General features: G+C 59.3%; 56 protein-coding genes, 3 tRNA genes and 1 pseudogene (1 of these 60 cut by a window edge). 23 read left to right on the top strand and 37 right to left on the bottom strand.

What is annotated here, in order from left to right; translation table 11 throughout:
• Positions 1-510, bottom strand: the 5' portion of a protein-coding gene (locus tag GJV78_RS01920; RefSeq protein WP_155106728.1) for a tRNA/rRNA methyltransferase. 177 nt of this gene lie to the left of the window's left edge; only the first 510 of its 687 coding nucleotides appear in the window; it begins with the start codon at positions 508-510; the stop codon falls past the left edge of the window.
• Positions 511-908: 398 nt separating this feature from the next.
• On the bottom strand, positions 909-1055 hold the full coding sequence (gene yjjY, locus GJV78_RS01915) for a YjjY family protein (RefSeq protein WP_155106727.1): 147 nt from the start codon (positions 1053-1055) through the stop codon (positions 909-911).
• A 95-nt stretch (positions 1056-1150) separates the two neighbouring features.
• Here yjjY and arcA point away from each other — a divergent pair, with 95 nt between their 5' ends.
• Positions 1151-1867 (top strand): two-component system response regulator ArcA, encoded by a 717-nt coding sequence (arcA, locus tag GJV78_RS01910; RefSeq protein ID WP_155106726.1) that lies wholly within the window; start codon positions 1151-1153, stop codon positions 1865-1867.
• A 64-nt stretch (positions 1868-1931) separates the two neighbouring features.
• Here arcA and creD read toward each other — a convergent pair whose 3' ends face one another.
• From creD to creA, 4 genes are read right to left on the bottom strand one after another with little or no spacing between them, the layout of a single operon-like run.
• Positions 1932-3287 (bottom strand): cell envelope integrity protein CreD, encoded by a 1356-nt coding sequence (creD, locus tag GJV78_RS01905; protein ID WP_155106725.1) that lies wholly within the window; start codon positions 3285-3287, stop codon positions 1932-1934.
• Positions 3288-3344: 57 nt separating this feature from the next.
• A complete protein-coding gene (gene creC / locus GJV78_RS01900; protein ID WP_155106724.1) occupies positions 3345-4769 on the bottom strand; it encodes a two-component system sensor histidine kinase CreC in 1425 nt (474 codons plus the stop codon).
• A complete protein-coding gene (gene creB / locus GJV78_RS01895) occupies positions 4769-5458 on the bottom strand; it encodes a two-component system response regulator CreB (protein WP_155106723.1) in 690 nt (229 codons plus the stop codon). The genes creC and creB overlap by 1 nt, the downstream gene beginning before the upstream one ends.
• A gap of 21 nt (positions 5459-5479) precedes the next feature.
• Complete coding sequence (gene creA, locus GJV78_RS01890) at positions 5480-5953, bottom strand: protein CreA (RefSeq protein WP_155106722.1); 474 nt, start codon at positions 5951-5953, stop codon at positions 5480-5482.
• A 342-nt stretch (positions 5954-6295) separates the two neighbouring features.
• Here creA and robA point away from each other — a divergent pair, with 342 nt between their 5' ends.
• Positions 6296-7165, top strand: coding sequence for an MDR efflux pump AcrAB transcriptional activator RobA (gene robA / locus GJV78_RS01885; RefSeq protein ID WP_155106721.1), 870 nt, complete (start codon positions 6296-6298; stop codon positions 7163-7165).
• Here robA and gpmB read toward each other — a convergent pair.
• Positions 7162-7809 (bottom strand): 2,3-diphosphoglycerate-dependent phosphoglycerate mutase GpmB, encoded by a 648-nt coding sequence (gene gpmB, locus GJV78_RS01880; RefSeq protein WP_155106720.1) that lies wholly within the window; start codon positions 7807-7809, stop codon positions 7162-7164. The two genes, robA and gpmB, sit on opposite strands and share 4 nt — an antisense overlap.
• Positions 7810-8139: 330 nt before the next feature.
• Between gpmB and yjjX the strand changes: the two genes are divergently transcribed.
• A complete protein-coding gene (yjjX, locus tag GJV78_RS01875) occupies positions 8140-8655 on the top strand; it encodes an inosine/xanthosine triphosphatase (RefSeq protein ID WP_155106719.1) in 516 nt (171 codons plus the stop codon).
• Positions 8656-8667: 12 nt separating this feature from the next.
• Here the strand turns inward: yjjX and trpR are convergent, their stop codons facing one another.
• Both trpR and sltY read right to left on the bottom strand, forming a co-directional pair.
• On the bottom strand, positions 8668-8994 hold the full coding sequence (trpR, locus tag GJV78_RS01870) for a trp operon repressor (protein WP_155106718.1): 327 nt from the start codon (positions 8992-8994) through the stop codon (positions 8668-8670).
• 90 nt (positions 8995-9084) lie between these two features.
• On the bottom strand, positions 9085-11022 hold the full coding sequence (gene sltY, locus GJV78_RS01865) for a murein transglycosylase (protein ID WP_167519319.1): 1938 nt from the start codon (positions 11020-11022) through the stop codon (positions 9085-9087).
• A gap of 489 nt (positions 11023-11511) precedes the next feature.
• Here sltY and ettA point away from each other — a divergent pair, with 489 nt between their 5' ends.
• The gene (gene ettA / locus GJV78_RS01860; protein ID WP_167519318.1) at positions 11512-13179 is read left to right on the top strand and encodes an energy-dependent translational throttle protein EttA; all 1668 of its coding nucleotides are present in this window, start codon (positions 11512-11514) and stop codon (positions 13177-13179) included.
• Positions 13180-13235: 56 nt separating this feature from the next.
• Here ettA and nadR read toward each other — a convergent pair whose 3' ends face one another.
• From nadR to serB, 3 genes are all read right to left on the bottom strand, one after another.
• A complete protein-coding gene (gene nadR / locus GJV78_RS01855; protein WP_167519317.1) occupies positions 13236-14465 on the bottom strand; it encodes a multifunctional transcriptional regulator/nicotinamide-nucleotide adenylyltransferase/ribosylnicotinamide kinase NadR in 1230 nt (409 codons plus the stop codon).
• An 82-nt stretch (positions 14466-14547) separates the two neighbouring features.
• Entirely contained in the window at positions 14548-15930 is a 1383-nt protein-coding gene (gene radA / locus GJV78_RS01850) for a DNA repair protein RadA (protein ID WP_167519316.1), read from the bottom strand.
• A gap of 11 nt (positions 15931-15941) precedes the next feature.
• Positions 15942-16910, bottom strand: a complete 969-nt coding sequence (gene serB / locus GJV78_RS01845) for a phosphoserine phosphatase (protein ID WP_155106716.1) — start codon at positions 16908-16910, stop codon at positions 15942-15944.
• Between the two features lie 116 nt (positions 16911-17026).
• Here serB and GJV78_RS01840 point away from each other — a divergent pair, with 116 nt between their 5' ends.
• Both GJV78_RS01840 and lplA read left to right on the top strand, forming a co-directional pair.
• Positions 17027-17671, top strand: coding sequence for a YtjB family periplasmic protein (locus GJV78_RS01840; RefSeq protein ID WP_155106715.1), 645 nt, complete (start codon positions 17027-17029; stop codon positions 17669-17671).
• 28 nt (positions 17672-17699) lie between these two features.
• On the top strand, positions 17700-18716 hold the full coding sequence (gene lplA / locus GJV78_RS01835) for a lipoate--protein ligase LplA (protein WP_155106714.1): 1017 nt from the start codon (positions 17700-17702) through the stop codon (positions 18714-18716).
• Positions 18717-18831: 115 nt separating this feature from the next.
• Here lplA and deoD read toward each other — a convergent pair whose 3' ends face one another.
• The 4 genes from deoD to deoC form a co-directional block, all read right to left on the bottom strand.
• Positions 18832-19551: a purine-nucleoside phosphorylase gene (gene deoD, locus GJV78_RS01830; RefSeq protein ID WP_155106713.1), complete on the bottom strand. Its 720-nt coding sequence runs from the start codon at positions 19549-19551 to the stop codon at positions 18832-18834.
• Positions 19552-19604: 53 nt separating this feature from the next.
• Positions 19605-20828, bottom strand: a complete 1224-nt coding sequence (deoB, locus tag GJV78_RS01825; protein WP_155106712.1) for a phosphopentomutase — start codon at positions 20826-20828, stop codon at positions 19605-19607.
• A gap of 99 nt (positions 20829-20927) precedes the next feature.
• Positions 20928-22256 carry a thymidine phosphorylase gene (deoA, locus tag GJV78_RS01820; protein WP_155106711.1) on the bottom strand — a complete coding sequence of 443 codons (1329 nt, stop codon included), beginning with the start codon at positions 22254-22256 and terminating at the stop codon, positions 20928-20930.
• 78 nt (positions 22257-22334) lie between these two features.
• Positions 22335-23114 carry a deoxyribose-phosphate aldolase gene (gene deoC, locus GJV78_RS01815; protein WP_167519315.1) on the bottom strand — a complete coding sequence of 260 codons (780 nt, stop codon included), beginning with the start codon at positions 23112-23114 and terminating at the stop codon, positions 22335-22337.
• Positions 23115-23323: 209 nt separating this feature from the next.
• On the opposite strand from deoC, the pseudogene GJV78_RS23430 reads away from it, so the two are divergent.
• Positions 23324-23552, top strand: a pseudogene (locus GJV78_RS23430) (glycyl radical enzyme domain-containing protein); the annotation flags it as partial.
• 96 nt (positions 23553-23648) lie between these two features.
• Here the strand turns inward: GJV78_RS23430 and GJV78_RS01810 are convergent.
• The 10 genes from GJV78_RS01810 to GJV78_RS23275 form a co-directional block, all read right to left on the bottom strand.
• The gene (locus GJV78_RS01810; RefSeq protein WP_167519314.1) at positions 23649-24425 is read right to left on the bottom strand and encodes a TatD family hydrolase; all 777 of its coding nucleotides are present in this window, start codon (positions 24423-24425) and stop codon (positions 23649-23651) included.
• The gene (locus GJV78_RS01805) at positions 24422-25495 is read right to left on the bottom strand and encodes a patatin-like phospholipase family protein (protein WP_155106709.1); all 1074 of its coding nucleotides are present in this window, start codon (positions 25493-25495) and stop codon (positions 24422-24424) included. The genes GJV78_RS01810 and GJV78_RS01805 overlap by 4 nt, the downstream gene beginning before the upstream one ends.
• A gap of 117 nt (positions 25496-25612) precedes the next feature.
• Positions 25613-25774, bottom strand: coding sequence for a DUF1328 domain-containing protein (locus GJV78_RS01800; protein WP_000490275.1), 162 nt, complete (start codon positions 25772-25774; stop codon positions 25613-25615).
• 250 nt (positions 25775-26024) lie between these two features.
• Positions 26025-26642, bottom strand: coding sequence for a molecular chaperone OsmY (gene osmY / locus GJV78_RS01795; protein WP_155106708.1), 618 nt, complete (start codon positions 26640-26642; stop codon positions 26025-26027).
• 409 nt (positions 26643-27051) lie between these two features.
• Entirely contained in the window at positions 27052-28641 is a 1590-nt protein-coding gene (gene prfC, locus GJV78_RS01790) for a peptide chain release factor 3 (protein ID WP_155106707.1), read from the bottom strand.
• Between the two features lie 90 nt (positions 28642-28731).
• The gene (gene yjjG, locus GJV78_RS01785) at positions 28732-29409 is read right to left on the bottom strand and encodes a pyrimidine 5'-nucleotidase (RefSeq protein ID WP_155106706.1); all 678 of its coding nucleotides are present in this window, start codon (positions 29407-29409) and stop codon (positions 28732-28734) included.
• Between the two features lie 14 nt (positions 29410-29423).
• A complete protein-coding gene (gene rimI / locus GJV78_RS01780) occupies positions 29424-29870 on the bottom strand; it encodes a ribosomal protein S18-alanine N-acetyltransferase (protein ID WP_155106705.1) in 447 nt (148 codons plus the stop codon).
• The gene (locus tag GJV78_RS01775; protein ID WP_155106704.1) at positions 29839-30252 is read right to left on the bottom strand and encodes a DNA polymerase III subunit psi; all 414 of its coding nucleotides are present in this window, start codon (positions 30250-30252) and stop codon (positions 29839-29841) included. Before GJV78_RS01775 ends, rimI begins: the two co-directional genes overlap by 32 nt.
• A gap of 81 nt (positions 30253-30333) precedes the next feature.
• Positions 30334-30840: a hypothetical protein gene (locus GJV78_RS23280; RefSeq protein ID WP_209439221.1), complete on the bottom strand. Its 507-nt coding sequence runs from the start codon at positions 30838-30840 to the stop codon at positions 30334-30336.
• Positions 30785-30985: a hypothetical protein gene (locus GJV78_RS23275; protein ID WP_209439220.1), complete on the bottom strand. Its 201-nt coding sequence runs from the start codon at positions 30983-30985 to the stop codon at positions 30785-30787. The genes GJV78_RS23280 and GJV78_RS23275 overlap by 56 nt, the downstream gene beginning before the upstream one ends.
• A gap of 404 nt (positions 30986-31389) precedes the next feature.
• Here GJV78_RS23275 and rsmC point away from each other — a divergent pair, with 404 nt between their 5' ends.
• From rsmC to GJV78_RS01750, 4 genes are all read left to right on the top strand, one after another.
• On the top strand, positions 31390-32421 hold the full coding sequence (rsmC, locus tag GJV78_RS01765) for a 16S rRNA (guanine(1207)-N(2))-methyltransferase RsmC (protein ID WP_155106703.1): 1032 nt from the start codon (positions 31390-31392) through the stop codon (positions 32419-32421).
• A gap of 146 nt (positions 32422-32567) precedes the next feature.
• Positions 32568-32654: transfer RNA gene (locus GJV78_RS01760), tRNA-Leu, on the top strand.
• A 28-nt stretch (positions 32655-32682) separates the two neighbouring features.
• A tRNA-Leu gene (locus tag GJV78_RS01755) sits at positions 32683-32769 on the top strand.
• A gap of 33 nt (positions 32770-32802) precedes the next feature.
• Positions 32803-32889 (top strand) — tRNA-Leu (locus GJV78_RS01750).
• A 39-nt stretch (positions 32890-32928) separates the two neighbouring features.
• Here the strand turns inward: GJV78_RS01750 and GJV78_RS01745 are convergent.
• Complete coding sequence (locus GJV78_RS01745) at positions 32929-33165, bottom strand: DUF1435 domain-containing protein (RefSeq protein WP_155106702.1); 237 nt, start codon at positions 33163-33165, stop codon at positions 32929-32931.
• Between the two features lie 553 nt (positions 33166-33718).
• Between GJV78_RS01745 and fhuF the strand changes: the two genes are divergently transcribed.
• Positions 33719-34507 (top strand): siderophore-iron reductase FhuF, encoded by a 789-nt coding sequence (gene fhuF / locus GJV78_RS01740; RefSeq protein WP_155106701.1) that lies wholly within the window; start codon positions 33719-33721, stop codon positions 34505-34507.
• 513 nt (positions 34508-35020) lie between these two features.
• Positions 35021-35479, top strand: a complete 459-nt coding sequence (locus GJV78_RS01735) for a YbaK/EbsC family protein (RefSeq protein ID WP_155106700.1) — start codon at positions 35021-35023, stop codon at positions 35477-35479.
• A 24-nt stretch (positions 35480-35503) separates the two neighbouring features.
• On the opposite strand, the gene bglJ is transcribed toward GJV78_RS01735, so the two are convergent.
• The 4 genes from bglJ to pobA all read right to left on the bottom strand — a co-directional run bounded on the left by bglJ (position 35504) and on the right by pobA (position 39181).
• Positions 35504-36175 (bottom strand): DNA-binding transcriptional activator BglJ, encoded by a 672-nt coding sequence (gene bglJ, locus GJV78_RS01730; protein WP_155106699.1) that lies wholly within the window; start codon positions 36173-36175, stop codon positions 35504-35506.
• Positions 36136-36858: a LuxR C-terminal-related transcriptional regulator gene (locus GJV78_RS01725; protein WP_155106698.1), complete on the bottom strand. Its 723-nt coding sequence runs from the start codon at positions 36856-36858 to the stop codon at positions 36136-36138. The genes bglJ and GJV78_RS01725 overlap by 40 nt, the downstream gene beginning before the upstream one ends.
• Before the next feature lie 244 nt (positions 36859-37102).
• Positions 37103-37981, bottom strand: coding sequence for a helix-turn-helix domain-containing protein (locus GJV78_RS01720; protein ID WP_155106892.1), 879 nt, complete (start codon positions 37979-37981; stop codon positions 37103-37105).
• A gap of 15 nt (positions 37982-37996) precedes the next feature.
• Positions 37997-39181 carry a 4-hydroxybenzoate 3-monooxygenase gene (pobA, locus tag GJV78_RS01715; RefSeq protein WP_155106697.1) on the bottom strand — a complete coding sequence of 395 codons (1185 nt, stop codon included), beginning with the start codon at positions 39179-39181 and terminating at the stop codon, positions 37997-37999.
• Positions 39182-39467: 286 nt separating this feature from the next.
• On the opposite strand from pobA, the gene GJV78_RS01710 reads away from it, so the two are divergent.
• From GJV78_RS01710 to dnaC, 4 genes are all read left to right on the top strand, one after another.
• A complete protein-coding gene (locus GJV78_RS01710; protein ID WP_155106696.1) occupies positions 39468-40244 on the top strand; it encodes a threonine/serine exporter family protein in 777 nt (258 codons plus the stop codon).
• Positions 40235-40708: a threonine/serine exporter gene (locus GJV78_RS01705; RefSeq protein ID WP_155106695.1), complete on the top strand. Its 474-nt coding sequence runs from the start codon at positions 40235-40237 to the stop codon at positions 40706-40708. Before GJV78_RS01710 ends, GJV78_RS01705 begins: the two co-directional genes overlap by 10 nt.
• A gap of 95 nt (positions 40709-40803) precedes the next feature.
• Positions 40804-41346 (top strand): primosomal protein DnaT, encoded by a 543-nt coding sequence (gene dnaT / locus GJV78_RS01700; RefSeq protein ID WP_155106694.1) that lies wholly within the window; start codon positions 40804-40806, stop codon positions 41344-41346.
• A gap of 193 nt (positions 41347-41539) precedes the next feature.
• Complete coding sequence (dnaC, locus tag GJV78_RS01695) at positions 41540-42277, top strand: DNA replication protein DnaC (protein WP_155106693.1); 738 nt, start codon at positions 41540-41542, stop codon at positions 42275-42277.
• 39 nt (positions 42278-42316) lie between these two features.
• Here dnaC and GJV78_RS23270 read toward each other — a convergent pair whose 3' ends face one another.
• Positions 42317-42520 (bottom strand): hypothetical protein, encoded by a 204-nt coding sequence (locus tag GJV78_RS23270; RefSeq protein ID WP_209439226.1) that lies wholly within the window; start codon positions 42518-42520, stop codon positions 42317-42319.
• On the opposite strand from GJV78_RS23270, the gene GJV78_RS24090 reads away from it, so the two are divergent.
• On the top strand, positions 42480-42635 hold the full coding sequence (locus GJV78_RS24090) for a winged helix-turn-helix transcriptional regulator (RefSeq protein ID WP_155106692.1): 156 nt from the start codon (positions 42480-42482) through the stop codon (positions 42633-42635). The two genes, GJV78_RS23270 and GJV78_RS24090, sit on opposite strands and share 41 nt — an antisense overlap.
• Here the strand turns inward: GJV78_RS24090 and GJV78_RS01680 are convergent.
• The 3 genes from GJV78_RS01680 to GJV78_RS01670 form a co-directional block, all read right to left on the bottom strand.
• Positions 42619-43257: a deoxynucleoside kinase gene (locus tag GJV78_RS01680; protein WP_155106691.1), complete on the bottom strand. Its 639-nt coding sequence runs from the start codon at positions 43255-43257 to the stop codon at positions 42619-42621. The genes GJV78_RS24090 and GJV78_RS01680 overlap by 17 nt on opposite strands.
• A 69-nt stretch (positions 43258-43326) precedes the next feature.
• Positions 43327-43500, bottom strand: coding sequence for a hypothetical protein (locus GJV78_RS01675; protein WP_155106690.1), 174 nt, complete (start codon positions 43498-43500; stop codon positions 43327-43329).
• 115 nt (positions 43501-43615) lie between these two features.
• Positions 43616-43957 carry a DUF1971 domain-containing protein gene (locus GJV78_RS01670; protein ID WP_155106689.1) on the bottom strand — a complete coding sequence of 114 codons (342 nt, stop codon included), beginning with the start codon at positions 43955-43957 and terminating at the stop codon, positions 43616-43618.
• Positions 43958-44365: 408 nt separating this feature from the next.
• On the opposite strand from GJV78_RS01670, the gene GJV78_RS01665 reads away from it, so the two are divergent.
• Both GJV78_RS01665 and opgB read left to right on the top strand, forming a co-directional pair.
• Complete coding sequence (locus tag GJV78_RS01665) at positions 44366-44857, top strand: DUF2501 domain-containing protein (protein ID WP_155106688.1); 492 nt, start codon at positions 44366-44368, stop codon at positions 44855-44857.
• A 250-nt stretch (positions 44858-45107) separates the two neighbouring features.
• Positions 45108-47399 carry a phosphatidylglycerol--membrane-oligosaccharide glycerophosphotransferase gene (opgB, locus tag GJV78_RS01660; RefSeq protein WP_155106687.1) on the top strand — a complete coding sequence of 764 codons (2292 nt, stop codon included), beginning with the start codon at positions 45108-45110 and terminating at the stop codon, positions 47397-47399.
• Between the two features lie 396 nt (positions 47400-47795).
• Here opgB and tsr read toward each other — a convergent pair whose 3' ends face one another.
• Positions 47796-49460, bottom strand: a complete 1665-nt coding sequence (gene tsr / locus GJV78_RS01655; protein ID WP_155106686.1) for a methyl-accepting chemotaxis protein — start codon at positions 49458-49460, stop codon at positions 47796-47798.
• A 415-nt stretch (positions 49461-49875) separates the two neighbouring features.
• Here tsr and btsT point away from each other — a divergent pair, with 415 nt between their 5' ends.
• The 3 genes from btsT (at position 49876) to yjiA (ending at position 53372) form a co-directional block, all read left to right on the top strand.
• Positions 49876-52026, top strand: a complete 2151-nt coding sequence (gene btsT / locus GJV78_RS01650) for a pyruvate/proton symporter BtsT (RefSeq protein WP_155106685.1) — start codon at positions 49876-49878, stop codon at positions 52024-52026.
• Between the two features lie 174 nt (positions 52027-52200).
• On the top strand, positions 52201-52404 hold the full coding sequence (locus tag GJV78_RS01645; protein WP_155106684.1) for a YbdD/YjiX family protein: 204 nt from the start codon (positions 52201-52203) through the stop codon (positions 52402-52404).
• Between the two features lie 11 nt (positions 52405-52415).
• Entirely contained in the window at positions 52416-53372 is a 957-nt protein-coding gene (yjiA, locus tag GJV78_RS01640) for a GTPase (RefSeq protein ID WP_155106683.1), read from the top strand.
• Between the two features lie 817 nt (positions 53373-54189).
• Here yjiA and GJV78_RS01635 read toward each other — a convergent pair.
• A partial coding sequence (locus GJV78_RS01635) for a carboxypeptidase-like regulatory domain-containing protein (protein WP_155106682.1) occupies positions 54190-55576 on the bottom strand: 1387 nt, incomplete at its 5' end.

The following is a 55576-nucleotide window of genomic DNA, read 5'->3' as shown; positions in this document are numbered from 1 at the left end:
GTCAGAGACGACAATTTTTTTAACAGGCTGTTGCATTAAAGCCGCTAATTGATAGCAATACACCATCACCGCCTGCCCGAGATTAAGCGAAGGATAATCCGCCACCATCGGTACGCCGGTCAGGATGTCCGCCAGCGCCAGTTCATCATTCGTTAATCCGCAATCTTCCCGACCAAAAACCAGCGCGGCCCGGGGCATCCATACCGATTTTTCCCGCAAAATCGGCAGAAGCTCTTCAGGGGTGGCATAGTAGTGAAACTTCGCCCGACTGCGCGCCGTCGTGGCGACGGTAAAATTAATATCGTGCAGGGCGTCGGCCAGTTTGTGATAAAGCGTTGCATTATCAAGTATCTCGCCGGAACCATGCGCCACCCGGCGCGCGGCTGGCTCCAGATGGGCGGTACTGTCGACAATGCGCAGCTCCGTAAACCCCATGGTTTTCATGGCCCTGGCCGCGGCACCAACGTTCTCCGCTCTGGCCGGAGCAACCAGAATAATTGTTAAATGCATTTTGTCACTCTTATAAGCCGATTCTCAAGGCGTGGCGCGCATTCACTCAACATAATACGCGCCATAAATTTACATTTTCTTAACCAAAAAATTGAAAAATCCCTTCATTTAATGTAAATAATACTAAACTATTTCACAGGTTTACTATTCGTGATTTTGTTAACAGAGTATACATATCTTTCTGTTTATTCATGATAATTTCATTTAGAATGAACCGCATACATTGAATTGATTATGTTTATGAGTTGGCACAAGCAATCAGTCCGAATATTGCATTTTCGTGATGAACGCTAGCATTTCGATACGCTGATTTCATCGAACTGTTAACGTGCTACAATTGAACTTGATATATGTCAACGAAGCGTAGTTTTATTGGGTGTCCGGCGCGTCTTAACCTGTTATGTTGCTGTTAAAATGGTTAGGATGACAGCCGTTTTTGACACTGTCGGGTCCAGAGGGAAAGTACCCACGACCAAGCTCAAGCTAATGATGTTGTTGACGTTGATGGAAAGTGCATCAAGAACGCAATTACGTACTTTAGTCATGTTACGCCGATCGTGTTAATTTGCGACATGCATCAGGCAGGTCAGGGACTTTTGTACTTCCTGTTTCGATTTAGTTGGCAATTTAGGTAGCAAGCATGCAGACCCCGCACATTCTTATCGTTGAAGACGAGTTGGTAACACGCAACACGTTAAAAAGTATTTTCGAAGCGGAAGGCTATGATGTATTCGAAGCGACAGATGGCGCGGAAATGCATCAAATCCTCTCTGAGTATGACATTAACCTGGTGATTATGGATATCAACCTGCCAGGGAAAAACGGCCTTCTGTTAGCTCGCGAACTGCGTGAACAGGCTAACGTTGCGCTGATGTTCCTGACGGGGCGTGATAACGAAGTCGATAAAATTCTCGGCCTCGAAATCGGTGCAGACGACTACATCACCAAGCCGTTCAACCCGCGTGAGCTGACGATCCGCGCACGCAATCTGCTGTCCCGTACCATGAACCTGGGTACCGTCAGCGATGAACGCCGCAGCGTTGAAAGCTACAAGTTCAACGGCTGGGAGCTTGATATCAACAGCCGCTCCCTGATCGGACCGGACGGCGAGCAGTATAAGCTGCCGCGCAGCGAGTTTCGCGCGATGCTTCACTTCTGTGAAAACCCGGGCAAGATCCAGTCCCGCGCGGAGCTGCTGAAGAAAATGACCGGTCGCGAGCTGAAGCCGCATGACCGCACCGTTGACGTTACCATCCGCCGTATTCGTAAGCACTTCGAATCCACGCCGGATACCCCGGAAATTATCGCCACTATTCACGGTGAAGGCTACCGTTTCTGCGGCGATCTCCAGGACTAACCGGACGCTCTTTGGTACTCAAAACGGCGCTCATTGCGCCGTTTTTTTATGCTTTTTCTGCGCGCTACTTCCACAGCCGCAGCGCTTCCTCCTGGTTCCGCTGCGACGCGGCGGGCTTCGTCCGGGGACGGGAAAGCGAATACCAGTCCAGATGTCGGGTCAGGTACATTACGCCGCCGAGAGACAGGAGTAAAACCCCGGTTCCCGGCAGCAGCGAACTCTCTTCCGAACGCAGCAGGCACCACATTACGCCGTCAAGCGCCAACAGGGCTAAGGTAAAGAGGATGCTGTTGCGCCACCCTTTCAGCACCGCCTGCAGATAAACGCCGTTCAGCAGCGCGCCGACCAGGCTTGCGGCAATCCAGGCCTTTGTGAAGCCGATATACTCCGAGAGCGCCAACAGCAGAAGATAAAACATCACCAGCGACAGCCCAATCAGCAGATACTGCACCGGGTGCAGCTGTCGCTGCGCCCGGATTTCAAAGACAAATAGCGACACAAAAGACAGGGCGATAAGCAGAACGGCATACTTAATCGCCCGGTCGGTCAGCTGATAGCTGTCGGCCGGCGTTACCACCGCAGCGCTGAACGCAGGCAGAGTCCGCCAGTTTACTTTTCGCGCGTCGGCGAACCGGGAGCCAAGGTTGTTAGCAAACCAGTTGCTGCGCCAGCGGGCCTGAAAACCCGACTCGCTCACCTCCCGATGAACAGGAAGAACATCGCCCAGAAAGCCGGGGTGCGGCCAGTTGCTGAAAAGAAACAGCTCGCTGCTGCGCCCAACGGGCACCACGGAAAAACTGCCGGTGCCGTTCAGATCCAGGGACATGGCCAGGTCGAGGCTGCGCGTTGCCCACCCGCTGTCCGGCAGCGGAAAATGGATCCCCTCCTCCCCGTCGGCAAGCCCGCTCCCCGGCTCGGCGGCCAGCGTTATGCCGTTCACCTTCAGCACGTTTACCGCGCCGATCCCGCGGGCGTCGCCCACGGCAACAACGATAAACGGTTTACCCAGGCTTACGTTGGGTTTATCCAGCAGGTTCAGGCGGGCGGCATCAAAAGTGGCCTTAATCGCCACCCCCGTATTCCAGACCTGTCCTGTATAAACACCGATATTTCGCTCCTCGACCTGCTGGTTTCCCTCCACCAGCAGCGTCTCGGGCAGCCAGAAATGGATAAAACTGCGCTTACGCTGGATCTCTTTATCATTCTCCAGCACGGTATAGCGCTCCGTAACGGGAATGGCCACCAGCGGCCCGACTATTTTCTGCGGGCCGCTGGTGCTTTGGCGGATCGCATTTTCCACTTCGCTGCGGTAATCCGCGCGTTCATTAATCATCGCCCGCACCATCATTAACGGGATCAGTAACAGTAACATTACGCCGACAGGGGTGACGCTTTTCCAGAACAGGGGGGATTTCAACATAGCCTTCTCCTTTGCATGGGCTGCAGAATAAGCGGGCTATGTGGGAAAATTTTGAAGCTATGTGAAGTAACGGTGAAGCAGCAGCGTCGCCTGCACCCCGCCTTCAGGGCGGTTGCTTAACGCCACGTCGCCCTTAAGCAGGCGCGCCGCCTCACGAACGAACGCCAGCCCCAGGCCGCTGCTTTTATTACCGTTTTCACGCGGCAGCGAATAAAAGCGCTCAAAGATCCGCGGCAGGGCAAAGTCAGGAATTCCGCTGCCGGTATCGATAACCTGCAGCGCCACCCGTTCCTCCTGCGGCAGGGCGCTAAGTTCGATTGCGCCCCCTGGTGGCGTAAAGTCGAGGGCATTGTCCAGCAGATTTCCCAACGCCTGCTCCAGCAGCGCGGGCTCGGCCAGAACGACAAGCGACGAAGCGTGAAGCGTCAGGGTAATATTTTTTTCCGCCAGCAGGACACCGCGCGCTTCGCCAAGCCGGGTGAACAGCGCGTCCACCGCCACCGGCGAAAGTGAAAGCGCCTGACGATTCTCCAGCCGCGCCTGGCGCAGCAGCGTTTCGACCAGCGCCTGCATTCGCGCATTTTGCGTCAAAATCGTGCTGGTAAAGCGGACAACTACCTCCGCTGGCGGCCCTTCGCGCAGAATTTCCGCCGCGCCGCGAATCGCCGCCATCGGGCTTTTCAGCTCATGGGTCAGGGCATAGACGTACTGCTCAATCTCGTTCTTACCCTCCAGCTTCTGACGCATACTTTCCAGCGCCTGCGCCAGCTTGCGAAGCTCGCTGCTGCCCAGCTCGGGCAGCGGAACGGGCCGATCGCCGGTAACCGAATCCGCATAGCGCGCCAGGCGGGCGATCGAGCGGTTTATCCACCAGACCATCCCGCTGCCAATGGCGAGCGCAATGCCCAGCAGCACTGCGCTCGCCCAGAGGATCCGCCGCTCGCTGCGCCTGATGACCGGTGCCAGCGCCGCATTGGCTTTGCCAACGCTCAGCACGCCGATTATCCTGCCGCCGTCGACAACCGGTGCCGCCACGTACATCACCGAACTTTCCGGATCGTCCGGATTCTGCGGCGTACTGCGCGCCCCGTACCTGCCGCGCAGGGTCAGCCAGACATCGTTCCAGCGGGAGTAATCCTCTCCGACGGCCCGGTTTGCCGAATCAAACACTACCCGCCCCTGGGCATCCGTCATGTAGACATGATATTCATTGCGCACCTTATTGATGCCGCCGATGTTGGCGTGAAACGGAAGGCCCTGCAGCCGGGCAAAGGCCTGCGACAGCCGGCCATGCGCCGGATCGCCGGAGAGCATATCGTCCCGCGCCAGCGCCGCCAGCAGCGTGGCGGTATCAATTAAGGTGCCCTCGGTGGCGCGGCGCACGCCCGGCTTCACCTCCTGGACGAAAATAGAGAGCACGAACCAGGCGGCGACGGCCACAATTAAAAAATAGCCAAGCAGCAGCCGCATACCGATGCGCATCAGTCGCTCCTCAGGCTATAGCCCATGCCGCGGTGAGTGTTGATGGGCGAAAGCGCTGAATTGACGGCCCGCAGCTTGGCGCGCAGTGTTTTGATATGGGTATCCACCGTCCGATCAAAGGTGTCCGGAGCATCGGCCCAGACGATGTCCATCAGCTGCTGGCGGGAGTAGACGCGCCCCGGTGACATCAGCAGAGTCTTCAGCAGCAGAAACTCATAGCGCGTCAGCGGCAGCGGGGTATCGAACCACGCGATCCGCGCGGCCGGTTCATTAAGCTCAAAATGGCCGGTGCGTATAACCGGCGAAGGCGCGGCAAATTTCTTCACCCGCCGCAGCAGAGTGCGCACCCTGGCACAAACTTCCCGCGGCGAAAAAGGCTTCGCCACATAGTCATCGGCCCCAATTTCCAGACCGAGCAGGCGATCTACCTCCTCGCTGCGGGCGGAGAGAAAGAGAATCGGCAGCGCCGGATGGCGCTCCAGCAGCTTTCGGCACAGCTCGAAGCCGCTGATATCCGGTAAGCCGACGTCGAGAATCGCCACGTCCGGCTGGCGGTGGCGCGCCTGCTCCAGCACGGGCAGCCCGCGCTCAAATGCCTCAACGCAGAAGCCCTCCTGCTGGAGCATATAAATCAGCGTGTCGGCAATACCTTGCTCATCCTCGACCAGCCAGACCACAGTCTGTTGCATAGTGCTTCCCTGCAGGAATAGTTATTGTCGCCAGGGCATGACCGGCACCGCGCTGATGGCATTTTTCGGCGATCCGTCGACAACTTTATCGGAGTAGGCCAGATAGGCCAGCGTATTGCGTTTTTCATCATAAAAACGGACCACCTGGAGAGACTTAAACACCAGCGAGGTGCGCTTTTTAAAGACCACTTCCCCCTGTGCTTTGCCTTTCCTGATGCGTTCGCTAAGCGTAATCGGCCCGACCTGCTGGCAGGAGATGGCCGCGTCGGAGGTATCCTCCGCCAGCCCCAGCCCCCCCTTAATACCGCCGGTCTTTGCGCGGCTCACGTAGCAAGTCACGTTTTTTACGTCGGGATCGTCGAAGGCTTCCACCACGATTTTATGGTCCGGGCCAAACATTTTGAAAACGGTATCCACAGAGCCGATCTGTTCGGCGTGGGCCAGCGAACCCTGGGCAAGCAGCAGGAAAAACAGTGATAAAGTCTTGTATTTCATATTTTTACCATTATTAAAATGCTAAAGCGCGCAATTATTGGTCATTATAAAAGAAAGCGTTTACCGATCACAGGATTATAAGAAGCCTGTCGGCTTCAGGCTATAAAAAACATTTATACCCGTCATACTTCAGGCTGCATGTGCGTTGGCTTTATTCGGCCCGGGGGCCTCACCCCTTCGGGGCCAGCCCCGGGGCTGTTCAAAACGCGCTGCGTTTTGTCCTGCAACTCGAAGTATTTAGGGTATATACGCAAAAAAACACCGAATGCTAAAACAGCAAAAAATGCTATTATCCCCTTACCTGACGTCGGGTGCGGGTTGTTGGAAGGATGAGGATAATATATGGATCGGGCGAGCATTATTCGCGACCTCCTGGTCTGGCTGGAAAGCCACCTGGATCAGCCCCTGTCGCTGGACAACGTGGCGGCGAAGGCGGGCTATTCCAAATGGCATCTGCAGAGGATGTTTAAAGAGATCACCGGCGAGGCAATCGGTGCTTATATCCGCGCGCGCCGTCTGTCGAAATCTGCGGTAGCGCTTCGCCTGACGGCACGGCCTATTCTGGATATCGCTTTACAATACCGCTTCGACTCCCAGCAAACCTTTACCCGCGCCTTTAAAAAACAGTTTTCCCAGACGCCGGCCCACTACCGCCGCTCGCCGGAATGGAGCGCCTTCGGCCTTCGCCCCCCCCTGCGCCTTGGTGAATTTGTTATGCCGGAGCACCGCTTCGTTACCCTGCAGGATACGCGGCTGGTAGGCACCACCCAGAGCTATTTTTGCTCGCTGGAGCAAATCTCCGACTTCCGTCACGAAATGCGCGTCCAGTTCTGGCACGATTTTCTCGCCCACGCGCCCGCCATTCCGCCGGTACTGTACGGGCTGAACGAGACGCGGCCAAGCCTGGAGAGAGACGACGAGCAGGAAGTGTTCTATACGACCGCGCTGGCCGAGGAGCTGGCCAGCGACTACGTGCAGTCGGCGCAGCCGGTTCTGCTGCAGGGCGGAGAGTACATGATGTTCATTTACGACGGCCCGGGCAGCGGCGTGCAGGAGTTTATCCTGACGGTTTACGGTACCTGTATGCCAATGCTGAACCTGACGCGCCGCAGAGGGCAGGATATCGAACGCTACTACCCGGCAGAAAACGCCAGGGCAAGCGAGCGTCCGCTCAACCTGCGCTGCGAGTTCCTGATCCCGGTTCGGCGTTAGCGCTGCAGCTCGTCGAGCGCCGGAACGTCGAGGTGCGATACATCCCCTGCCGTTTCCACCACCCAGCCGGGTGCCAGCCACAGGCTCTCCTGGTAGTCTACCCGCGAGACAGAGCAGTTGCGCAGGCGCAGGCGGCGCTCCGCCCAGGCCGGAAGCCCGAGAATGGTGCTGACCAGACAGCCCAGCGCAATGCCGTGGCTGACCAGCAGCGGACGGCTGCCCGCTGGCAGCGCGAGGCATGACGCCAGGGCGGCATGAACGCGCTCGCCCAGCTCCCGCATAGATTCACCGCCCGGAATACGTCCGTCCGCCGTGCCGTCCACCAGCCGACGACGCCAGCCCTCCTCCTCCGGGGTGAGGGAATCAATATGCCGCTTCTCCAGCACGCCCATGTCCAGCTCGCGCAGGCGGGCGTCAAAGGTGATATCGCAGCCGCATGCGTCGGCGATAATTTCCGCCGTGCGCCGGGTGCGCCCCAGATCGCTGCTGATAACGTGGGTAATGCCCAGAGTTCTGACGCGCGCCCCCACCAGCATCGCCTGACGTTCGCCGGTGGCGGTCAGCGGGCTGTCGGATTGACCCTGAATGCGCCGCTCGGCGTTCCACTGCGTTTCACCGTGGCGAACAAGGTATACCTGTAACATGCTTTTATCCGTTCTGTACGTGTTATGTGCTGAACCACAGCGGCGTAAGCCCCTGCGGCTCCCGAAAGATGTTAAACCGCTTTAAGCCCCCCGGCGAAGGCCTCCTGCCGTGATATATCGGCTATCGGTCGGTGTCAGCGGCTATCTGAGACCCGGCGACGCCCCCTAAGGGGTCAGCCCGCGCCCGGACTGGCTGCGCCAACAAAATAGCGGGGTCAAATCCCGCCAGGCAAGCGCATTCCAGGGTGCCTGCGCCACAACCACGGGCAATATGACAGCGATAAAGCGTTTAGCGTACACTACAATGACGTTTTTTCCGGGCCATAAATTATGTACCACGTCATCGCAGCCACCGCTAACCCCACCAAAGTCCAGGCGATTCTGCTGGCATTCCGCGCTATTTTTGGGGAAGAATCCTGCCATATCGAGCCGGTCGCCGTCGAGAGCGGCGTGCCGGATCAGCCCATCGGCAGTAACGAAACGCGCACTGGCGCACGAAACCGGGTGGCAAACGCGCGCCGCCTGCGCCCGCAGGCCGACTTTTGGGTCGCCATTGAGGCAGGCATCGACGAAGACAGCACCTTCAGCTGGGTCACGATCGACGACGGCATCCGGCGTGGTGAAGCCCGCTCCGCCACGCTGCCGCTGCCGGCCGCCATTCTTGAGAAAGTGCGCCAGGGCGACGCCCTGGGCCAGGTAATGTCACAGTATACGGGAATTGACGAAATTGGCCGTAAAGAGGGAGCCATCGGCGTCTTTACCGCCGGCAGGTTGACCCGTGCCAGCGTTTACTATCAGGCGGTGATCCTGGCGCTCAGCCCGCTCCATAATGAGGCATACCGGTAGCCCCGCCTGGCGTCAGGCGTTTTTCAGCAGCACCGCATCCAGCCACTGCCGCAGCTCCACCGGCGCGGACTTCAGGCTGTTAGAACCGCGCGTAATGGTGGCGATCCCTGCTCCCAGCTCGTTTTTCAGCTCGCGCTGGCTCATCTCGCCGCGCAGCAGCTCTTCAATAATGCGCACGCGGGTGCCCAGCGCTTCCCGCTCGTCCGGCGTCATCATCAAATTGAGCAGCGGCAGGTGCAAATCGCGGGAGTAGGCCAGCCTGAGCAGCTCGACAAAACGTAACCACTCCTGGTGACGTTGTTCTGCCATCGCTGCCGAATAGGGTGATTGTTGAGTCATATCAGATCGCCATCAGTTAAGGGGGGAAGCGTTGCGCCTCCCCCTTTCGTACTCGTTAAAGAGTACAATAGCATAACATACTCGATCCGATCAGTAACGGCGCTGCCATTCTTCATCGCTCAGCAACGCCTCCTTTTGCCCCATAAAGTGGCGGTAGTAAGCGTCGTAAGCCAGCACGTTTTTCACATAGCCACGGGTTTCGCTGAAAGGGATGCTCTCAACGAAGGCGGCGGCATCAATGCGCCCGGCGCTGTTGCCAAGCCACGTGCGCACCCGCCCAGGTCCGGCGTTGTAGGCCGCTGAAGCGAGGATACGATTATTGTCAAACTGCTGGTAGACGAGCTGTAAGTAGCTGGTGCCGATATTGATATTCATCTCCGGGTCCAGCAGTTGCCCGGCCCCGCTGTAGCCCGGAATCGAGAACATTTTCACCGTCTGAGCGGCGGTGGCGGGCATCACCTGCATCAGGCCGCTGGCCCCCACCGGCGAGCGCACCTTCGGATTCCAGGCGCTCTCCTGACGCGAGATCGCCATCGCGTAGCTCTTGCGGATCGCTTTTCCGCTGGTGTAGCGGTCGAACAGCTCCTGGTAAGCCAGCGGGAAGCGCTCTTCCAGATGATCCCACAGCCTGCCGACGATGGTCGCCTGGACGCTCAAATCCCACCAGCGGTTATCAAAGGCATAGCGCGCCAGCTGCGCCTGTTCGGCCCGCGTGCGGCTGGATACCAGATTCGCCCACTCGCTGCGCGCGGTGTTATCCATATTCCAGTACATCAGCTCCCGGACCCGGGCCATTTCCGCCCCCTGAGTCAGCGCCGCGTCGACGCTGGCGGGTGCCCTGTCGATTTTCAGTACATACTCTTCGCCCAGCCGCTGGGCGGCGATCATCGGATAGAAGCCGCGCTCCTGCATCAGCGCATGGAGAATCTCTTTCGCCTCGGCTTCGCGCCCGCGCTCCAGCAGCAGATCCGCCTGCCAGTAGCGCCATTCGTCTTTTTCCTTTGCCTCCATCGGCAGGCGCGCCAGCCAGGTGTTCAGACCGCGACGATCGCCCTCCCCCAGCGCCTTTCGCACCCGCCGCTCCAGCAGCGCGGTGGAGTGCGAGCGCATAATGGCCCCGTCACGCCATTTCGCCTGTTCTTCGGTGACGCTCTTACCCATCAGCCGCCAGGCGACAATATCGCGCAGCGCCTGAACCTGCTCCTCGTTAAGCTGCTGCGCCTGCGCCAGCGCCGGAATCATCAGGCGGGCGTTTTCGACATCCTGGCGCGCCACGCTGGCAAAGGCCTCCGTCGCCATCTGTCGGGTAAAGTCGGTCGCGCCGGTGGCCTGGGCGAAGGCCAGCACGCTGTCGGGATTATCCGCCAGATCGACGATCGCCGCGGCGATGGTCTGGTACTCCGGGGGCATCTGCCCGGCCAGCAGCTTCACCAGCCTGGTATTGCCCGCCTTCATCGCCAGGCGGATGCGCTCCAGATACGCCAGCGGATCCTGAGTGCCGGAGTCGCGCCAGGCGCTGAACAAGCGGTTACAGGCGTCTGGCTGGCTTTTACCGGTCAGCCAGAGCGTTTTAGCGCCAGCCCAGGCCTCATCCGCCTGCCCGGTACTCCACTTCGCATAGTAGTAGTTACACTGCGCCTCGGTGGCGGCGGGTTCGTCCGGGCTAAAGGCCAGCAGCCCGCGCCAGTCTTCGCGACGCGCCAGCTCGTTGACAAAACGCGACTGCAGCGTACGGGCAGGCGGCAGCGTCGGATTGGCGCGCACAAACTGGCTGACGGCCACGGCGGGCTGGTTTTTTAGATCGTCAACGATCCGCCGATACTCCAGGTAGGGGTACAGCGGATACGCTTTCAGGCCCGGCATCATCTGCTCAACCACATCCATCTGCCGGCTGTCCCAGGCCTGCTTTATCTGCGCGTAGCGGCTACGCTGTTCATCCAGTGAGTCGGCCTGCGCCGCCTGGCCTGTCACCAGCAGGCACGCGCCGACGGTGAGAAGACGCCAGCTAAATGGGTTGACTCTGTCCACACGCTCTTCCTCTTGTCATATTACGTCAGTGCAGCATCGTGCCGCAGAATGAAGTTATGCTAACCAGACATCCGCAATTACGCCACGTTGCGAGCGCTTTTTTACTTTTACGGACAATGAAATCTGTCGGCTGGGCTTGGGCAAAGAAAAAGGCTACACTTCGCCTTTGCAAACCAGGCTGTGTCCCTTAACCGGTCGCCAGGATCGCCTTGCCCCCTTCCGCTCCGGAACAAAGCGCGGGCCGTACCACCGCGGGCCTGAAGGAGGCTCACGCTCTCCCGCGTCCTTGACGTGCCTTTCCCGCCCGGCGTCGTCGCCACGCCCGGTTAAGGGACACAGCCTATTTATTAATAAACCCTGAATCATTCAGAGTGCAGGTCCGGAACACCGCCGGCGTTTGGCCGGTTGAACGCGGCGCGGCGATAACCGCGCGGCCAGCGCATCTGCGGCCTGAAGTATGACGGGATAAAAACTGAGGCGAAGTCCAACGTGGCCCAATTCGTTTATACCATGCATCGTGTCGGCAAAGTGGTTCCGCCGAAACGTCATATTCTTAAAAACATCTCTCTGAGCTTCTTCCCCGGTGCCAAAATCGGCGTGCTGGGCCTTAACGGAGCCGGTAAATCGACTCTGCTGCGCATCATGGCCGGGATCGATAAAGACATCGAGGGCGAAGCGCGCCCGCAGCCGGGTATCCGGATTGGCTACCTGCCGCAGGAGCCGCAGCTGAACCCTGAGCATACCGTTCGCGAATCCATTGAAGAGGCGGTGGCCGAGGTAGTCGGCGCGCTGAAGCGTCTGGACGAGGTCTACGCGCTGTACGCCGAACCGGACGCCGATTTCGACAAGCTGGCCGCCGAGCAGGGCAAGCTGGAAGAGATTATCCAGGCCCACGACGGACATAACCTCAACGTTCAGCTGGAGCGCGCCGCCGACGCCCTGCGTCTGCCGGACTGGGAGGCAAAGGTCGCCAACCTCTCCGGGGGCGAGCGCCGCCGCGTGGCGCTGTGCCGTCTGCTGCTGGAGAAGCCGGACATGCTGCTGCTCGATGAGCCAACCAACCACCTGGACGCCGAATCCGTGGCCTGGCTGGAACGGTTCCTGCACGACTTCGAGGGCACCGTCGTGGCGATCACCCACGACCGCTACTTCCTCGACAACGTTGCCGGCTGGATCCTTGAGCTGGATCGCGGCGAAGGCATTCCGTGGGAGGGGAACTACTCCTCCTGGCTGGAGCAGAAGGATCAGCGCCTGGCCCAGGAGGCGTCTCAGGAGGCCGCCCGCCGTAAATCCATCGAGAAGGAGCTGGAGTGGGTGCGCCAGGGCGCGAAGGGCCGTCAGTCGAAGGGCAAGGCCCGTCTGGCGCGCTTTGAGGAGCTGAACAGCACCGAATATCAGAAGCGTAATGAAACCAACGAGCTGTTTATTCCACCGGGACCGCGGCTGGGCGACAAGGTTGTTGAGGTGAGCAATCTGCGGAAATCCTACGGCGATCGCGTGCTGATCGACGATCTCAGTTTCTCGGTACCGAAGGGGGCCATCGTCGGCATCATCGGCCCGAACGGCGCGGGTAAATCGACCCTGTTCCGCATGATGTCTGGCCAGGAGCAGCCGGACAGCGGCACCATCACGCTGGGCGAAACCGTCAGGCTGGCGTCGGTCGATCAGTTCCGCGACAGCATGGATAATAGTAAAACCGTCTGGGAAGAGGTTTCCGGCGGGCTGGATATCATGAAGATCGGCAACACCGAGATGCCCAGCCGCGCCTACGTCGGCCGCTTTAACTTCAAAGGCGTCGATCAGGGCAAGCGCGTCGGTGAACTCTCCGGCGGTGAACGCGGCCGTCTGCACCTGGCGAAGCTGCTGCAGGTGGGCGGCAACATGCTGCTGCTCGATGAACCGACCAACGACCTGGATATCGAAACCCTGCGCGCCCTGGAAAACGCCCTGCTGGAGTTCCCGGGCTGCGCGATGGTGATTTCACACGACCGCTGGTTCCTTGACCGCATCGCCACCCACATTCTGGACTATCAGGACGAGGGCAAGGTGGAGTTCTTCGAAGGTAACTTTACCGAGTACGAAGAGTATAAGAAGCGCACCCTTGGCGCAGACGCGCTGGAGCCGAAGCGCATTAAGTACAAGCGGATCGCCCGCTAATCTGCGGCAGGCCGGACGTCCCGTCCGGCCATTATTCGCTCCGCGGGCGGCGGCGCTCAGCCCTGCTCGCCCATCATCTCTTTCACCAGCTCCACGCAGCGCAGAAAGCGGCCGTCGTAGTCCGCCTCCTCCACGTGCACAAAATTGATGTTATTTTCGCGCAGCATCTGCACCAGCAGGGACTGAAACGCTTTCCGATCCACCGAACTGCCCAGGCTGCGCAGGCCGTCGGCCACCCACGGGGTGTTGTTTTCCAGCAGAATCACCAGGTCGAAGCGGTACTCGTCGATTAGCGCCTGCACGAAGGGGTGCTCGCGCCCTTCGTACTTTTTGCAGAACGCCTGGGTGGTGACAAAGTCGGTATCGATAAAGGCCACCTTATTGGCGTACTTCACCGCAAAATCAATGTACTGGGCGTGGCCGAGGGCGATTTTGTCATAGTCGGAATACTGCAGCGCCATCTCATCGCCGCCGAGGTGCGAAAAGACGTAGTCGCGCCCGTACTCCCACGCACTGGTGGTATTGAAGATGTTGGCGAGCTTGTTGACCAGCGTCGATTTACCGCTCGATTCACCGCCCAGCACCGCCACGGTGCGCACGAAGAAGGGCTTCACCTCGGTGGGAATATACTCCCAGTAGCGGAACGGATTGGCGCGGATCTGCGCGCCGCTGATGCTCATAAAGGTCCGCTGCGGATCGATCAGCACCGTCTCAATACCAAGGTGCTGCAGGTACCGCGGGGCATCGGACGCCTCCGAGGTATAGATCCAGTCAGGCTGTATCCCCTTCTCTTCCATAAAGGTTTTAATACCGCGGCTCCAGACGTCCCAGCCGTGCGGATAAGGCTCCATGCCCTCTTCGTTAAAGGCGTGAATGCGGATATTTTTTTGATACTTAAAGGTCTGCAGCAGCCAGCGCAGCCGGTCGGGGACCGTGGGCTGCTGGGACATCGCGCTCTCTTCGAACAGCGCGCGGTCGCGAACGTCGTCATAGCCCATGATGATGTGCAGCTCGTCCACCTGGCTACAGGCGCGCTGGATCAGGTAGATGTGGCCGGTGTGCAGCGGATAAAACTTACCGAACACCACGCTGATACTCTTCCGCTGGCGGGGAAATTCCAGCCCCAGAAAGCGGTGTAGCGCCTCCAGCTTTTGCGCGCTGGGGCTTTTGATCTTGGCGTTCAGTAGCTGGCTTAAATAGCCCTTGGTCATGCCGCTGGCGTCCGCCACCTGCTGCAGCGTACACCCCTTTTGTTTAATGGCGGTTTTTAGGTAGTCAAAGGACACAAGCGTCTCCTGCTTTACTGAAGCGAAAGAAAGTCTCCCGCGGCGGCGAGCGTTCTGCCCCGCCGCCGCTGCGGATATCTCATTACAAATCGTCAAAAACGCCGAGCGCATCGGCGAGTTTCTTCACGCCGAAAATCTGCATACCTTCCGGCGGCTTTTTCGGCACGTTGGCAACGGGGACGATGGCGCGGCGGAAGCCGTGCTTCGCCGCTTCGGCTATCCGCTCCTGGCCGCTGGGCACCGGGCGGATCTCCCCCGCCAGCCCCACCTCGCCAAACACCACCAGATCCTGAGGCAGCGGCCGGTCGCGCAGGCTGGAGACCATCGCCAGCAGCAGGGCGAGATCGGCGCTGGTCTCGGTAACCTTCACGCCGCCCACCACGTTGACGAACACGTCCTGATCGGCCATCTGCAGGCCGCCGTGGCGATGCAGCACCGCCAACAGAATCGCCAGCCGGTTTTGCTCCAGCCCCACCGCCACGCGCCTGGGGTTCGCCATCATCGAGTGATCGACCAGCGCCTGAATCTCCACCAGCAGCGGCCGCGTTCCCTCCCAGACCACCATCACCGAGCTGCCGGAGGTAATTTCGTCGCCGCGGCTCAGGAAAATAGCGGAAGGATTGCTCACCTCGCGCAGCCCCTGCTCGGTCATGGCGAACACCCCCAGCTCGTTCACCGCGCCGAAGCGGTTTTTATGGCTGCGCAGGGTGCGGAAGCGGGAGTCGGCGTCGCCGTCGAGCAGCACCGAACAGTCGATGCAGTGCTCCAGCACCTTCGGCCCGGCCAGCGAGCCGTCTTTGGTCACGTGGCCGACCATCACGATCGCCACCCCGCGGGTTTTGGCAAAGCGGGTCAGATAAGCGGCGGTTTCACGCACCTGCGCCACGCTGCCCGGCGACGACTGAATATCGGCCATATGCATCACCTGGATGGAGTCAATCACCATCAGCTTCGGCTGCTCCTCTTCAGCGATCAGGCAGATCTGCTCAATGCTGGTTTCCGACAGCATATTAAGACCGGCGGTCGGCAGACCCAGCCGGTGGGCGCGCATCGCCACCTGCTGCAGCGACTCTTCGCCGGTCACGTAGAGGGTTTTCATCTGCCCGGCGAGCCGGCACAGGGTCTGCAGCAGCAGGGTGGATTTCCCCGCCCCCGGGTTTCCGCCGATAAGAATCGCGCTGCCCGGCACCACGCCGCCGCCCAGCACGCGATCGAACTCCTTAAAGCCGGTAGAAAACCGCGGCAGCGCCTCAAGGCTTATCTCCGAGAGCTTCTGCACCCTTGACACCCCGGCGCTGCCCGCGTAACCGGAAAGCCGCTCGTTGCGCGCCGCCGCGGGCGAGGCGGCCAGCCGCACCTCGGTGATGGTATTCCAGGCGTGACAGGCGCTGCACTGCCCCTGCCAGCGAGGATAATCGGCCCCGCATTCATTACACACAAAGGCGCGTTTAGGAGCTTTTGCCACGGTTTACCTCTTTATTTCTGGTTCATACTGCCGGAGAGAATGCAGAACACCCCCATCAGATCGGCATGACGGATGGTGACCTCCGCCTTTTCGTTCACCTTCGGCTTGGCGTGCCAGGCGATGCCCAGCCCCGCCGCTTTAATCATCGGCAGATCGTTGGCACCGTCGCCGACGGCCACCGTCTGCGCCAGCGGGATCGCATACTCCTGCGCCAGGCGGGTCAGGGTAGTGGCCTTATAGCGGGCGTCAACAATGTCGCCCGTGACGCGCCCGGTAAACCTGCCGTTCACCACCTCCAGCCCGTTGGCGACCGCCGCCGTCAGCCGCAGCTTTTCACGCAGATAGTCGGCGAAAAAGGTGAAGCCACCGGAGGCGATGGCCACCTTCCAGCCCAGAGTTTCGAGCTTCAGCACCAGTTGAGTCAGCCCCGGCGACAGCGGCAGGCTTTCGCGCACCTGATGCAGAATCGCCGCGTCGGCCCCCTCCAGCGTCGCCACGCGGCTGCGCAGGCTGGCGGTAAAATCAAGTTCTCCGCGCATTGCGCGTTCGGTCACTTCCGCCACCTGCTCGCCGACGCCCGCCAGCCTGGCGATCTCATCAATACACTCGATCTGAATGGCCGTTGAATCCATATCCATCACCAGCAGGCCCGGCGCGCGCAGATGGGGAATTTTGCCCAGCGGCGCGACGTCCAGCCGGGCCTCATGGGCCAGCCGGGTCGCCCGCGGCGTCAGGGAGCCGGCCAGGCGGATCACCTGATAATCTTCAACGCACCAGGCCGCGACGATCACCATTGCCGCCCCCAGCTTGCGCTGATAGCGGGTGAGGCGCTGTTTATCCAGCCCGCGCCCATACAGCAGCCAGCCGCTGCGCCCGGCGTGATAGTCGAGCGGCATCACCTCGTCGCCGCTTAAGGAAAGGGGCAAACCTGGCCATAAAGAGACATCTTCAGGCAAATCGCACCAGGTAATGTTAGGCATTAAAGCTCCTGTAAATCGTTCAGGCCGGGAATCATCCAGGGGAAAATAACGCATGAGGCTACCCTGTAATCAGCGCTTCTGGCAACATTAAGCCTCAAATTTTCAGCAGGTGGAATATGGCTCGCGCAAAACTGAAATTTCGGCTTCATCGTGCAGTGATTGTACTGTTCTGTCTCGCCCTGCTGGTGGCGCTGATGCAGGGTGCCTCCTGGTTCAGCCAGAACCACCAGCGCCAGCGCAATCCGCAGCTGGAAGAACTGGCCCGCACCCTGGCGCGGCAGGTGGCGCTGAACGTCGCGCCGCTGATGCGCACCGAATCACCGGACGAGAAGCGTATCGCGGCGGTACTCAATGCGCTGACCGCCAGCAGCCGGATCCTCGACGCCGGGGTTTATGACGAACGGGGTGACATTATCGCCCGCGCGGGAGAAGGCGTGGCGGTTCGCGACAGGCTGGCGCTGGACGGTAAAAAGGCGGGCGGCTATTTTAACCGGCAGCTCGTAGAGCCAATCCAGGGGAAAAACGGCCCGCTGGGCTATCTGCGGCTGACCCTCGACACCCACACCCTCGCCACCGAGGCGAAACAGGTGGATAATACCACCAATATCTTACGCCTGATGCTGCTGCTGTCGCTGGCAACGGGCGTGGTGCTGACCCGCACCCTGCTGCAGGGCAAGCGCACCCGCTGGCAGCAGTCCCCCTTCCTGCTCACCGCCAGCAACCCGGTGCCGGAAGAAGAAGAGAGCGACAAAAAAGAGTAATCCCTTCATTCAGGTAAGGAAATTCGTTATGCCGACGCTTCGTCTGCTGATCTCTGATTCATACGATCCCTGGTTTAATCTGGCGGTGGAGGAGACTATCTTTCGCCAGATGCCCGCGACCCAGCGCGTGCTGTTCCTCTGGCGCAACGCCGATACGGTGGTCATTGGCCGGGCGCAGAACCCCTGGAAGGAGTGCAATACCCGTCGTATGGAGGAGGATCACGTCCGGCTGGCGCGCCGCAGCAGCGGCGGCGGTGCGGTATTCCACGATCTTGGCAACACCTGCTTTACCTTTATGGCGGGTAAGCCGGAGTACGATAAAACCATCTCCACGGCAATTGTGCTTGACGCCCTGAACGCGCTGGGCGTGACCGCCGAAGCGTCCGGGCGCAACGATCTGGTGGTGAAAACCCCGGAAGGCGATCGCAAAGTTTCCGGTTCCGCCTATAGAGAAACCCGCGATCGCGGCTTTCACCACGGTACGCTGCTGCTCAACGCCGATCTCAGCCGGCTGGCCAACTACCTCAATCCCGATAAAAAGAAGCTCGCCGCCAAGGGCATTACCTCGGTGCGCGCCAGGGTGACCAACCTGACGGAGCTGCTGCCGGGCGTGACCCACGAGCAGATTTGCCACGCGGTCAGCGAGGCCTTTTTTGCCCACTACGGCGAGCGCGTCGAAGCGGAGCTTATCTCGCCGGATAAAGCGCCGGATCTGCCCGGTTTCGCCGATACCTTTGCCCGCCAGAGCAGCTGGGAGTGGAACTTCGGCCAGGCCCCCGCCTTTACGCACCAGCTGGACGAACGGTTTAGCTGGGGCGGCGTGGAGCTGCACGTTGACGTGGAAAAGGGCCGCATTACCCGCGCGCAGATATTTACCGACAGCCTCAATCCGGCACCGCTGGAGGCGCTGGCCGAGCGGCTGCCTGGTTCTCTCTACCGGGCGGACAGCCTGCAGCAGGCCTGCGATACGCTGCGCAGAGAGTTCCCGGAACAGGATAAAGAGCTGCAGGCGCTGTCGGCGTGGATGGCGGAAGCGGTGCGGTAGCCGTCGGGGTAACGGGCGGGCATTCACCGGAAAAGCGCCCTGTGCGAAGGCGCAGGGCACCCGCCGCGACGGGTTGGCCCCTGCGCCCTGCAGCGACGGGCCGACGCCGGGCGCGTTACGCTTTGTCGCCCAGCAGAACGGACTCCAGCGCGATGTTGATCATGTCGTTGAAGGTGGTCTGACGCTCGGCTGAGGTGGTCTGCTCGTGAGTGCGGAGATGGTCAGAGACGGTGCAGATAGCCAGCGCTTTCGCGCCAAACTCGGCGGCGACGCCGTAAATGCCCGCCGCTTCCATCTCAATGCCGAGAATGCCATATTTTTCCATCACGTCGAACATTTCGCCGTCCGGCGAGTAGAACAGATCGGCGGAGAACAGGTTGCCCACGCGCGCGTCGATGCCCAGCGCCTTCGCCGCGTCCGCCGCATTGCGCACCATGTCAAAGTCGGCGATCGCCGCAAAGTCATGATCCTTAAAGCGGATGCGGTTGACTTTCGAATCGGTGCAGGCCCCCATGCCGATCACCACGTCGCGCAGCTTCACGTCGCCGCGCACCGCGCCGCAGGAGCCAACGCGGATAATTTTCTTCACCCCGAAATCGGTGATCAGCTCTTTCACATAGATGGAGCAGGAGGGGATGCCCATACCGTGGCCCATCACGGAAATTTTGCGCCCTTTCCAGCTGCCGGTAAAACCGAGCATACCGCGTACGTTGTTCACTTCACGGACGTCTTCGAGGAAGGTGTCGGCAATATGCTTAGCGCGCAGCGGATCGCCGGGCATCAGCACAACGTCGGCAAAATCGCCCATTTCTGCATTAATATGTGGGGTAGCCATCGTAATATCCTTTCATTATCAATAAAAAAGGGCGGAAAAAACCGCCCGAATGGTCAGAACATCGCTTTGCCATAGTCCATCGCGGAGGTGCCAAACCAGGTTGCCAGGGTCTGGCCGATATCCGCGAAGGTCTCCCGGTGGCCGAGAGAGCCGGGTTTCACCTTTGGCCCGTAGATAAGCACCGGAATGTGCTCGCGGGTGTGCTCGGTGCCGCGCCAGGTCGGATCGCATCCGTGGTCGGCGGTCAGGATCAGGATGTCGTCTTCCCCCACCAGCGCCATCAGCTCCGGCAGGCGACGGTCAAAGAGTTCGAGGCCTGCGGCATAGCCCGCCACGTCGCGGCGGTGTCCCCAGGAGGAGTCAAAGTCCACGAAGTTGGTAAAGACGATGGTGTTGTCGCCCGCCGTCTTCATCTCCTGAACGGTGGCGTCGAACAGCGCGTCCAGCCCCGTGGCCTTCACCTTTTTCGTGATCCCGCAGTTGGCATAGATATCGGCGATTTTGCCGACGGAAACCACCTGGCCCTGCTTCTCGTCCACCAGCTTTTGCAGGATGGTCGGTGCCGGTGGCTCCACGGCGAGATCGTGACGGTTGCCGGTGCGCTGGAAGCTGCCGGCCTTATCGCCAATAAACGGCCGGGCGATGACGCGGCCAATGTTATAGCCGCCCTCGGTCAGCTCCTCCCGGGCGATTTCACACAGCTCATAGAGTTTATCGAGGCCGAAAGTCTCTTCGTGACAGGCAATCTGGAACACGGAGTCGGCGGAGGTATAGAAGATCGGCTTGCCGCTCTGCATATGCTCTTCGCCCAGCCGGTCGAGGATCTCGGTGCCGGAAGCGTGGCAGTTGCCGAGATAGCCCGGCAGCCCGGCGCGCTGCACCAGCTTATCGAGCAGCGCCTGGGGGAAGCTGTTTTGCTGGTCGGTAAAATAGCCCCAGTCAAACAGCACCGGCACGCCGGCGATTTCCCAGTGTCCGGAGGGGGTATCTTTACCGGAGGAGAGCTCCTGCGCCCATGCCCAGGCACCGATGACCTCCGCGCTGCCGTCCAGTCCGGCGGCGACGCGGCCGGTGGAGCCTTCATGGGCCTTCGCCAGGCCAAGCCGGGTGAAGTTAGGCAGGTTCAGTGGGCCGCTACGTCCGCGATCCGCCTCCCCTCTGGCGCAGGCTTCCGCGATATGGCCCAGGGTGTCCGAGCCAGCGTCGCCGAAGCGCTCTGCATCTTCAGCCGCACCAATGCCAAAGGAGTCCAGCACCATAATAAATGCACGTTTCATCTTGTTCTCCTACATGTTGCGCTGCAAAAAAGCGATCGGATCAGTATACCGCAAACCGTTAGCCTTTTGGAAAAATGGCGGGCCGATGCGCGCCGCAGCTCAGGCTGCGCCAGCGATGCGGCGATAGACCGTTGGCCCCGCCTCCGGCGCGCTATCGGCAAGGGTCATGGCCGCTTTGACGGCCTGCGCCGCCGCCTGCCAGCTGGACTCATCTCTGGCGTGGATCACCGCCAGCGGGCGCTGCCCGTCCAGCCGATCGCCCAGCCGCGCGAGGTCCGTCAGGCCGACGCTGTAGTCAATGATATCCGACGCCTGGCGACGTCCGCCGCCCAGGGAGACCACCGCCATGCCGAGCGCGCGGGTATCCATCGCGCTGACAAAGCCCTCCGTCTCGGCATACACCGCCTTGCTGAGCGTGGCGGTGGGCAGATAGGTCGCATAGCGCTCGACAAAGTCGGCCGGCCCTTTCTGCGCCGCGACCATACGGCCAAAAATTTCCGCCGCCCTGCCGCTGTCCAGCGCCGCCTGCAGCTTCGCCCGCGCTTCGTCGGCGTCGCTGGCGAGCCGGCCGGAGATCAACATCTCCACGCCCAGCGCCATCGTCACCTCAAACAGACGCGGATTACGGTACTCACCGGTCAGGAACTGCACCGCTTCGCGCACCTCCACGGCATTCCCCGCGCTGGAAGCCAGCGCCTGGTTCATATCGGTCAGCAGCGCGGTGGTACGCACGCCCGCGCCGTTCGCCACGTTGACGATCGCCGAGGCGAGCGCTTCGGAAAGGGCCAGGGACGGCATAAACGCGCCGCTGCCCACCTTCACGTCCATCACCAGCGCATCCAGCCCCTCCGCCAGCTTTTTGGCGAGGATGGAGGCGGTAATCAACGGAATCGAGTCCACCGTCGCGGTAATATCGCGGGTGGCATAAAAGCGTTTATCCGCCGGGGCCAGCGAGCTGGTCTGGCCCACGATCGCCACCCCGTTCTCCTGGATAATGTCGCGGAAGCGGCCGTCGTCCGGGAAGATATCAAAGCCCGGAATCGCCTCCAGCTTATCGAGCGTGCCGCCGGTGTGGCCAAGACCGCGCCCGGAGATCATCGGAACATAGCCGCCGCAGGCCGCCACCATAGGGCCGAGCATCAGGGATGTCACATCGCCCACGCCGCCGGTGGAGTGCTTATCGACGACAGGCCCGTTCAGATGCAGGGGTTTCCAGTCGAGAACGGTGCCGGAGTCCCGCATCGCCATGGTCAGCGAGACGCGCTCCCCGGCCGCCATATCGTGAAAAAAGATGGTCATCGCCAGGGCGGCAATCTGCCCTTCGGAGATGGTGTTATCGCGAATGCCATTGATGAAAAAGCGGATCTCTTCATCGCTGAGCGCATGGCCGTCGCGCTTTTTACGAATAATTTCCTGTGCGAGAAACAAGGTAAACCTCCGGTGCTTTGCGGGTTAAGCTCTCCGACGCGGCGAACCGATGCCGGGGCATAGCGGGCGCGCCCTGGACTAGTAGCCGCTGGCGCTCTTGCCGTCGCCGTGGCCCAGCGCGCTCAGCAGGCTCGCCAGCAGGCTGGAGGCACCGAAGCGATAGTGGCGGGCGTCCGCCCACTCAGCGCCAAACAGCGCGTCGGCGATAGCGAGGAACGTCTGCGCGTCTTCAGCGCTGCGCACGCCGCCCGCAGGCTTGAAGCCAACGGTTTTTTCCACTCCCATATCGCGGATGGTCTCCAGCATAATGCGCGCGCTTTCCGGGGTGGCGTTCACCGGCACCTTGCCGGTTGAGGTTTTAATAAAATCGGCACCGGCCCGGATGGCGATCTCAGAAGCTTTGCGGATCAGGGACTCCTCCTTCAGCTCGCCGGTTTCAATAATCACCTTCAGCAGCACGTTGGCCGCCGCGCAGACCTCTTTGCAGGCTTTCACCAGATCGAAGCCCACCTGCTCATTACCGGCCATCAGCGCCCGGTATGGAAACACCACGTCCACCTCGTCGGCCCCCAGGGCGATGGCGGCGCGGGTTTCGGCCAGCGCTGCCGCAATATCGTCGTTACCGTGGGGGAAGTTGGTGACGGTGGCAATGCGGATCTCCGGGGTGCCCTGCTCCGCCAGGGCCTTACGCGCAGCGGGGATAAAGCGCGGATAGATACAGATCGCGGCGGTATTGCCGACCGGGGTTTTCGCCTGACGGCACAGGGCGATCACCTTCTCTTCGGTATCATCTTCGTTGAGGGTGGTCAGGTCCATCAGCTTCAGCGCACGCAGGCTGCTGGCGGTTAAATCGCTCATATCGTTCTCCAACGGCATCGCCGTAAATAGTTTATCCGGCAGATCTGTGACTATTCTAACATTGACCCGCAGTGACATTTCGATATACATCACAGTTAATGAAAACTTAGTGCATTTTTGCAGGACTATAATGCGACATACTTCAACAGGTTCTGCTTTGTCAACGGGCGTGACGGCCGCCACGCTACGCGGCTTCCCGGCTACGCCCCTTTTCTGGCCATCCTGATGCACGGCTGCAACGCCATGTTAGAATTTTAACACAACAAGCAATCGACATTCGAATAGCACGCTTCCGGCGCTATCCTTGCTCCCCTGTCGGACGCCTTTGTCCACGCTAACATCGGCCCGGCCGACGCCCCGCCTGTCCGCGCTATTTTACGCGCCAATACCGGGCAGAAGCGGGTGTCGCCTCTGCTGGCCTTTATCGACGATCCGCAGCCGGGGACACTGAGCCGTCTTGTGGACAGCAACGACCAGCCTGCAGAGCGCTGCTGGCGGACGCACTGCGGGCGCGAAAGATGGGAAGTTCTGTCGTCAGAGATTAAACAGCGTCGTGGCGTTGTGGTACAGCGCATCGGCAATCTCCGCCGCCGGCTCCGGGCGCAGCGCGCAGAGCGCGTCAAACACGTCGGCCGCCCGCTCCGGGCGGTTAGGCTGCCCCTGAAAGCCGTTCAGCGGCATATCCGGCGCGTCGGTCTCCAGCAGCAGCGCGCTCAGCGGCAGCCGCGCCATCACGCTGCGGGTTTTCGCCGCCCGCGGATAGCTGATGGTGCCGCCGACGCCGATCCGGTATCCCAGCTGCACAAAACGCTCCGCCTGCTGCAGGCTGCCGGCAAAGCCGTGTACTACGCCGGTTCGCGGCAGAGCGTGGCGCTTCAGGTGCATCGCCAGCCGGTCGTGGGTACGGCGGGAATGGAGGATCACCGGCAGATCGTAGCGTTTCGCCAGCCGAAGCTGGGCCGCCAGCAGCTGCTCCTGGCGGTCAAACTGCGGGTTATCGCGAAAGAGATCGAGACCGATCTCGCCAATTGCCACCAGCCTGCGGGGGCGGTGCGCCAGCTGCTGCTGCAGCCGATCGATATCCTCGTCGCGATGGATTTCGGTGACGATGGGATGCAGCCCCAGCGCGGCGTACAGCGGTGGGTGCCGCTCCGCCAGCGTCAGCACCCGGGCAAAGTGCGCGGCCTGCACGGCGGGGACAAGGATTTTTTCCACCCCCACCCGGGCGGCGCGCGCGATGCTGTCGGCCTCCTCCCCGGCGAACGGCGGAAAATCAAAATGGCAGTGGGTGTCGATAAAACGACGGCTCACGCCAGATCCTCATCGTTGAGCGTCGCGTCGTTGGCCTGCGGCGCGTCGGTCACCGCCGCCGCGTGGGCGTCATTGGCTACCGGTGCCGGCGGCACCACAACGGGCGCGGGGGTGACGATCCGCGGAAGATGCCGGGTCAGCGGTGGAACGTCCATCAGCAGCTTGCCGATGGTGGCGAGAAAATAGCGGCCGCACTGGCGTCCGATCCGGTAATCCTCACGCAGCGCCGGAATACGGCTGCCCAGCGCCATGCTGCGCAGCGGCTTCGGCGGATAAATTTCAAAAATACGCAGCTTGCCCGGCGGCTTCTCGATAAACCGCTGAATCTTGCTGTAGCTCTCCTCGTGATGCTGAACCAGGTTCACCAGCGGCTGCAGGCTACCTTCCCCCAGCCAGCGCTCCATGCGGCGGAACCACTGCGGCGTGTAGTACATTTGCGAGGGAACGGTGCGGATCACCACCAGCGTCTGGGCCCCCAGCCTTGCCGCTTCCTGCACCGGGATCGCGTCGCTGATGCCGCCGTCGAGGTAGTTGACGCCGTCCAGCACCACGCCGCTGCGGTAGAAGCCGGGAATGGCGCTGGAAGCGCGGATCAGATCGAGCCAGTTTTGCGAGGTGGGCGAAAAGTAGCCCGGCGTATAGTCGTCGCCGCGGCAGGCGCACATGTAGAAGGCTTTTCCGCTGTCAAACAGCCGCGCCGCGGTGTCCATCTGCAGCGGCATCTTGTCCGCGGTCGAGGCCACCAGCCAGTCAAGATCGATCAGGTTGCCGCCCCGCACAAAGCGCAGCGGGTCAAAAAACTCGCGGCGGGTGGTGTAATGCATAATCACCCTGCGGGCATAGCCAGGCTGATTGCACAGGTAGGCGGAAAGGTTCTGGGCCCCCGCCGAGGTGCCGAGGAACAGATCGAAAGGGTTAAACTGCGCGCGCATAAATTCATCCAGCACGCCGGCGGTGAAAATACCCCGCTGCCCGCCCCCTTCACATATAATCGCCAGGCGACCGGGGTTAAAGCGACTCAACGATAGCGGCGCAATATTACCGAGCGTCACGGGAATTCTCTGCCCCATCTCTGCCTTCCTTACCGATAATCAGAATAACAAAGTAGCGCAATTTGCCGGCGGCTAAAACCAGAAAAGCCAGTCCGCTGGACTGGCCTGGTACAAATACTTCTTGCTGATAGCCTGCTAGGGTCGTTTACGGCCCATAAACAGGCTGACCAGGAACAGGATAATACCCACCACAAAAACGATTTTCGCCGCGCCTGCGGCCGTACCGGCCAGACCGCCAAAACCCAGGGCTGCGGCAATTAACGCGATAACCAGAAATATAATACCCCAACGAAACATAGCCCTCTCCTTTACCATAGTTAATGTTGACCGCTTTCCACCCGTCATCCTTCAGGTTGCATCTGCGTTGGCTTTATTCGGCCCACCCCACCAGGGCCAGCTCTGGGGCCGTTCAAAACGCGCTGCGTTTTGGCCTGCAACCTAAATTGTTATGGGTATATATGAGCCATCGGGCCACTCATTTGCGATAATTTAAGACGGGTGTCCATTGCGCCTCCTGACCAGAGTCAGGAGGACAAATGACCCTGTATTACTTTGTTTTCAGATCGTTTTTAACGCTTTTCACGCCGTCAACCGCTTTGGCGATGCTCTCAGCGCGATCGATTTGCGCCTGAGAATCCACGGTGCCGGAGAGCTGAACCACGCCGTCGGTGGTTTCTACTTTAACCTTGCGGGAAGGTACGCTATCGTCAGCCAGCAGCTTCGCCTTGATTTCGCTGGTGGTGGCCGCGTCGCCAGCATAGCCTTTCACCGAGCCGGATTTGCCGTCGCGGACGTGCAGCTTATCGCTGACGGAGGTCACGCCCTCCACGCCTTTCGCCACTTTCACCGCCGCTTCGGCCTGGGCCTGGCTTTCCACAAAGCCGCTCAGAGTTACCACTTTGTGTTCAGTTTTAACGGAGATATCGGTGCTCTTGATAGTGTCATGATCCACCAGCGCCGCTTTTACTTTCGCAGTAATTGCGCTGTCATCCATGAAGTTACCGACTTTATTCATAGAGCTATCGATTTTCTGCCCTGCGGTTTCAGCGCCGGAGTGCGCCTTATCGGCCGCGCTGGATTCTGCGAATGCCGAGCCAGTCGCCACGGCGGAGGTCAGCATGACGGCCAGCAGAGTTTTAGAAATCTTCAGTCTTGTCATCATCATCGATTTATTCCTGTATGGTTTGCTCAATATTTTGAGCTCAGGCAACACGAAGGTTGCATTGCTGAATGGGGAGAACTCACCCGGGCGCATGTCAATGCCAGCCATCACACTCACCGCTTATTGCGGGGAGAGAAACGGGTCAGCCGTTGGTAACGCTAATTCAGTTATTAATATTGTGATTACAATAAACATCAGCTTTAATAACTGGCTTTAGCCCATCAAGCGGCATTTAAAGCGGATATTTATGTCATCACTTTGTTAAATATAGATCACAATTTCGAACTCGCCTGGGGAATTGCGCAAAATATCGGCGGGCATAAGTAAAACAGAGGGATTTAAGAACATTCCGCAAGGGGCTAATAAGGCAGGAAAAGTCCAGGGCGCAGCCAGGCTGCGCCCTGCAGGGCGATCAATGTTCCCGGGTCTTACGGAACTGAACGTCCGGATAACGCTCCTGAGTCAGGTTAAGGTTCACCATCGAGGGCGCGATATAGGCAAGGTTGTCGCCGCCGTCCAGCGCCAGCTGTGTTTCACTCTTGCGCCGGAACTCTTCAAATTTCTTCGCATCCGCGCACTCCACCCAGCGGGCGGTCGCCACGTTGACGGACTCATAAATAGCCTCGACGTTGTATTCGCTCTTCAGGCGTGCCACTACCACATCAAACTGCAGCACCCCCACCGCACCGACGATCAGATCGTTGTTGGTGAGCGGGCGGAACACCTGCACCGCCCCCTCTTCAGAGAGCTGAACCAGCCCCTTCAGCAGCTGCTTCTGCTTCAGCGGGTCCTTCAGGCGAATGCGGCGGAACAGCTCCGGCGCGAAGTTCGGAATGCCGGTGAACTTCATCATTTCGCCCTGGGTGAAGGTGTCACCAATCTGAATGGTGCCGTGGTTGTGCAGGCCGAGGATATCCCCGGGGTACGCCTCTTCCACGTGGGAACGGTCACCGGCCATAAAGGTCAGCGCGTCGGAGATAACCACATCCTTGCCGGTGCGCACCTGGCGCAGCTTCATGCCCTTCTCGTACCGGCCGGAAACCACGCGCATAAAGGCCACCCGATCCCGGTGCTTCGGGTCCATATTGGCCTGAATCTTAAAGACAAAGCCGGTGAACTTCTCTTCGCTGGCCTCCACCACGCGGGTGTCGGACCGGCGCGGCATCGGCGCGGGTGCCCATGCCACCAGGCCGTCCAGCATATGGTCAACGCCAAAGTTGCCCAGCGCGGTGCCGAAGAAGACCGGGGTAATTTCACCGGCGAGGAACAGCTCCTCATCGAACTCGTTAGAGGCTCCCTTCACCAGCTCCAGCTCATCGCGCAGCTGCTGCGCCAGCTCTTCGCCGACGGCGGCGTCGAGATCCGGATTATCCAGCCCCTTGACGATGCGCACTTCCTGAATGGTGTGCCCCTTGCCGGTCTGGTAGAGATAGGTCTCATCTTTATAGAGGTGATACACCCCCTTAAACAGCTTGCCGCAGCCAATGGGCCAGGTGATGGGCGCACAGCCAATCTTCAGCTCGTTTTCTACTTCATCCAGCAGCTCCATCGGATCGCGGATGTCGCGGTCAAGCTTGTTCATAAAGGTGAGGATCGGCGTATCGCGCAGGCGGGTGACCTCCATCAGCTTGCGGGTGCGATCCTCGACGCCTTTCGCGGCGTCGATCACCATCAGGCAGCAGTCCACCGCCGTCAGGGTACGGTAGGTATCTTCCGAAAAGTCTTCGTGCCCTGGCGTATCCAGCAGATTGACCAGGCAGTCGTGGTAGGGGAACTGCATCACCGAGGTGGTGATGGAGATCCCGCGCTGTTTTTCCATCTCCATCCAGTCGGATTTAGCATGCTGGCTGGAGCCGCGCCCCTTTACCGTACCGGCGGTCTGGATCGCCTGTCCGAACAGCAGCACCTTCTCGGTGATAGTCGTTTTACCGGCGTCCGGGTGAGAAATAATGGCAAAAGTGCGGCGTTTAGCCACCTCCTGCAGATAAGGAGACAACGTCATAAGGCTTCTTCTTAGTAAGCGCGGCGTCGCGCCGGGCATGTTAAAAACGAAAAATTGCGGCTATTTTACCCATCAATAAGGGGGAGGCAATCAGTGTTTGCACAGGAGCTGCCCCAGCTCCTCTAACGAGGCCACGGTCCACGTTGGCGCGATGCCTTCAGGCTGCGGCTGGCCGTGGGCATTCAGCCAGCAGGTGGCCAGCCCGGCGTTGATGCCACCCTTAATGTCCGACTCCGCGGTATCGCCAACCATCAGCACCCGGGCGCGATCGGGGTTGCCTGCCAGCGCCAGCGCGTAGTCAAAGATCCGCCGGTCGGGCTTCGCCACGCCGACCTGTTCGGAAATCACCAGCAGATCGAAATAGTCGCGCAGGCCGGTGCGCTCCAGGCGGATCTGCTGCAGCGCGGTAAAGCCGTTGGTAATGATGCCGATTTTACACCTGCCGCGAATCGCATTCAGCAGCGGCACCGCTCCCGGCAGCGGCGCACAGATCTCCGCCATCGCGTTGATAAAGGCGTCGTTCAGCAGGCCCGGCTCCACGTTCAGACGCTCGGCCCAGCTGCGAAAGCGGGTGTGCTGCAGCTGCAGCGCGCTAATGGCTCCGTTCTGATAATCGGCCCACAGCGGTTTATTTACGGCCTGGTAGTCCTGAAAATCCTCAGCGGTAAAGGCCACGCTATAGTCAAGAAACATCCGCTGCAGGCCGCTGAACGCATCAAAGGTGAACAGCGTCTCGTCGGCGTCAAAGAAAATCCAGTCCCACTTCATCGTTACCCCTTACTTTACATGCTGACTGGCAGCGCCATGATGATGGCGTCTTCGCGACCGTCGGCGGTCGGGTAGTAATTACGGCGGATGGTGGCCTCGTTAAAACCCAGGCTTTCATAGAGAGCAATGGCGGCGGCGTTGGAGGCGCGAACCTCCAGCCACAGCGTCACAATGCCGCGCGCCTCCAGCGCCCCGATCAGATGCTCCAGCAGCGCCCGGCCCAGGCCACGGCGCTGAAAATCGGGATCGACGGCGATGTTAAACAGCGTGGCCTCATCCAGCACAACCTGGGTAATGGCGAAGGCGGCCATTCTGCCCCCCTGCGTCAACTGATAGTTGAGATAGCGCTCGCCCTGGCTACTGGCGAAGGTCTGCTCGCTCCACGGGAACGCATGGGCGCGCGTCTCAATCTGAAACGCGGCGGGTAAATCAGTCGGGCTGAGGAAAGAAATCGTGTTCATATGCGCAGATCTGTTGCCATAGTGCAGCGCGGGCCGCTGGGCTTGCCCGCAGCTCATCAAACGCGGGGGTGAATACCTGCGCCCCATCCAGAAGCAGCGGCGCTTCCTCGCCGAGCCGCCAGCTGTTGCAGCGGCTGCCTTCGGGGAGCATGGCGATGCGCTCCGGCGACACCTGCAGCACCCGTTCGGGGGTAAGACCCAGCGCGCGCAGCACATCGTTGACCAGCGGTTCGCTCAGGGCCGGCAGCGCCTCACCGACCATCACCAGACGGACGTGGGCAGGAATTGAAATCGCAATCTCCCCCCGCAGCGCGCCGGGGCGACGCAGCGCCCAGCGGGTAATACCCAGCTGCTGTAGCTGCCAGTCTCGTCGGGATGTCATAGCGAATCGCTCCTGTAATCAGGGGCGCAAATATAGCAAATTCATCGAAACGGTGCCAACAAACTCCGCGCCCTTGCCCCGCTATTCAGGAGGTTCCTCCGCCAGCGCATGGGCGGCGCAGACCAGCGACAGATGGCTCAGCCAGCTCTGGGTTTGGGTATCAAACATTTCGTTAAAGGTCTCGACGTTGCCACGATTGCACAGCTGCTCCAGAATCGCGTCCATCGTCCGGGACGCCTGGCGACGCTCTCCCAGCACCGCCAGCACCTCTATCCGCCAGAACGCGCAGGCGATGAAGGTGGCCTCCTCTTTCTCCGCTCCGGAGTAGCGCCAGAGCATCGGCCCCCCGTCCCCAGCTCGCGCTGGATCAGCGCCAGCGTGGCGAGCATCCTCTTCCGGCAGCGAGGTGGTGGGCGCATACCAGAGAAACTTCAGCGCCAGGCCGGAGCGCCGCACACGATCGCCATACGGCCCTTGCCAGCTCAGCCCGCTGACCCAGTCGCGCCAGGCGGTATCGCTGGTTTCGATACGTTCATCGATTTTTTCCGCCGCCGGGCGAGGTGGTAAAAGAGGCGAAGCAGATCTCATCCTCACAGCGCTCAACCCGGACATCGTCGGTCAGGCGCAGCATCGCCATCAGATCGTCAAGATGGTAAACCGGGCGGCCCTGCACCCGGTTATGCCAGGGGGAACAGCTTTCGGCGCGGATGCCGGGGCGAAAAATCATCTGCATTTTCACCTCGCCGCTGCCCCCCCTCCACCCGCCACGCCAGCTCGTTCCACGGCAGGCGGCCGGCCTGGGTGCTGTTCAGGGATTCGGTGATCGGCACCTCTCCCTGCGGCGTCCGTAACTCGGCGGCACAGGCCCGTCGGTTTATCCCGCCGATACAGCCGACAGGATTTTGTGTGTGTATACCCGTCATACTTCAAGTTGCATGTGCATTGGCTTTATTCGGCCCTGGGGCCTCACCCTGAAGGGCCGCCGCCAGCGGCGTTCAAATCAGCTTAGCTGATTTGTCCTCGCTCACCCCAGTCACTTACTCCAGTAAGCTCCCGGGGATTCGCTGCGTCGCCGCCTTCACGCACCTCGAATTATTTAGGGTATAATCGCAGCCTGCAAAAATTAAGGAGCCGTTCATGTCCGCTTTTACCCCGGCAAGTGAAGTCTTGCTGCGCCACAGCGATGATTTCGCACAAAGCCGTATTCTGTTTGCCGGCGATCTGCAGGACGATCTGCCCGCGCGCTTCAACAGCGCCGCCGCCCGCGTGCATACGCAGCAGTTTCACCACTGGCAGGCCCTGAGCCAGCGGATGGACGATCGCGCACGCTTTGGGCTGGCGGCCCAGGCCGACGACGTCGCCGACAGCGATACGCTGATCTACTACTGGCCGAAGAACAAGCCGGAGGCCCAGTTCCAGCTGATGAACATTCTGTCCCTGCTGCCGGTCGGCTGCGACATCTTCATCGTGGGTGAGAACCGCAGCGGCGTACGCAGCGCCGAACAGATGCTGATGGACTACGCGCCGCTGAGCAAGGTCGACAGCGCGCGCCGCTGCGGCCTCTATCACGGTCGTCTGGAAAAGCGACCGACCTTTGCCGTCGACGCCTACTGGGATGCGTACAGCGTGGACGGGCTGGCCATCAAAACCCTGCCGGGGGTATTCAGCCGCGACGGTCTTGACGCGGGCAGCCGGCTGCTGCTTACCACCCTCACGCCGCACACCAAAGGCAAGGTGCTGGACATGGGCTGCGGGGCGGGCGTGCTCTCCGCCGCCCTCGCGCACCATTCACCGAAGGTGCGCCTGACGCTGTGCGACGTCAGCGCCGCGGCGGTTGAGGCCAGCCGCGCCACTCTCGCCGCCAACGGCATTGAGGGCGAGGTTTTTGCCAGCAACGTCTTCTCGGAGGTGAAAGGGCGTTTTGATCTCATCATCTCCAACCCGCCGTTCCACGACGGGCTGCAGACCAGCTTTGACGCCACCCAGGCGCTGATTCGCGGGGCCGTTCGCCATCTGAACATCGGCGGCGAACTGCGCATTGTCGCCAACGCCTTTCTGCCCTGGCCGCAGGCGCTGGACGAGGCTTTCGGCTTCCATGAGACGCTCGCCCAGACCGGGCGCTTCAGGGTCTATCGCACGGTGATGACGCACCGCGCGAAGAAAGCGTAGCGCGCCCACCGTCGGCAAAATCGGCCCGCGCAGGCGGCCGTTTTTGCAGCAATCGCGTTATCCTGGGCAATTAACTGTTGACGAAAATCTGAAAATCACTAGAATGCGCCTCCGTGGTGGTGATTCTTTTTAAGAATCGACGGTATGCGAAGGTGGCGGAATTGGTAGACGCGCTAGCTTCAGGTGTTAGTGTCCTTACGGACGTGGGGGTTCAAGTCCCCCCCCTCGCACCAAAAACCACGTTGATATTGCTCGCACTGGGCGAAGGTGGCGGAATTGGTAGACGCGCTAGCTTCAGGTGTTAGTGTTCTTACGGACGTGGGGGTTCAAGTCCCCCCCCTCGCACCAACGAGGCGATATCAAAATAAGTAAGATGACTGTGCGAAGGTGGCGGAATTGGTAGACGCGCTAGCTTCAGGTGTTAGTGTCCTTACGGACGTGGGGGTTCAAGTCCCCCCCCTCGCACCAGATATCTTATTTTCTCTCCCGCTTTTCCTCCCGATTGACTCATCCCTGATGCCCGCTCATTGCTATCAGCATGACTCCGCTTACCAGCGCGACGAACGACGGCAACAGGACAAAATGGCGCAGATTTTTATGGGACAGCAACAGCAGAGTCATCAATAATCCCGATATAATCAACGCCTTCCAGGCGTTCGGCGACAACCCGACCCACGCCAGCCCGACGATAAACATCCCCGGCAGCAGCACTCCCCACCCGCTCCCCAGCGCACGTTGCAACATAGTTTTACCCCCTCGCAACTGATAATGATAACCAATATCATATGACGGGTTCATCCATTTGTCAGCAACAGAAATTTCTCCGCCATTCCTAAATAATTCGGGTTGCGGGACAAAACGCAGCGCGTGTTTAACAGCCCTAAGGGATGCCCCCCTGTGGCCGAAACATGCAGCAGGCGAGCGATAAATTTATCAGTAACAAATGTAAACGGCCCGGACCGCCTTCGGCTCCTGATGTATCCCCCACCGGGGTGCGTGACAAACCCGTCGGGAGCCGATTTGAACGCCGCGCAGCGCCGGCCCGTCAGGGCGAGTCTCATGGATGAGACGGGTAATCAGCATCTCGCCGTGAACTCGCCAGGACGTGGCCGAAGCTATCGCCAGGGCAGACAGGGCGCTCTGTCAGGCCAGGCATCTGGGGCGCAACCACACGCCTTTCAGCGAGGATCCGCAAACGGACCAGGAACCTGCCGCCCAATAAGCATAAAGCGCTTGCCATCGGTTTTACCTTTTGTCAGTATTGGCAATTATTATCATTTAGATTATCACCCAGGCTATGCCATACCGTTTTGCCCCCGTCGTTGAAAACATTGTCTGGCGAAAGCAGCTCCAGTCAGAAGCGCCTTCGCTGGCAGAGAGCGTGCGCGCAACCCTCGCCCGTAACCGCGAGCATCTGCTTGAGTTTATCCGCCTTGATGAGCCAGCGCCGCAGCACGCCATGACCCTGGCGCAGTGGCGCAGGCCGGAGGCGCTCAGCGCGCTGCTGGCGGCCTGGTCCAGCCATATTTATCACGCCCGGCCAGAGCTGGCGCGTGAAAGCAAGCCGCTGCTCTCCCTCTGGGCGCAGTGGTATATCGGCCTGATGGTGCCGCCGCTGATGCTGGCCCTGCTTACCCACAAAACCGCCATTGACGTTGCGCCTGAGCATATGCACGTCGAGTTTCACGAAACCGGCCGCGCCGCCCGCTTCTGGCTCGACGTACGTGAAGATCGCGAGGCCGCCGCCCATTCACCGCAGCAGCGTATGGAAACCCTGACTCTCCGGGCACTGATGCCGGTTGTTCAGGCGCTGGAGGCCAGCGGGGAGATTAACGGCAGGCTTATCTGGAGCAACACCGGCTATCTGATCAACTGGTATCTGAACGAGATGAAGCCGCTGCTGGGCGAGCCGTTGCTGAACGCCCTGCGCCACGCCTGCTTCGATGAAAAACGGTTCCCCGGCGGCGTGGATAACCCGCTGTGGCGCACCGTTATCCTGCGGGACGGCCTGCCAGGACGCCGGACCTGCTGCCAGCGCTACCGCCTGCCCGGCGTCCAGCGCTGCGGCGACTGCACCCTGAAATAAGCGGCCCGCCCTCCCTGTTTCAACATTAGCCTTCGCCTCCGGCCGCTCTCCCTGCGCACATTTATACCCGTCATACTTCAAGCTGCATGTGCGTTGGCTGCGCTCTCTCACCCCGGTTACATAGTTCGCTATGCTCCCGGGGATAAATGAGGGACATCCCTGTCCCTCACCGAAGGCGGCCTGTGGCCGTTCAAATTCGTTCCTGACGAATTTGTCGCTCGCTTGCCGCGTGATTCGGCCTGAGGGCCTCACCCCTTCGGGGCCAGCCCAGGGGCTGTTCAAAACGCGCTGCGTTTTGTCATGCAACTCGAATTATTTAGGGTATATACCGCCGTGCGCCGCCTGCGGACGGGCGGGTCCTGGCGCTGAAGCCCTGCGCCAGGACCCGCCACGCTTTTCGTAAATAAGAAAACCGGCCGGAAATATTTACAGCGACGCGCGGCCTGTGACAAATTACGCCCCGCAGCTTTTCTGCCCAACGGCAGGCTGTGTTTATGGCGTCAGGAGAAATTAATGAGTCTGCAATCTGTACGGCAGTTTCTGGCCGAGAATGCCCCCGATATCGAAATCATTGAGTTAAATGAGAGCACGGCAACGGTGGCGCAGGCGGCGAAAGCCCACAACGTAGAACCGGGGCAAATTGCCAAAACGCTTTCGCTCAAGGTAAAGGACAGCGTTATCCTGGTGGTCGCCAAAGGCGACGCCCGTCTGGATAACGGAAAGCTGAAAACAGCTTTTGGCGCAAAGGTGCGAATGTTAAGCAGTGACGAGGTGGTAAACGCGACCGGCCATCCGGTGGGTGGGGTGTGTCCTTTTGGCCTGGAACAGCCGCTGCCGGTTTACTGCGATATCTCCCTGAAACGCTACGCCGAGGTGCTGCCTGCGGCAGGCGCGACCCACAGCGCGCTGCGTATCGCCCCGGAACGCATGGCTGAACTTACCGCCGCCACCTGGGTGGATGTCTGTCAGTGACCGGAGCGTGCCCGGCCCGGGCAGCTATGCTGCTGACTGCTGCCCGCTGCCGGACTCGCGGGCCAGCAGCAGAATATCCGCCGCATTAAGCAAACCGGCGTCGGAGTTGACCCCCAGCTTGGACATCACGTTAAACTTGTGCGCCCGAATCGTTTTGACGTTCCGCTCCAGCTGAACGGCGATTTCCGGCATGGAGTAGCCGTGAGTCATAAAGCGTAAAATTTCGCGCTCGGTTGGGCTCAGCGTACGGCTCTGGTTGTGATACCAGAGATTGCTGGCATTTTCTCTGCCTCGCCGGTTGCCGTTCAGCGCGGAAAAAAGCCCCTCCAGAAGGAGGGTCAGCGGAGAGGACTTGCTCACCACGCCGTCAAAGGGCGATGGCGACAGCGAGGCAATCAGATGGGCTTCCGCGTCATCATCAGCGATAACCACGCGGCGCAGACGAGGAAAGTTCTCCTCCAGCGCTGTCAGGTATGCCAGCCCCTGACGACGATCCTTTCTGATGGCTGAGAGTGAGAATATAACGGCCGAAAACGATGTCTTCGATAGCGCCTTTTGCAAAGCGTTTTCCGATGAAAAGATGTGCAGCCTGAAGCGGCAGTCGGGCATAGCGTTGAATAAACACTGGATCCCGATACTGCTCATCACACACTTCTCTACGAGTGCGACATTTCTCTTGGTGGCTCTTTTTTCCATTCCGTGGCATCTCCATAAACTGAAGGCAAATTCAATTCTCTTGCTCCTTGAGAACTGTTAATCCAGGCATACATCTCCGCGTTGCTGTGGATGGACAAACGACGCATTGCACTGTTTTTTTGGGCACTGATAGTTTTATTGCTTTTCTTAAGTAACATCGCAATCTGATTTATTCCCCAACCTTTACCTAACAGCCGCAGAACCTTACGTTCCGAAATAGTCAAAATAATCGACCGGTTGTCAACGTTCGCCGCCCCGGAATCCCCTGGCGACAGCGGGGAATTATCACCTGGCGCAGAGCCATTATTACCAGAATGCAGTATATCGACCAGTTTTTCAATCGGTTCAGCATCAGAAAGCAGAGTGCAACCGACCGTTTTCAGCTGTTCAACCGCCTGAGGATAATAAGAACGGGAGACGATAAATACCCAGTGAATATCACGGTATTGTGAAATTAAGTTATCATATTGTTCGCAAAGCGCGCGCGGGCGCTCCTGATCGCCGGTAATGTCGGCAATAACCACATTGGCACAGCGCAGCTGCAGTAAAGTGAGTTCTTCTACCGAGTGACAAATTTTTAAATCATAATTGGGGAAATGAGATGACATCACCCCTTTTAATCCTGCCTGAATAAGGGGTATCTTACTGATGATGATTCCTTTCTTGTAGCGTCCTGGCAACATACCATCCTCCATATTCACCAACCACACTATTCCTTAGCCTGCTAACTAATACATACAATTAACAAAATAACGACAAGGGAATAATAGATCCAATGAATTCTATCCATGGGTTAATTATTTGTCAGCGCAAAACTGATTATCTAACACTTCGCATAATATAACGCAAGCTGGCGTTGTCAATGCGCTTTCATGACAAAAATGCGGTAAATTAAGATATCTTAATATATTTTTTGGTTATTCTTAGTCAATTAACTTTTTTAACGGTTTCGCGAAAAGCCGTTGGCGACATCTGAGCATGTTTTTTGAAAAAGCGTGAGAAATAAGTTACATCGCTAAAACCCAAATAATCCGACAGCTGGCCAATAGTCATTCCGGTATATTGCAGGCTCCGCTTTGCCTCTAACATTATCCGCTGATGCAGCATAATTAATGCGCTACAATTATAAAACTCCCGACACAGTTGATTCAGATAATTCACGGAAAGGCCCACCCGCCGGGCATATTCGGAAAGCGGCAAATGTTCGCGATAGTGGCTCTCGATCTGCCTGGCGAACAGGCGCATAACGCTGCGCCGGCGCTCGGTGGCGTCCTTAGGGGGTGCGCTCTGGGGGCTTTGCCTGCGCAGCCAGACCAGCAGCGCGCTTAACAGCGAAAACAGCATCATCTCTCGCGCCTCATTATCCGCCTGGTACTCTTTCTGCAGCGTGGAAAACAGCGTCGAGATATGCAGGCGGGAGTCCGCCGCCGGAACGCAGCGCGGCGCGTTGAGCAGCGCAAGCGGCTGCGGAAACTGCGCCTCCAGACGATGGATCAGCGGCAGCGCCAGTGAGAGCACGTAGCCCTGCGCACCCGGCGAAAAGCGAAAACCATGAACGCACAGTGCGGGCACGATCTGGATACAGGCGTCGCGCACCAGCCGCTTCTGCCCTTCAATTTCAATTTCGGCCTGGCCCCGCTGCAGATAAAGAAGCTGTGCCAGCTCGGCATGCTGGTGCATCCGGATATGCCATTGATACAGGCTGCTGCGCTGATGAATCGACTCACAGTGCAGCAGCTCGGGGGTGGGCCATCCCTTTTGTTCACCATAGAGCTGAAAAACGGGAATGGCTTCAGCAGTTTGCATCATCTCTCCTCAAATTTACCCCACGTTCTCGAAGGGCAGCCCCACGTAGTTTTCGGCGATGGTCGTCAGACCGGCTTCAGATCCCAGGTAGTAGCGGCGGTCGGCCTCCTGCATCTTGCGGTCGAACGCGCTTTTTTCCTGAAAGTCATGCAGCAGATGGGTCATAAACCAGCTGAAACGCTCGCCTTTCCAGACGCGGTTAAGGGCCAGATGCGAGTAGCTCGCCAGCAGGTCGCTGCGCCCCTGCCGGTAGTAGGCGCTCAGGATGCGCCACAGATAGTTCACGTCAGAGGCCGCCAGATTCAGCCCCTTAGCCCCGGTCGGCGGCACGATGTGCGCGGCGTCACCGACCAGAAACAGCCTGCCGTACTGCATCGGCTCCACCACATAGCTGCGCAGGGGAGCAATGCTTTTCTCCAGTGAGTGACCGGTCACTAACCTGCCGGCAAGATCTGACGGTAGCCGCCGTTTCAGCTCATCCCAGAAGCGATCGTCGCTCCAGGCCTCGATCCGATCGCTGAGCGGCACCTGCAGATAATAGCGGCTACGAGTAAGTGAACGCTGACTACACAGCACAAATCCGCGCTCGTGATGGGCGTAGATCAGCTCCGGGTTCACGGGGGGCGTATCGGCCAACAGCCCCAGCCAGCCAAAGGGCCAGACGCTCTCATATTCGCGCAGTACCTCCCGGGGAATACTCTTTCGCGAAATCCCGTGAAAGCCGTCGCAGCCGGCGATAAAGTCGCACTCAATGCGGCAGCGCTCGCCCTCCTTTTCGAACTCCACCGATGGCCGATCGCTTTTCGCATCGTTAATCTGCACCTGGCTTACCCCGTAGATTATCGGCGCGCCGCATTCGTCGCGCGCCTGCATCAGGTCGCGGGTCACCTCGGTCTGCCCATAGACCATCACGCTTTTGCCGCCGGTTAGCTCGCTCAGCGGTACGGGAATTCGCTGGCCGTCGAAAATAAACTCCACGCCATGGTGCACCAGCCCCTCTTGCTCCATCCGCCCGGCCACGCCGGCCTCGCGCAGCAGCTCCACGGTTCCGCTCTCCAGAATACCGGCGCGGATCCGCCCCAGCACATACTCCGGCGTCTGGCGTTCAATAATCAGCGTGCGGATCCCCGCCTTATGCAGCAGCTGGCCTAACAGCAGGCCGGAAGGCCCGGCACCAATAATCGCAACCTGAGTTTTCATCGCCTCTCCCGCACGCCTGGTTAATTATTTGTATAAATCTTGTTTATTTAAAGTTTCAATGTGCATTTTTGATAACCTGAAGGGGAAAAAGAAGGTCAGAATGCACAGAAAATTTGCACTTTTCACCGATTTGGCAAAAGTGTGGCGCAGCGCATGTTTTCCCCCTCGCCGGCCGCCTCTTTTTTCACCCAAAGATTGATCTCAGCAGGAGCCAGAAAACGCGCGCTTCATGTTACAAAGACGCTTTCGGCAGCAACGCAACACCTCTTTTTCCTCAGAGCGAGCCATGCAAGCAGAACAGTCGTTACAGCGAACGGTTACCCGGCTGTGTATTCAGTGCGGCCTTTTTCTTTTACAGCACGGTGCGGAAAGCGCGCTGGTTGAGGAGCTTCCCGCCCGCCTCGGGCGGGCGCTGGGAATGGACAGCGTGGAGAGCGCTATCTCCCCTAACGCCATCGTCCTGACCACCATTAAGGATGGACAGTGCCTGACCTCCACCCGCAAGAATCAGGATCGGGGAATCAACATGCACGTCGTCACCGAGGTGCAGCACATTGTGATTCTGGTGGAGCACAGGCTGCTGGACCCGAAAGGTGTCGAAAAGCGCTTTAACCAGCTCAGGCCGCTGCGCTACCCGCGCTGGCTGGTCTCGCTGATGGTGGGCCTCTCCTGCGCCTGCTTTTGCCGGCTTAACAACGGCGGCTGGGACGGCGCGCTAATCACCTTTTTCGCCAGCATGGTGGCGATGTATATCCGCCAGATGCTGGCGGGCATCCATTTACATCCGCAGCTCAACTTCTGTATTACCGCGTTTGTGGCCACCACCCTCTCCGGTCTCTGGCTGCAGTTACCGGCCTTCAGCCAGACGTCGTCGGTGGCGATGGCCGCCAGCGTGCTGCTGCTGGTGCCCGGCTTTCCGCTGATTAACGCCGTGGCCGATATGTTTAAAGGCCATATCAACACCGGCCTGGCGCGCTGGGCAATTGCCAGCCTGCTGACCCTGGCGACCTGCGTGGGGGTGGTGATGGCATCCTCCCTGTGGGGGCTGCGCGGATGGGTGTAATCGATTTTATTCTGGCGCTGATACAGGACATGGTGCTGTCCGCTATCCCGGCGGTCGGGTTTGCGATGGTGTTCAACGTGCCGCAGCGGGCGCTGCCCTGGTGCGCCCTGCTCGGCGCGCTGGGCCACGGTTCGCGCACGGTAATGATGAGCGTCGGGCTTAATATTGAGTGGTCGACCTTTATGGCCTCGCTGCTGGTCGGCTGCATCGGCATTCAGTGGTCGCGCTGGTATCTGGCGCACCCGAAAGTATTTACCGTGGCCGCGGTGATCCCGATGTTTCCCGGTATTTCCGCCTATACCGCGATGATTTCTGCGGTAAAAATCAGTCACTTCGGCTACAGCGAGCCGCTGATGATCGCGCTATTGACCAACTTTCTCAAGGCCTCGTCGATTGTCGGCGCGCTCTCGATCGGCCTGTCGGTGCCAGGGCTGTGGCTGTACCGCAAGCGACCGCGCGTTTGACCCACCCGGCAGGCTCCGCCCTGCCGATCTGTGAGGTCTGTGTGTTACTATAAAAAAAGAGTCCCTCCCGGTAGTAGTCGGTATTGAGAAACGCTATGTCTTGCAGAATTTTAACCCCGGACGTCATCGGTATTGACGCCCTGTTACACGATCATCATACGGTGCTGGAAAAGTCAGCCGCCGGCGTGGTGGCGGTTTTCGCCAACAACGCCCCGGCCTTTTACGCCGTTACGCCCGCGCGCATGGCGCAGCTGCTGGCGCTTGAGGAGACGCTGGCCCGTCCCGGCTGCGACGTCGCTCTGGACGCCGGACTGTATGAAGAGATGCCCGACGCCGAGCCGCTCCCCGTGCCGCCGGGGAAATTCGCCATGTACCCCGGCTGGCGACCGGACGACGACTTCCAGCGTCAGGCGGCCCTGTGGGGCATAGCGCTAAAAGAGCCGGTTACCGCCGAAGAGCTGGCCGCGTTCATCGCCTGGTGGCAGGCCGAGGGGAAAATCTTTAATCACGTGCAGTGGCAGCAAAAGCTGGCGCGCAGCGTACAGTTCGGCCGCGCCGGCAACGGCGGCCTGCCAAAGCGAGACGTCAACGCCGTCAGCGAACCCGACAATCATATTCCGCCCGGCTTCAGAGGATAGGCAGACAAGCCGGGCGTCAGGCTAAAGGCGCAGCCCGAGCGAGCGTCGGGCAAAATTTGTATTGCCGGGCGCGTTTTATGGCCTCGCAAAATACGCGGAAAATGTGAGAGGTATTGGTAGTGATCAACAAAAGAGCAGCTGGCATCCCCTTTCCTCATCGCCCCCCAGGGCAAGGTCTTCAGGGGGCATTGCGATGAAAAACGTTGGCGACCTGATGAAACGTCTGCAAAAAATGATGCCGCCGCATATCGAACCGGCATTTAAAACGGGCGAAGAGCTGCTGGCCTGGCAGAAGCAGCAGGGGGAAATTCACGCCGCCGCGCTGGCGCGGGAGAACCGGGCGATGAAGATGCAGCGCACCTTTAACCGCTCCGGCATTCGCCCGCTGCATCAGAACTGCTCGTTTGAGAACTATCGCGTTGAGTGCGAAGGCCAGATGAACGCCCTGAGCAAGGCCAGGCAGTACGTTGAGGAGTTTGACGGCAACATCGCCAGCTTTATCTTTTCCGGCAGACCCGGCACCGGTAAAAATCATCTTGCGGCGGCCATCTGCAACGAACTGCTGCTGCGCGGCAGGTCGGTGCTGATCATTACCGTTGCCGACATCATGTCGGCGATGAAGGACACCTTCAGCAATCGCGAAACCAGCGAAGAGCAACTGCTCAACGATCTGAGCAACGTCGATCTGCTGGTGATTGACGAAATCGGCGTGCAGACCGAATCACGCTATGAAAAGGTGATTATCAACCAGATCGTCGATCGCCGCTCCTCTTCCAAACGACCAACCGGTATGCTGACCAACAGCAATATGGAAGAGATGAACAAACTGCTGGGGGAGCGGGTTATGGATCGGATGCGGCTGGGCAATAGCCTGTGGGTGATTTTCAACTGGGAAAGCTATCGCAGCCGGGTCACCGGCAAAGAGTATTAGGCTGTGTCCCGCCTGCCCGTCGGCAGGCGGGGATAAAATTCAGAATCCTGGCGACGCATTACGCAGCGACAGCGGCCAGTCGCCGGGCCAGACGTAGCGATCCTTCAGAATACGCGCGCCATACTCCGGACAGATGCGTACCGGATAGTCCGGATAAAGCCGATCGATTCTTTTGGACAGACTATCAAATAAGTGGTTTTTGATGCTGCTGGCGGATCTCTTTGCGGCCCCCTGCCGCTTCAACCTGCTTCTGCGAAAGCATCAGGCGCTGTCACAAAAAATGCTTTCTCAAGCCTTAAAGCATCTGGAAGAAGATGGCTTAATAAGCCGCGAGGGGATCTTTAGCGAATCCCGTTGATCGCCCCCGCAATGTCGCTGGCTAATGCCGCAGGGTCGGCGTAGTTCGATCCGGTGGCGTGCTCCAGCAGCCTGGAGTTGTACTGCCGCACAATCTGGGGCAGGCAGGCCTCGTGAAACGACTTAATATCTCTGAAATAGTCCAGGGTATATTTACTCTCGCCCGGCCGGCCGCGCATCTGGCACGACCGGAAGCAGGACTCGGCATCCCGGTTCAGGTACACCACCAGATCGATTTGCGGATAAGATTTCAGAAACGCCTTTATTTTATAATAGTAAGACATATATTTAGCCGACGGCTGTTCGGTCATCAGGAAATTAACATGACAGAATACAATATCGCTAAATAGCGATCGCTCAATAATATAATTACCGTCAGGAATATTTTGCAACAGCTTCTGCCGACTCTGGGTAATATAGAGCTGAAAGGCGACCCGCGCATCGGCGTCATGGGGATTATCCACAAAAAGCTGCAGCAGATTAAGAAAAACAGGATCTTCATCCACCGGTTCTTTAATGACGTTCCAGCAAACGCCCGTTGTTTCTGCAAGTTTTTTTGCCAGCGGCTCAATTAACGTTGTTTTTCCGGCCGCAATATTGGCCTCAATAGCGATAATTCGCATCAGCAATCCTTCTACTTGCCATACTTCAAGCTGCATGTGCGCCCGCTTGCCGTTTTTATGGAACCCGAACTATTTACAAAAGAGTCTGAAAAAAGAGCGCAAAATATCGACGCGGTTCACCGGTGAGGGAGCGGCCGTTTCGCCAGCCAGAGCGCTCTGGTAGTCGCCCAGGCTCAGCAGGGCATGGCCTGTGACCTCCTGCTCGCCATAATCGACCTGGGTTGTACGGTTCTGAGTCAGCATTATCGTCATTACTTGATAGTTAACGAAACCCCCTGGCCAGGCTCCCTGAACCGGGCGTGGCAGCAGCGCTCACCAACGGTTAAGGGACACCGCCTGACCTGAGAGGACGGGATGATTACTCTTTGCTGCTGTTGTAGAGCTTGTCACCCGTGTGGGTGGCGTCCGCCCAGAAATTGATATTGAAACGGGCGTCGTCGGTAAGCTCAATTCTGTGCCAGTACTGCGGAGGGCTGGTGGCAAAACTTCCTGCCTCGATAACGACTTTAACTTCGGGTTCTGTCGCCTCAGCGTTAGCAAACCCGTAGTAGGTCACGGTCCCTTCCATCACGCACAGCTGGCCGAAAATGCCTTCTGCGGTATTGTGGTGGGTTAACAGCGCCGCAGGCACCGTCTCTTTGGTGAAAAAGGGCGTTGAGCGTTTAATTGTCCAGTGTGCCGGAATTCTTTGATGACTCATAAGTGCCTCCACTGTTTAAGTTGCATTTATAATGCAACTTTAAAGTATGCCTGTAAAGAGAAAATGATAATAAATCTCATTAACAGACAAGCGCGGTGATAATTATTGTTTAATCTCAATGCTTTAGCCAAAAACCCATCTTTCAAATAACGTTCACGCTGCCCTGAATGGTCTGTCCGCCGGGCATCTCTGCTTAAAAGCTTAGCCCCTTTTTGTCGGTTTTGATTTCATTTACCCCCATCATACTTTGGGCGGCGCGTGCGTTGGCAACATGACCACCGGGTTCAGCCATAAGCCTCGCATCGTCCGGCGGTTCCCGGCCGGGCGCTGTCATGCGGCTCGAATTATTCAGGGTAAATGGCTAAACTCCGCTACTGTGCCAGCCGGGCACCATTACGGACTTTAACTATGAACAGAATACAACGCCTTCTGCGCTGCGCGGTTGTCGCCAGCGCGCTGACGGCCACCGTTGCCGTCGCCGCCTCCTGGCAGGAGACCCTCTCCGGCGCGGCCAGCGAACTGAGCAGGCAGAACGCCGGTTCACCCCAGAGCGGTCTGTCGCTCTCCTCGCTCACCGGCCTGCTCAACGGCGGCGGCCAGGCGCTGAGCGCCGATAATATGAATAACGCCGCCGGCATTCTGCAGTACTGTGCGAAGCAGAAGCTGGCCTCCGTGACCGATGCAGAAAAGGTGAAGAACCAGGTGCTGAACAAGCTGGGACTGGATACCACCGAACAGCAGCAGGACGCCAGCTTTCTGGACGGGCTGCAGGGCCTGCTGAAAACCCAGGACGGCCAGCAGCTGAATCTGAACAACATCGGCAACACGCCGCTGGCGGAGAAAGTTAAAACCAAAGCCTGCGATCTGGTGCTTAAGCAGGGCATGAAATTTATCTCCTGATAAAAAGCCGCGTTTTTATCCCTTTTCCGATAAACGCGGCGTTAAGCCCTTTTTTCCCGTTTTTTATTCCTCACTCTCCGGCGAGGGAGGGGAAGTGACAGCGATCAAAAAAGTCCATTTCTAAACTAATTCTGAATCACGATTCGTTTTAACAGCCGCATAATTGCAGCAAGATGTCATCGCATTTACATTGTACCCCCTAAAAAAGATAGCCTGCCGGTCTCCGGGCCGGGATATTGAGGACTGACCGTTGTCTGAACTGCTCTCCTACGCCCTGTTTCTTGCTTCCGTGCTGATTTACGCATGGAAGGCGGGTCGCAACGCCTGGTGGTTCGCCGCCACCCTGGCGGCGCTGGGGCTTTTTGTCGTGTTAAACCTTACACTCTACGCCAGCGACTACTTTACCGGCGACGGCATTAACGATGCGGTGCTCTATACGCTGACCAACAGTCTGACCGGCGCGGGAGTCAGCAAATACATCCTGCCGGGCATCGGCATTGTGCTGACGCTCACCGCCGTTTTCGCCGCTCTGGGCTGGGTGCTGCGCCGCCGCCGGCATCATCCCCACCACTTCGGCTATAGCCTGCTGGCCCTGCTGCTGGCGCTGGCGTCGGTGGATGCCAGCCCGGCGTTTCGTCAGATAGCCGAGCTGGTCAGGTCGCAGTCGCGCGACGGCGATCCCGATTTTTCGGCCTGGTATAAAGCGCCGTCAAAAACCCTACCCGCGCCGAAGCTCAACCTGGTCTATATCTACGGCGAAAGCCTGGAGCGCACCTATTTTAATAATGACGCTTTTCCGGATCTGACCCCGGAACTGGGCGCGCTGAAGGACGAAGGGCTGGACTTCAGCCACACCATGCAGCTGCCGGGCACCGACTACACCATCGCCGGGATGGTCGCCTCCCAGTGCGGCATTCCGCTGTTCGCGCCGTTCGAGGGCAACGCCTCGGCCTCGGTTTCCAGCTTTTTTCCGCAGACCGTCTGCCTGGGCGACATCCTGAAAAACTCCGGCTATCAGAACTACTTTGTGCAGGGGGCGAACCTGCGCTTTGCCGGGAAGGACGTGTTCCTGAAGTCCCACGGCTTCGATCATCTGTACGGCGCGGAAGAGTTGAAAAAGGTGGTGGACGATCCCGACTACCGCAACGACTGGGGCTTTTACGACGACACGGTGCTGGATCAGGCGTGGGAGAAGTTTGAAACCCTCTCCCGCTCCGGCCAGCGCTTTTCGCTGTTTACCCTGACGGTGGACACCCACCACCCGGACGGCTTTATCTCCCGCACCTGCAGCCGCCAGCGCTACGACATTGACGGCAAACCCAACCGCTCGTTTAGCGCCGTCAGCTGTAGCCAGCAGCATATCGCCGCCTTTATCAATAAGATCAAAGCGTCGCCCTGGTTTAAGGATACCGTTATCGTGGTCTCTTCCGATCATCTGGCGATGAACAACACCGCGTGGAGCTATCTCAACCAGCAGGAGCGCAACAACCTGTTCTTTATTCTGCGCGGCGATCGGCCCGGCCGGGAGACGCTGGCGGTGAAGCGCAACACCATGGACAACGGGGCCACGGTGCTGGACATTCTCGGCGGCGATAACTTTCTCGGCCTCGGGCGCAGCAGCCTCTCCGGCGAATCCCTGTCGCAGGTGTTTCTTAACCTGAAGGAGAAGGTGCTGGCGTGGAAGCCGGACGTCATCCGTCTGTGGAACTTCCCCAAAGAGATCGGCACATTTACCGTCGACGCGGAGAAAAACACTATCGCCTTCTCCGGCAGCCGCTTCCGTCTGCCGCTGCTGCTGCGGGTATCGGCGCAGCGCGTCGAGCCGCTGCCGGAGAGCGAATACTCGGCTCCGCTGCGCTTCCAGCTGGCGGATTTCGCCCCGCGCGATAACTTCGTCTGGGTGGATCGCTGCTACAAAATGGCGCAGCTGTGGGCGACAGAGCTGGCGCTCTCTACCGACTGGTGCGTTTCCGAGGGGCAGCTGGGCGGGGAGCAGCGCGTTCAGCACGTCGACAAGGCCCGGTGGCAGGGCCAGACCCGCATTAAGGAGACGGTCATCGACACGGCGCGTTATCAGGCCAACGTCGCCATGCTGAAGATCGCAGACAACGACATTCGCTACAGGGCCGACCGCTTTATTTTTAACGTGGCGGGCGCGCCGGAAGAGGTGAAGCAGTTCAGCGGCATCTCACGCCCGGAATCCTGGGGCCGCTGGTCCAACGCCCGGCTCGGCGATAAGGTGAAAATCGAATACCGGCAGCCGCTGCCGAAGTCGTTTGATTTGACGATCGTCGCGAAGGCCTACGGCAACAACGCCAATCAACCCATTCCGGTGCGCGTCGGCGACGTCGAGCAGACGCTGGTGCTGGGCCATGACGTCACCACCACCACGCTGCATTTTGATAACCCCGCGGCCGCCAGCACGCTGACCATCGCCCCGCCCGCGCCACAAGCCACCAACGAGGGGAATATTCTTGGCCATTCGCCCCGCAGGCTCGGTATCGGAATGGTGGAAATAAAAATCACCAGCACGGAGAGCTGAGCCGCGCGCCGGAAAAGAGAAGAAGAAGCGGCCCATGGCCTGGCGTATATATCACGCTGTGCCATGGGCCTGAAGTTAGGCTGTGTCCCGTAACCGGGCGTGGCGTCGACGCTGAGCCACAAGTGCGTAATCAAGGCGGAGGGCGCAGGACGTAGTGAACTACGTTCAAGCCCGACAACACAGAGTACGCGCTTCTGGCTCGCGTCCCGCAGGGCTGGGGCCATTCAGCCCCGCTGCCGCGTTACTCGCCGTGCATCTGGAATAACCAAATATTACGGCTCGCGCCTTGCCCCGGACCTGAATGACCGCCAGCGACGCTCACGAACGGTTACGGGACACAGCCTAAGCTGAGCGACGGCGGCGACCTGTCGGTCCACGCGGCCGCCGCCCGGAGGGTTAAAACGTTTCCCAGTTATCGCCGGTACTGGCTTCCGCAACCTTGCGCGGCTTCACCGGGACGCTGGCGGCCTTCACGGCCACGCTTTCCCTGGCGCGCTGCTGCTCCTGCTGAATGCGGAACACGGCGACGGCCTGGGTCAGGCGGCTGGCCTGCTCTTCCAGCGCGGCGGCGGCGGCGGCGGACTCCTCCACCAGCGAGGCGTTCTGCTGGGTGACGCGATCCATCTCGGCGACGGCCAGGCCCACCTGATCGATGCCGCGGCTCTGCTCGTCGGAAGCGGAGGCGATTTCGCCCATAATATCGGTCACGCGGGTGACCGCGTTAACGATCTCACCCATGGTGTTACCCGCGCTTTCAACCAGCGAGGAGCCAGCATCCACCCGGCTCACCGAGTCTTCGATCAGGCTCTTGATCTCGCGCGCCGCCTGGGCGCTGCGGCTTGCCAGCGTACGCACTTCACCGGCTACCACCGCAAAGCCCCGGCCCTGCTCGCCGGCCCGCGCCGCTTCAACCGCCGCGTTAAGCGCCAGGATATTGGTCTGGAAGGCAATACCGTCAATCACGCTGATAATATCGGCAATTTTCTGCGAACTGGAGGCGATCTCACGCATGGTAAGCACCACGTTGTCCACCACTTCACCGCCCTTTTCTGCGGTCTCTGAGGCGCTCAGCGCCAGCTGGCTGGCCTGACGCGCGTTCTCGGCGTTCTGCTTCACGGTGGCGGTCAGCTGTTCCATGCTGGCGGCGGTCTCTTCCAGCGAAGCGGCCTGCTGCTCGGTGCGGGAGGAGAGATCGTTATTGCCCATCGCGATTTCGCTGGCACCGCTGTAAATCGCATTCGCCCCGTTACGCACGTCGCCGACGGTGCGTACCAGCTCGCCCTGCATATAGCGCAGGCTTTGTGCCAGCTGGCCGATTTCATTGGAGCCATCCACATCAATCGGCCTGACCAGATCGCCGCTGGCGATATGGCGAATGCTCTCAACCAGACGATGCATCGGCGCAATCAGCGTCATTTTGATGCCCGCCCAGACCGCGCACATTACCACCAGCACCGCGACCACCACGCCGATGACCACCCACAGGGCATGGCTGTAGGCCTCGTCGTTGGCCTCCACCACGCCGTTATACAGGCGAGCGATCTCCTGCTGATAAATGCCGTAGTGCTTTTCAAAGTTGTCCTGATAGTCCTGGGTCGGCTGTTCGAAGAATTCAGCTATCTTACCCGCTTCCAGCAGCTGAAGCAGCACCGTCAGGGCCCGGTGATAGTTCTCGTAATGGCTTTTAAGATCGCGTAATACCGCCTCGCTCTGGCCCGGATCGTGCGGCAGCGATTCATATTGTTTCCAGCTACTTTCCGCCTCGTTCAATGTATCCTGCGCTCTCTTCATCAGTTCAGCGAGGGTAGCGCCGGTGCCGGTATTGGTCTGATCCATGGTATAGCGGATGCCGGCACGGTTAATGGTGTTACGTGTCTGCAGCAGCGAAACCCAGCTGCTGCCCAGCGTGGACTGCTGCTGACGAATGGTTTGTAAACGTGAGAAGTTTTCCTTATCTCCTTTCAGCGCACTGAAGAACAGACCGCCCGAGGTCAACTGTAAAAGGCCAAACAGCGCCAGCACCAGCACCAGGCTGGTAACAATCTTTATATTTTTTAACATGTTTTCTTATTTCCGATTGACTGATGTTATATTTGTCGACCAAAAATAGAAAAACTTTATACTTATAACGTTACAAATTTGAGTAAAATCCGCGGTCTCCGCCCGGTTAAGTCACTTTTATCCGTGATCTCAATCACATAAAATTACCATCCGGCCCCGTATTTAACCGCTTATCGACGCTACTGACCGCTTACGCGAACATATAACCGCTTGCTGATTTACTTTCTTTACATGCCTGTAACTCTGGCACGATCGCTTCCAACATCGCCGTCGCTCTGTCCCTCCAGGCCGGTCACGCGCCCTGATAATGCTTTTCTGATTCAGCCTCAACGCCACGGGCCATTAAGGGACACTGCAGGGCGCAAGATATCGGGCCAGCTCCGGCTGATAAGTAAACCAACAACCAGGCTCTATTATGGATACGAAAAAGTTACTCAAACACATCCCCTGGGCGATCCTTGGGATCGTCGGGGCCTTCTGCCTCTCGGTGGTGGCCCTGCGCCGGGGTGAACACGTCAGCGCCCTGTGGATCGTGGTCGCTTCCGTTTCTGTTTATCTGGTGGCTTACCGCTACTACAGTCTCTACATCGCCCAGAAGGTGATGAAGCTTGATCCGACGCGCGCCACGCCGGCGGTTATCAATAACGACGGCCTGAACTATGTGCCAACCAACCGCTACGTGCTGTTTGGCCACCACTTCGCCGCCATCGCCGGTGCCGGTCCGCTGGTCGGCCCGGTGCTGGCCGCGCAGATGGGCTATCTGCCGGGCACCCTGTGGCTGCTGGCGGGGGTGGTGCTGGCCGGTGCGGTGCAGGACTTTATGGTGCTGTTTATCTCTTCCCGCCGTAACGGCGCGTCTCTCGGCGAGATGATCAAAGAGGAGATGGGGCCGGTGCCCGGCACTATCGCCCTGTTCGGCTGCTTCTTAATCATGATCATTATCCTCGCCGTGCTGGCGCTGATCGTGGTGAAAGCGCTGGCCGAAAGCCCCTGGGGAGTCTTTACGGTCTGTTCGACGGTGCCGATCGCCCTGTTTATGGGGATCTACATGCGCTTTATCCGCCCCGGCCGCGTAGGGGAAGTGTCGGTCATCGGCATCGTGCTGCTGGTGGCGTCTATCTATTTTGGCGGCGTGATTGCGCATGACCCATACTGGGGTCCGGCCCTGACCTTTAAAGATACCACCATCACCTTCGCGCTGATTGGCTATGCCTTTATCTCTGCGCTGCTGCCGGTCTGGCTGATCCTCGCGCCGCGCGATTACCTGGCAACCTTCCTGAAGATTGGCGTTATCGTCGGCCTGGCGCTGGGGATCGTCATTCTCAACCCTGAGCTGAAAATGCCGGCGTTAACCCAGTACGTCGACGGCACCGGCCCGCTGTGGAAAGGTGCCCTGTTCCCGTTCCTGTTTATTACCATCGCCTGCGGCGCGGTCTCCGGCTTCCACGCGCTGATCGCCTCCGGCACCACACCGAAGCTGCTGGCCTGCGAAACCGACGCCCGCTTTATCGGCTATGGTGCCATGCTGATGGAGTCCTTCGTGGCAATTATGGCGCTGGTGGCGGCGTCGATTATTGAGCCGGGCCTCTACTTTGCGATGAACACTCCGCCGGCGGGTCTCGGTATCACCATGCCGAATCTGCATGAGATGGGCGGCGAGAACGCCCCGCTGATTATGGCGCAGCTAAAAGAGGTCACCGCCCACGCGGCGGCTACCGTCAGCTCCTGGGGCTTTGTTATTTCTCCGGAGCAGATCCTGCAAACCGCGAAGGACATTGGCGAGCCGTCCGTCCTGAACCGCGCCGGCGGCGCGCCGACGCTGGCGGTGGGGATCGCCCACGTGTTCCACAAGGTGCTGCCAATGGCGGATATGGGCTTCTGGTATCACTTCGGCATCCTGTTTGAAGCGCTGTTCATCCTGACCGCGCTGGACGCCGGCACCCGTTCCGGCCGCTTTATGCTGCAGGATCTGCTGGGCAACTTCGTGCCGTTCCTCAAGAAAACCGACTCGCTGGCCGCCGGGATCGTCGGCACCGCGGGCTGCGTCGGCCTGTGGGGCTACCTGCTGTATCAGGGTGTGGTCGATCCGCTGGGCGGGGTGAAGAGCCTGTGGCCGCTGTTCGGCATCTCCAACCAGATGCTGGCCGCCGTGGCGCTGGTGCTCGGCACCGTGGTGCTGATTAAAATGCAGCGCACCAAATACATCTGGGTGACCGTGATCCCGGCGGTATGGCTGCTGATCTGCACCACCTGGGCGCTGGGCCTGAAGCTGTTCAGCGCCAATCCGCAGATGGAAGGTTTCTTCTATATGGCCAACCTGTATAAAGAGAAGGTGGCCAACGGCGGCGAGCTGACCGCCCAGCAGATTGCTAACATGAACCATATCGTGGTGAACAACTACACCAACGCCGGCCTGAGCATTCTGTTCCTGGTGGTGGTATACAGCATCATTTTCTATGGCTTCCGCACCTGGCAGAAAGCGCGCGCCGCCAGCGGCCGCACCGATAAAGAGACGCCGTACGTTCCGGTGCCGGAAGGCGGCGTGAAGACCGCTTCACACCACTAAAAGCGGATGGCCGGGGAGCAACGCCTGCCCGGCCTCCGTAAACGAGGTTTAACGCAGGCCGGATCGGGCGTCAGTCGCCCTCCGGTTTTATTCGTCCTCCTGAGCAATTTCAGGCTGTACGCGAATTTCCGCAGTCAGCGGCCTGAAAAACGACGGTGATACCGGGATAAGAGTATGTTTGGTAACTTAGGGCAGGCAAAAAAATACCTTGGCCAGGCGGCAAAGATGCTGATCGGCATTCCGGACTACGACAACTACGTCGAGCATATGCAGACCAACCATCCGGACCAGCCGTACATGACCTACGAAGAGTTCTTCCGCGAGCGCCAGCAGGCGCGCTACGGCGGCGACGGTAAAGGCGGCATACGCTGCTGTTAATGGAGATGCTGATGACCCCGATTGCAGTCACCCTGATTACCGGTTTTCTGGGCGCGGGCAAAACCACCCTGCTGCGCCATATGCTTAACGCAGAGCACGGCTACAAAATTGCCGTTATCGAAAATGAGTTCGGCGAAGCGGCCGTTGACGATCAATTAATTGGCGATCGCGCGACCCAGATAAAAACCCTGACCAACGGCTGTATCTGCTGCAGCCGCTCAAACGAGCTGGAGAACGCGCTGCTGGATCTGCTCGACGGCCTCGACAAGGGGGCTATCGACTTTGACCGCCTGGTGATCGAGTGCACCGGCATGGCCGATCCCGGCCCGATTATTCAGACCTTTTTCTCTCACGAGACGCTGTGCGAACGCTATCTGCTGGACGGCGTGATCGCGCTGGTTGACGCGGTGCACGCCGACGCGCAGATGAACCAGTTCACTCTTGCCCAGTCGCAGGTCGGCTATGCCGATCGTATCCTGCTGACCAAAACCGATGTCGCCGGCGAGAGCCAGCCGCTGCGCGCGCGGCTGGCGCGCATCAACGCCCGCGCCCCGGTGTACACCGTCACCCACGGCGATATCGATCTCGCCCTGCTGTTTAACACCAACGGCTTTATGCTGGAAGAGAGCGTGGTCAACGCCGGACCGCGCTTCCGCTTTATCGCCGACGGGCAGAACGATATCGCCTCCATCGTGGTGGAGCTGGACTATCCGGTGGCGATTGACGAGGTGTCGCGGGTGATGGAGAACCTGCTGCTGGAATTCGCCGACAGGCTGCTGCGCTACAAGGGAATGCTGTGGATCGACGGCGAGCCGAATCGCCTGCTGTTTCAGGGCGTGCAGCGCCTCTACAGCGCCGACTGGGACCGCCCCTGGGGCGACGAGACGCCGCACAGCACGCTGGTATTTATCGGCATTCAACTGCCGGAGGAGGCGATCCGGGCGGCGTTCGCCGGGCTGAAGAAATAGCGTGTAGTTTGTCGGCTAAGGCGCAGCCGCTATCCGACATCGCCCGGCGGAATGGCTTATTCTGCGCCGCACGGTGCCCTGCGCCGCCTCCGAAAGATTTCAGCTACGCCAACAACAGGCGCAAACGCCGATATTTTAGCGCTCTACAGCGCCCGGACCGCCCTGCCGTTGAGTCGCCCCCTTTCCTTCATACGGCAGTTAGCGATGACGCCATTCACCTTTTTTCGCCATACTAAACCGCCCTATTGCTCTACTAAGTGATTCATCCCATGGAATTTTATTTGTGTTATGGCAATTTTTAAGACCTCAACGTGAAGAATGACAGAGTGATTATCCCGCCTTTTCCAACTGATGTTCGGAGCCGGGCCATAATGAAAGCCGTCGCGGGATGCTCAGTCAACGCCGTTCGGAATATGATCGCCACGATTCAGGAACAACCTATACTCCAGGTCATTAAACGGCAGGTGCCGCGATGTTCGGCGCAGCTATTGAGTGATAAAAAAGGCGGCGATAGTTTTCGCCGCCTTTTAGCGTTTAATTCCTCGTCGCCACCTGTCGGTGCCCGGTTTTGATAGCCCCAATGGCGATGGCGAACTTAAAACCGTCGGATACAGATCGACCGGACTCCCCGTTAGCGACGTTTAACCCCCGCGTTGTCGTTCGCGTTGCTCTGGGGAACGCCCTTTTCCGCCTCTGCGGCGCTGCCCGAAAGTGTCGCCCTCCTGGAAAGCGCGGCACATTCCGTTACGGAACAGCGATCCCGGTAATGGTTGTCCCCCCGGCGGCAAGCGCCCGTCGGGGAGAACGGCCCGCACCGTTAGCGGCCCGAGCAGCCTGACTCGGTAATATTGGTTACCACGGCGGGTTCCGTCGCTGAGGTTCTGACGATAGACAGCACCCTTTTGTATCCCTGACAATTCAGGTTTACGTTGAACCGGCGCACTTCGCCCCCGCCGTTGGGATTGATGATATAGGCAACGACGCTAACCTCTTTACCTAATGCTCTGGCAATTCCCCGTATCGAATACCGCCACTCACCGCTCTGCCCATTCTGGTTCATTATCTCGGCGCGTGTCATCCCTGTAGAGGCCAGCGAGCCGCTTATCATCTCAAGATAACCCCCTCCCCCGGAGGCAGCCGTATCGGGGCTGGGCGCATCAATATAATTGTTATCGGTCGTTCTTCGCATACTAATGCCGTAGTCCATAATTGGATCGCCATTCTCTTTTAGGGAGTGGGGCCCGGTGGCGCGGATCGAGATTACTCGACCGCCGTATATACCGGGAGCCATATACACAACCCTGGCGTCGTTCACCGGATCCGACGTCGACTGTCGGGTAGCAAGGTAACCATTCGCTTTTGACTTGAGCACGTACTGCCCTTCGGCAATGCGGATAGTGAACCGCCCGTCGCTGCCCGATACCGCCGAAGCAAGAGTTTCCCCCGCATCGGTATTCAGGGTTACCGTGGCGTTCGGGATCGGCGCATCATCCTCAATACTCAGCACGGTGCCGCTGACGTTTAATACCGCCAATACCGTTACCTCCTTCGTCGCCTCCTTCTGGCCGACCGTCGCCGTCAGGCGATGTTTTCCCGGTACGGTCATCGTCAGCTCGGATGCGGTATATTCACCTGTGTTCGCCCCGCCCCCCTCAGTCCAGCGCAGCCCGTCGGTCGCCAGGCCTGGGATATTGCTCGATATGGCGATCTCATCATCCGTCAGCTCCGTGACCCGGTTACCGTACCGATCCGTTGCGACAATACTCAGCACCGTGCTTCCGTCCTGCAAGAGGGTCGCCGGTGATGCTGACAGGGTTAACGTCTCAACGCTGCCCGCTCCTGCGGGGTTGCCAACCTCCACGCGCAGCGCGGGAGAGTCCACCTCATTCACCGTTGCCTTCAGCGGATGTTCCCCCACGACCGTCATGGTCAGCTCAGTTGCGATGTAGACGCCGGCCTCATCCGCCGCCGCCCTCCAGGAAAGTTCAGATAAGCTCTGCCCCTCCAGCGCGCCCGTGATGGTAATATCATCGCTGCTTAGTCCGGTGACCCGGTTTGCATAGCCATCCTCCACCGTGACCTTCAGGACCGTTGTCTGCCCCGCCTTCAGGTTGCTGACGCTGGCCGTCAGGGCCACCCGACTCACCATACCAAAGCCGGTTGGCTGGGCCACGGTTACCGGCACCTCGCCAGACTCCTTGTGG

Source organism: Intestinirhabdus alba, assembly GCF_009711095.1.
GTDB lineage: Bacteria > Pseudomonadota > Gammaproteobacteria > Enterobacterales > Enterobacteriaceae > Intestinirhabdus > Intestinirhabdus alba.
This window is presented reverse-complemented; position numbering and strand designations above follow the sequence as displayed.

Bases quoted from the DNA above. Each gene is read 5' to 3' on its own strand.
- GJV78_RS01745 (WP_155106702.1), bottom strand. From the start codon at position 33,165: ATGTTGCAACGTGCGCTGGGGAGCGGGTGGGGAGTGCTGCTGCCGGGG.
- rimI (WP_155106705.1), bottom strand. From the start codon at position 29,870: ATGAACACGATTTCTTTCCTCAGCCCGACTGATTTACCCGCCGCGTTT.
- btsT (WP_155106685.1), top strand. From the start codon at position 49,876: ATGGATACGAAAAAGTTACTCAAACACATCCCCTGGGCGATCCTTGGG.
- GJV78_RS01720 (WP_155106892.1), bottom strand. From the start codon at position 37,981: ATGCAAACTGCTGAAGCCATTCCCGTTTTTCAGCTCTATGGTGAACAA.
- GJV78_RS01840 (WP_155106715.1), top strand. From the start codon at position 17,027: ATGGCTCGCGCAAAACTGAAATTTCGGCTTCATCGTGCAGTGATTGTA.
- GJV78_RS01670 (WP_155106689.1), bottom strand. From the start codon at position 43,957: ATGAGTCATCAAAGAATTCCGGCACACTGGACAATTAAACGCTCAACG.
- GJV78_RS01705 (WP_155106695.1), top strand. From the start codon at position 40,235: ATGGGTGTAATCGATTTTATTCTGGCGCTGATACAGGACATGGTGCTG.
- creC (WP_155106724.1), bottom strand. From the start codon at position 4,769: ATGCGCATCGGTATGCGGCTGCTGCTTGGCTATTTTTTAATTGTGGCC.
- robA (WP_155106721.1), top strand. From the start codon at position 6,296: ATGGATCGGGCGAGCATTATTCGCGACCTCCTGGTCTGGCTGGAAAGC.
- GJV78_RS01645 (WP_155106684.1), top strand. From the start codon at position 52,201: ATGTTTGGTAACTTAGGGCAGGCAAAAAAATACCTTGGCCAGGCGGCA.
- yjjY (WP_155106727.1), bottom strand. From the start codon at position 1,055: ATGACTAAAGTACGTAATTGCGTTCTTGATGCACTTTCCATCAACGTC.
- gpmB (WP_155106720.1), bottom strand. From the start codon at position 7,809: ATGTTACAGGTATACCTTGTTCGCCACGGTGAAACGCAGTGGAACGCC.
- prfC (WP_155106707.1), bottom strand. From the start codon at position 28,641: ATGACGTTGTCTCCTTATCTGCAGGAGGTGGCTAAACGCCGCACTTTT.
- yjjX (WP_155106719.1), top strand. From the start codon at position 8,140: ATGTACCACGTCATCGCAGCCACCGCTAACCCCACCAAAGTCCAGGCG.
- GJV78_RS01680 (WP_155106691.1), bottom strand. From the start codon at position 43,257: ATGCGAATTATCGCTATTGAGGCCAATATTGCGGCCGGAAAAACAACG.
- osmY (WP_155106708.1), bottom strand. From the start codon at position 26,642: ATGATGATGACAAGACTGAAGATTTCTAAAACTCTGCTGGCCGTCATG.
- GJV78_RS23280 (WP_209439221.1), bottom strand. From the start codon at position 30,840: ATGAGATCTGCTTCGCCTCTTTTACCACCTCGCCCGGCGGCGGAAAAA.
- GJV78_RS01725 (WP_155106698.1), bottom strand. From the start codon at position 36,858: ATGTTGCCAGGACGCTACAAGAAAGGAATCATCATCAGTAAGATACCC.
- GJV78_RS01675 (WP_155106690.1), bottom strand. From the start codon at position 43,500: ATGCTGACTCAGAACCGTACAACCCAGGTCGATTATGGCGAGCAGGAG.
- trpR (WP_155106718.1), bottom strand. From the start codon at position 8,994: ATGACTCAACAATCACCCTATTCGGCAGCGATGGCAGAACAACGTCAC.
- GJV78_RS01665 (WP_155106688.1), top strand. From the start codon at position 44,366: ATGAACAGAATACAACGCCTTCTGCGCTGCGCGGTTGTCGCCAGCGCG.
- yjjG (WP_155106706.1), bottom strand. From the start codon at position 29,409: ATGAAGTGGGACTGGATTTTCTTTGACGCCGACGAGACGCTGTTCACC.
- creA (WP_155106722.1), bottom strand. From the start codon at position 5,953: ATGAAATACAAGACTTTATCACTGTTTTTCCTGCTGCTTGCCCAGGGT.
- dnaT (WP_155106694.1), top strand. From the start codon at position 40,804: ATGTCTTGCAGAATTTTAACCCCGGACGTCATCGGTATTGACGCCCTG.
- serB (WP_155106716.1), bottom strand. From the start codon at position 16,910: ATGCCTAACATTACCTGGTGCGATTTGCCTGAAGATGTCTCTTTATGG.
- fhuF (WP_155106701.1), top strand. From the start codon at position 33,719: ATGCCATACCGTTTTGCCCCCGTCGTTGAAAACATTGTCTGGCGAAAG.
- creB (WP_155106723.1), bottom strand. From the start codon at position 5,458: ATGCAACAGACTGTGGTCTGGCTGGTCGAGGATGAGCAAGGTATTGCC.
- GJV78_RS24090 (WP_155106692.1), top strand. From the start codon at position 42,480: ATGCTGCTGGCGGATCTCTTTGCGGCCCCCTGCCGCTTCAACCTGCTT.
- rsmC (WP_155106703.1), top strand. From the start codon at position 31,390: ATGTCCGCTTTTACCCCGGCAAGTGAAGTCTTGCTGCGCCACAGCGAT.
- GJV78_RS01710 (WP_155106696.1), top strand. From the start codon at position 39,468: ATGCAAGCAGAACAGTCGTTACAGCGAACGGTTACCCGGCTGTGTATT.
- tsr (WP_155106686.1), bottom strand. From the start codon at position 49,460: ATGTTAAAAAATATAAAGATTGTTACCAGCCTGGTGCTGGTGCTGGCG.
- GJV78_RS23275 (WP_209439220.1), bottom strand. From the start codon at position 30,985: ATGCAGATGATTTTTCGCCCCGGCATCCGCGCCGAAAGCTGTTCCCCC.
- GJV78_RS01735 (WP_155106700.1), top strand. From the start codon at position 35,021: ATGAGTCTGCAATCTGTACGGCAGTTTCTGGCCGAGAATGCCCCCGAT.
- lplA (WP_155106714.1), top strand. From the start codon at position 17,700: ATGCCGACGCTTCGTCTGCTGATCTCTGATTCATACGATCCCTGGTTT.
- bglJ (WP_155106699.1), bottom strand. From the start codon at position 36,175: ATGGAAAAAAGAGCCACCAAGAGAAATGTCGCACTCGTAGAGAAGTGT.
- GJV78_RS01800 (WP_000490275.1), bottom strand. From the start codon at position 25,774: ATGTTTCGTTGGGGTATTATATTTCTGGTTATCGCGTTAATTGCCGCA.
- GJV78_RS01775 (WP_155106704.1), bottom strand. From the start codon at position 30,252: ATGACATCCCGACGAGACTGGCAGCTACAGCAGCTGGGTATTACCCGC.
- creD (WP_155106725.1), bottom strand. From the start codon at position 3,287: ATGTTGAAATCCCCCCTGTTCTGGAAAAGCGTCACCCCTGTCGGCGTA.
- deoC (WP_167519315.1), bottom strand. From the start codon at position 23,114: ATGAGCGATTTAACCGCCAGCAGCCTGCGTGCGCTGAAGCTGATGGAC.
- deoB (WP_155106712.1), bottom strand. From the start codon at position 20,828: ATGAAACGTGCATTTATTATGGTGCTGGACTCCTTTGGCATTGGTGCG.
- pobA (WP_155106697.1), bottom strand. From the start codon at position 39,181: ATGAAAACTCAGGTTGCGATTATTGGTGCCGGGCCTTCCGGCCTGCTG.
- arcA (WP_155106726.1), top strand. From the start codon at position 1,151: ATGCAGACCCCGCACATTCTTATCGTTGAAGACGAGTTGGTAACACGC.
- deoD (WP_155106713.1), bottom strand. From the start codon at position 19,551: ATGGCTACCCCACATATTAATGCAGAAATGGGCGATTTTGCCGACGTT.
- yjiA (WP_155106683.1), top strand. From the start codon at position 52,416: ATGACCCCGATTGCAGTCACCCTGATTACCGGTTTTCTGGGCGCGGGC.
- GJV78_RS01805 (WP_155106709.1), bottom strand. From the start codon at position 25,495: ATGGGGCAGAGAATTCCCGTGACGCTCGGTAATATTGCGCCGCTATCG.
- dnaC (WP_155106693.1), top strand. From the start codon at position 41,540: ATGAAAAACGTTGGCGACCTGATGAAACGTCTGCAAAAAATGATGCCG.